Below are 55,203 nucleotides of genomic sequence, written 5' to 3'. Positions count from 1 at the left end.
CCACCAACCGCTCCCAGAACCCTATCGCCTCCGCGAACCGTTCTTCTTCGTAGGCGGCGATACCCAACAGCCCGAGGCTAGTGACCTCGTGTGGATCACCGCTTAATGCCTCGTCGGTCAGCTGTTGCAGCTGCTTGGACCATTGACGGTCACCAGCGAAATAGAGCGCCTGCGCCCACTGACCCAGGAGTTCCGGCTGACGCCCCGCCAGCTTGACAACCTGCTCGAAAGCGGTAGCAGCATCCGCTGGGCGCTCTCGGTTCATATAGGTCTTGGCTAGGAAATACCAGGCCTCCGCGGACTCGGGCTGAGCCTTCACGGCGCGCTCCAGCCGTCCGACCATCTCTTCCATCGTCGCGGGCTGCTCAGTGAACTCCCGCGCCAACTGCAGCTTGTCGCTCGCACCCCAGTGCAGGTAGAGACCATATCCAACCAACGGCACAAGGATAGCCGCGATCAGCGGCACAGCCCGACCCAAATGGTTATTGTGGCGGGTAGTGGCGGTGCCCTCGGTGTCATCAAGCAACTCGCGCGCCGCATCGGCGCGCCCTGCCTCGAGCTGTTCTGAATCAAGGGTTCCGGCCGCCTGTTGCGCCGCCAGCTCTCCAAGCCGCTCTTGGTAAAGCGCGACATTCAAAGCCGTCCGGTCTTCTTCGGCCTGTACACCGCGCCCACGCAACAACGGCAGCAGCAGGAACGCCAGGGCGGCCAGCAGCAACAGGCCTGCACCTATCCAGAAATCGATCATGGTTCTTTTCTATCCAACAACGTGGCCAGGCGCTCGCGCTCGGCCTCGGAAAGGGTGTTCGACGCGGGCTTATCGGACGCACGGCGACGACGTATCAGGATGAACGCCAAGACGGCGAATCCAATCACCAGCAGGACAATCGGTCCATACCAGAGAACAAGCGTTTTGGCATTGACGGGCGGTTTGTAGAGAACGAAGTCGCCGTAACGGGCGACCAGGTAATCGACAATCTGCTCGTTGCTCTGCCCCTCTTCCAGCATGCGGTAGATTTCACGGCGCAGGTCCATGGCGATCGGCGCATTGGAATCGGCAATGTTCTGGTTCTGGCACTTCGGACAGCGCAACTCTTCCACCAACGTCCGGTACCGCTCGCGCTCGGCCTCGTTTTTGAACTCGTAGGCGTCAATCGCCGCCGACGCGCTGCCCAGCAGACACAGCGTCAGCAAAAGTCCGTGGATCAGCTGCTTCATTCGTCCACCAGTTGTTGATAAAGCGCGGCAAGCTGTTCACGCCAAACACGCTCGTCTATGACGCCGACATACTTGTGACGGATGATGCCCTGCTTGTCGACGAGGAAGGTTTCGGGCGCACCGTACACACCCAGATCCAGCCCCAAGCTGCCCTGCTCGTCGCGAATGTTCAGCTGGTAGGGATCGTGAAAGTCCTTAAGCCATTTCTGTGCTGCCGCATTGTCATCCTTGTAATTGACGCCATGGATGACCACGCCCTGCTCTGCAAGCTTGTTCAACACTGGATGTTCGACCTTGCAGGCGACGCACCAGGTTGCCCAAACGTTAACCAACGCGGGCTTGCCCTGAATGTCCTCGGCAGTAACGACCCTCTGGGGATCCTCGACCGAGGGCAGCGAGAAGGAGGGCAGCGGCTTGCCGATCAACGCCGATGGCAACTCGGTCGGGTCCAGAAACAGACCGCGATAAAGAAACACGGCGACGAGTAGGAAGATCGCCAGCGGTAGCAACATCAACAATCGTTTCATCTCAGGCTCCTTGCTGCGCCAAACCGAGCGCCTCGCGAACACGGGTCCTGACCTTCACCCGGTAACGTTTGTCGCTCACCGACAGCACGCCCCCCAGCGACATCATCAGCGCACCTAGCCAGATCCAGCGCACGAACGGCTTGATATGCACCCGGACCGCCCAAGCGCCGTTTTCCAGCGGCTCACCCAACGCCACGTAGAGATCCCGGGTGAAGCCCGCGTCAATGCCCGCTTCGGTCATCGGCATCTGTTGCACGGTGTAGAGGCGTTTCTCCGGATACAGTGTCGCCACCTGCTTGTCACCTTCGAAGACGCGAATGGTGCCTTTGTCAGAGGTGAAGTTGGGACCTTCGAAGTGCTTGGCACCGTCGAACACGAAACTGTAACCACCGAGCTGCAGCGACTCGCCTGGAGCCAGACGCAGATCGCGCTCGTCGCTCTGCTGACTCGTCAGCACCACACCCAACGCGCAGACCACCAGACCGAAATGCGCCAGCTGCATACCCCAATAACTCGGCGCCAGGCTCCGCAACCCCTTCAGCAATCCCTTGTGGCGGGTCTTGTCGAGGATATCGCGCACACCAGCGCTCACCACCCAGCCGGCAAGCATGCATACAGCCAGCACAGCCCAGTGGAAGTCACCGAAGAGCATCGAGCCCAGACCGCCAAGAACGGCACTGGTGATCAGCACGGGGGTCAGCATGCCGATCAACCATTTGACCGGCGTGTTCTTCCAGCGCACCAGCACGCCCACACCCAGGGCGAGCATCAGGGCGCCAACCAGCGGCAGGAACATCGCGTTGAAATAAGGCGGGCCGACCGAAAGCTTGGTATCGGATAGTGCGTCTAGCAGCAGCGGATACAAGGTGCCCAGCAGAATCATCGAGGTGGCAACAACCAACAGCAGGTTATTTACCAGCAGCAGCGTTTCACGCGACCACAGGCCAAAACCGATCTGACTCTTTACCACCGGCGCACGCAGTGCGAACAGCGTGAGCGAGCCACCGATCACGACCAGAAGAAAAGCCAGAATGAAGACGCCGCGCGCCGGGTCAGTGGCGAAGGCATGTACCGACGTAAGCACCCCCGAGCGGACCAGAAACGTGCCTAGCAAGCTGAGCGAGAAGGCAGCGATTGCCAGCAAGACGGTCCAGCTCTTGAACACGCCACGCTTTTCCGTCACGGCCAGCGAGTGGATCAAAGCGGTGCCCACCAACCACGGCATGAAGGACGCGTTTTCTACCGGGTCCCAGAACCACCAGCCGCCCCAACCGAGCTCATAGTAGGCCCACCAGGAACCCAGGGCGATGCCGGTCCCCAGAAAGGCCCAGGCGATCAACGTCCAAGGGCGCGACCAGCGTGCCCAGGCCGCGTCCAGGCGTCCACCGAGCAATGCGGCGATGGCGAACGCAAAAGCTACCGAGAAACCTACATAGCCCATATAGAGCATGGGTGGATGCACTACCAGCCCGAAGTCCTGAAGCAGCGGGTTGAGATCTCGCCCGTCCATTGGTGCCTGCGGAAGCAGCCGCTCGAATGGATTCGACGTGACGATCAGGAACAGCAAAAAGCCGATGCTGATCAGACCCATTACACCCAACACCCGCGCCAGCATATCCTCCGGCAACTGGCGCGAGAAGATCGCAACCGCGAAGGTCCAGCCGGCCAGAATGAACGCCCACAGTAGTAGCGAGCCCTCGTGTGCGCCCCATACGGCGCTGAACTTGTAGTACCAGGGCAAAGCGCTGTTGGAATTCTGCGCCACGTAGGCAACGGAGAAATCGTCCACCATGAAGGCATAGGTGAGACAGGCGAAAGAAAACGCCAAAAATGAAAACTGGCCCCAGGCGGCCGGTTGCGCCAGCCCCATCCATTGGCTGTCGCCGCGCCAGGCACCGATCAGCGGCAGCGTGCCCTGCACAACGGCCAGACACAGCGCCAGAATCATCGCGAGATGACCGAGTTCAGGGATCATTTCGCGTACTCCCGCTCGCCACCGCTGTAGGGCTTGCTCTTGCCACTTTTCTCCAGCGCTGCGGTGACTTCAGGCGGCATGTAGTTTTCGTCATGCTTGGCCAGTACTTCATCAGCGACCAGGACGCCGTCCGCGTTCACGCGCCCCAAGGCAACGATGCCCTGCCCCTCACGAAACAGATCAGGCAAGATCCCCTGGTACTGGATAGTGACCGCTTCGGCATAGTCGGTGACCCGAAAGGTCACCGTCAGCGAATCGTTACTGCGCTGTACCGAGCCCTCTTCGACCATACCGCCTGCCCGAATTCGTGTGCCTTCAGGCGCTTCGCCTGCCGCGATCTGCGTCGGTGTGTAGAAGAGGTTGATATTCTCTTGCAGGGCGGACAATGCCAGCGTTACCGCAACACCGACGCCAGCCAGAATCGCCAAAATGATGAACAGACGCTTCTTGCGCACAGGATTCACTTCATTTCCTCCCGGCGCAAACGACGCGCCTCGTCTTGCAGATAACGCCGACGCGCCATGACTGGCAGCGCCACGTTGAGAATCAGAACCGCCAGGCTGATGCCGTAGGACGTCCAGACGTACAGACCATGGTTACCCATGGCGATGAATTCCGAAAACGACGAAAAATTCATGCTTTACCCACCAGTGCTTTCACTTCCGCTTTGACCCAGCTGCTTCTCGACTCGCGCCGAAGCACCTCGAGGCGCATGCGCATCAGCAGAACCACCGCAAAGAAACAGTAGAAGCCCAGCACCATAACCAGCAGAGGCAGCCACATTTCCATCGGCATGGCCGGCTTTTCCGTCACGGTGAAGGTGGCCGGTTGGTGAAGCGTGTTCCACCATTCAACCGAATATTTGATGATCGGGATGTTCACCACTCCCACGATAGAGAGCACAGCACAAGCTTTGGCCGCGCTGTCTCGATTGGTAATGGCCTGCCCCAGCGCAATGATGCCGAAATACAGAAACAGCAGGATCAGCATCGAAGTCAGACGTGCATCCCACACCCACCAAGCCCCCCAGGTCGGCTTGCCCCACACCGCACCGGTGACAAGTGCGATGACGGTCATCCAGGCACCAATGGGCGCCGCTTGCTGGAGTGCAACGTCGGCCAGCTTCATTTTCCACACCAGCCCGACCAGCCCCGCCACCGCCAGCATCACATAAATAGACTGTGCTAGAAACGCTGCCGGAACGTGGATATAGATGATCCGGAAACTGTTGCCCTGTTGGTAATCCTGCGGGGCAAACGCCAAGCCCCAGACCACCCCGACCCCAACCAACAACAATGCGGCCCAGGTCAACCATGGCAGCCAACGACCGCTGATGCCGTAGAACCATTTAGGCGAACCCAGCTTGTGGAACCATGTCCAGTTCATAGAGCCTGCCTCACGCCTGCTACGTTTGCCGATACTGCGCCGAAACCGGGCAACCGCCGCTTGTTCGGGATCATGAAACCCATCGTTGCGATAACCGCTCGCCTCGCATCGGCTAACTGCGTTCCGCTATTGGATAGAAACATTCTGCCAATCCGTCATTCGCCGACGCTGATTCTCAGGCCGGCCGCTATTGCAAAGGGTGTCAGGGTGACTGCCAGGGCAGTCAGGCTGGAAAGCCACAACAGATAACCGAGCGCTGGCAACCCTTGCAGGGCTGCCTGCAATGCTCCGCTGCCCAGGATCAAAACGGGGATATAAAGCGGGAGGATAAGCAGCGCCAGTAGCAAACCGCCGCGCTTGAGCCCAACGGTCAAGGCCGCCCCGACTGCCCCCAACAGGCTCAGCACCGGCGTACCCAGCAGCAGCGACATCAGCAGCACCGGCAGTGCGCTGACCGGCATGCCCAGCATGAGGCCCAGCAACGGCGCCAGAAGCACCAGCGCCAATCCGGAGAACATCCAGTGTGCCAGCACCTTGGCGAGAACCAGAAGCGCTAAGGGGTGCGGCGAAACGACCCACTGCTCAAGCGACCCATCTTCAAAATCACTGCGAAACAGGCCGTCCAGCGAAAGCAGCACTGCCAATAACGCCGCGACCCAGATCAGCCCGGGCGAAATGGTCTGCAACAGCTGCGACTCAGGACCGACCGCCAGCGGGAACAGAGCGATGACGATGGCGAAGAACACCAATGGATTGGCCAGTTCCGCCGGTCGACGGAACAACAGCCGACTTTCGCGAGCCAGCAACAGCGTAAAGACGTTGCTCATGCGGCTCTCTGTCCCAGATCGATCTCGCGGAAGCCCGCGGGCATCTCAACGAGCGAATGATGAGTGGTCAGCACGACCATGCCGCCTTGTTCGCAGTGGAATGCAAGATGCCGTTCAAGCTGGGCCACGCCACCCTTATCGAGCGCCGTGAAGGGCTCATCGAGAATCCACAAAGGGGGGGGCGACAAATACAGCCGGGCCAACCCAACCCGGCGCTGTTGACCGGCGGAGAGCGTATGGCAGGGCACGTCTTCGAAACCGCGCAGTCCCACAGCATCGAGCGCCTGCCAGATCGCATCACGCGACGCCGGCTGATGCAGTGCGCACAGCCAAGTGAGATTCTCCTCGGCGCTTAGCAAGCCTTTGATGCCCGCTGCATGACCGATCCACAGTAGATTGCGGGCCAATTCACCGCGCTGGCTTTCCAGTGTTTTCCCCTTGAGCAAGACCTCCCCGGCGGTTGGCTGCATCAAGCCAGACAGCAACCGCAGCAGGCTCGTCTTACCACTGCCATTGGGGCCGGCGATCTGCAACATTTCCCCTTTGACGATCTGCAGGTCTAACCTCTCGAACAGCAGGCGCCAGTCTCGCTCGCAGGAAAGCGCCACAGTTTCAAGAAAGGGACTGGACACGCTAGGGCTACCTCAAGATGAAAGGAGCCCGGCCGCTACATCGTGATCGGGCGGGCGGCGGAATTATACATGGCGAACCCTGGCGCCAAAGACCACAACGTAGAAAGGTTGTAAGAGCATTTAAGTAAGATGACCGAGATCAAAAGCACTCAGGCGATTCCCGCCGCTGGTCCAGCTCGCCCGGCAGTGGCGCCCGCTGACCTCGCGTTGAAATTGCTGCAGCCGATGCAGGGACTGCTTGCCGCGGGCGAGAGTGCCGAGGCGGAAGTCATCAGTATCAAGGAGGCGCTGCAAAGCTTTCAGCTGACGCTGCGCCTGACCCTGACCAACGGACGACAGGCAACGGTCGAAACGACCAGCCCGAAAGCCGCCACACCCGGAGCCGCTCTGCTCATCACCGCCGTGTCCGATTCGCGCCTGATGGCCACGCTGCAGCCCGGCCATCGCCAGCCGCAGAGCCGCATCGATCTCTCGCAACTGCCAATAGGCAGCGTAGTGCAAGGCAAGGTGACGGCCAGCCAGCAGACCCAGCAGGACGGCAAGCTTCTTTTCAAGGTCGTGATCACCCTGCTCAATTCGCCGCTCGCTGGACAGAAGCTCAACGTCGAATCCGCTATGCCGCTCGCGCCGGGCAGCCTGATCACAGCACGCGTTCAGGGCGACCAGTCGTTGGCTTTCGTGCCACTGAGCGGCCGCCTCGATCAGTTGGTGCTGGGTCAACAGCTGACCGCGCAGCATGGCCGCCAAGGCTCGATTGAGGGGCTGCTCAGCGCGCTTGGATCCAGCTCGGCTCTGCCCGACCAGTTGCGCGGGGCAGCCGAGCGGCTGCTCGGCCTGGTGCCGGATATGCAACAGCTTGGCGATGCCAAGACGTTGGCGCAGGCATTGGCGCGCAGCGGGGTGTTTCTCGAAAGTAGTCTTCTGCGTGGCGAAGCAAGCAATCTGCCGACAGACATGAAAGCCGCTCTGCTACGCCTAATCGCGCAACTACCGGGCCTGCCGGGTGGAGGGCCGCTAACAGCAGCGCAGGCCGGTGCAAACCTCGGCCAGGCTCTGCCGGCTTTCGCCCGTAATGCACTCGGTGCGCTTGGCCAGCCAAATCCGCGCCAGTTAGCGCAAAACTTCCCTTTGCCGAGCCGACTGCTGCCCAACGCCGATGAAGAAGCCGACCTTGAGATTCTGCTGAAACTGGCCGCGGCTGCAGTATCGCGGCTACAGACACATCAGTTGTCCAGCCTTGCCCAGACGCAGACCAACCCGGACGGTACCCAGGTCACAACCTGGCAGCTTGAGGTACCGATGCGCGACCAGCGCGATATCGTGCCACTGCAGGTGAAATTCCAACGTGAAGAAGAGTCTCAGCAAAACCGCAAGGACAAACCGGAAACGCTGTGGAAGGTAGAGCTCGCATTCGATGTCGCTCCCCTCGGCCCGCTGCAAGTCCAGGCACAGTTGCTTCAGGGTAGCCTTTCGAGCCAGATCTGGGCCGAACGCAGCGGTACCGCCGAGCTGATCTCGGCAGAGCTCGAGCACCTACGTCAACGCCTGGTCACGGCCGGGTTGAACGTCGGCGAATTGGCCTGCCGGCAGGGAACGCCGCCGCAGGGGCCGCGTACTTCATTGGATCAACGCTTCGTGGATGAAACCGCATGATCACCAGCACACCGCGCCAGGCCATCGCACTCACCTATGATGGCGCCACCGCACCAACCCTTTCAGCGAAGGGGGACGATGAATTGGCCGAAGCGATACTGGCTATCGCCCGCGAACACGACGTGCCAATCTACGAAAATGCCGAACTGGTTAAATTGCTGGCGCGCCTGGAACTGGGCGATGCGATTCCGGAAGCGCTCTATCGCACAATCGCCGAGATCATCGCCTTCGCCTGGTACCTTAAAGGCAAATGTCCGCCAGGCTTTAGCGATCCCAAAGACACACCGGACGTCCCGCGGCTCAATGGGCCTGGGCATTAAGCGTTGCGATGCTATTGATTTGGCCCTTCTCCTGAGGAAAATCAGCCAGCATCCACGCGAAATAGCCTTCCCGGAAGTAAAACACCTGCTGGTAACCCCACGCGACCGCGAGGCGAACCGCCTCGGCACTGGCGGGACAGATCTCGCTGTTGCAGTAGACCACCAGGGGGACGCTTCTTGGCCATTCGGTCCGCGACAGTCCGAAGAACTCACGCGCCAGACTCATGTGCACCGCGCCTTCAACGTGACCCCAGGCCCACTCGTGCCGCGGGCGCACGTCGATGAACACGGCGCCAAGCGCATGGAGCTGCCGAGCCTGATAAACATTGACGGTCATTGCACCGTTTACTTGTGGCGGCGCTTCCGCTGCGCAGAGCCAAGCCGGGCTCGCCAGCAGGCACAGCATTAGAATGCGCAGCATCACATCCTCCTTGCCCTCGGGCACAGGCCTGCACCAGACATGGCGAAACCTTGTCCAGTTTGGAGGAAGCAATAGTCATATCGTTCACTGCCACAGCCAGAGGGCCGACGGTTGTCACCGGAGGGCGGCGACACACCTGCCTGGCACTAATCAGGATTGCGACGCGCCTGATGCAACTTGCGCATCAGCTCGGCTTCGGACTGGGACAGACCGCAGGATTGCGTCAGATCATCGACGCTGGCACCCATACCAACCAGTTTGGCCGCTTGGGAAAAGGAGAAATTGTTCGGATCGCGCTGCTCGAGCTGGCCCAGCTTTTCTGGCAACGGGGCAACGATGCGCGACAGCTCATGCAGGTCTTTGCCCATCCGAACGTTGCTTTCCAGGTAGTTATCCAGCCGGGTGGTAAGCGTCTTGATGCGCTGGTCACGGGCAGCGTCTGCGAGCGCTTGCGTTTCTGCCTGCTGTCGCTGGCGGCGGAACAGCCAGATGCAGCAACCGAGCAATGCGAGGCAGCACAAGGCAAGCGCAACGACCGCCGCTACCAGCGACGCGATCATGTTTCAGATGCTCTCAAGTTCCGCCCATTCTTCTTCGCTCATCATCTTGTCTAGTTCGACCAGAATCAGCAGCTCATTGTTCTTATTGCACACGCCTTGGATAAACTTCGCGGATTCATCGTTACCGACGTTAGGTGCGGTTTCGATCTCCGATTGGCGCAGGTAGACCACCTCGGCAACGCTGTCGACCAAGATGCCAACCACCTGGCGGTCTGCCTCTATGATGACAATACGGGTGTTGTCCGATACCGGCGCCGTGTCGAGACCAAAGCGCTGGCGCGTATCGATCACCGTAACGACGTTGCCACGCAGGTTGATGATGCCCAGCACATAGCTGGGGGCACCCGGCACGGGGGCGATTTCGGTATAGCGCAGCACTTCCTGAACCTGCATCACGTTGATGCCATAGGTCTCATTATCCAGACGGAAGGTTACCCATTGCAGGACCGGATCATCGGAACCCTGTGCGGAAGTCATCTTCATAGCCCCACCTCTTCATGTACCGCACTGGCGGTTGATTCTATCGGTTAGTCGGGGCGCTTGCGTGCCCCTCTGTTTGTTCAAGTCGTTACGACGGAACGCCCTTGAGATGTCGGGTCGCACCGCTGGCGATAAGCTCGGCGAGCGCGGTCACGTCCACCAGCGCACACATGTGGTCAATCACCGTCCCGGCGAGCCAAGGGCGCTGAGTACGCTGAGTGCGCCACTTCACTTCTTTCGGGTCCAGACGAATCGAGCGGCTGACCTGGTGTACCGCCAGCCCCCACTCATAGCCCTGCACCGAAATTACATACTGAAGCCCGTCGCGGAAATCGTCGCGATACCGCTCAGCCATCACCCAGCGTGCGGTATCCAGAACTTTCAGATTGCCAGCCTGGCTCGGCAAGATGCCGAGGAACCAGGCCGGCTGGCCGAACAACGGCGTCAGCTCATGCCCGGCAAGTGGATAAATCGAGCCGAGACTGACCAGCGGCACCGCCAGCGTCAGCCCGGCCACGTCGAACAATAGGCACTCGAACGGCTCCTCGCCCCACTCTGGCTGGCGGCTCAGGAGCGCTGGCGGACCGCCCGGCGCTTGGCCCTGCGACTCAAGTATGGCAACGGGTTCGACCGGTACAGGCGGCGCCTTCGCGGGTAACTCGGGTGGCAATTCGAGCAACGGCTGCGCCTCGACTATCACCGGAACGGCAACAGCTTCGGGCTCGGGCGGAGTAACCGGGCGCAGCGCAACCACCCGTTGCGTATCGCGCTGTTGCTCCTCAAGCACGGCAGCCTGAAACTCGTCTGGACTGACCGACTCAGCCAATCCGATGACGGCGTCCTGCAACAGGGCGTCGAGATATGACTGCAGCGTCTGTTGCGATCGGCTTTCTTTAAGAACGGTACGACTCATGGAACCAACTCGTGCGAACCCACTGGATAGGCTATCGGCCGCACCCATGTCGAACTTGAACGGCGAACGCGGCCGTACGTCGTCATTCAGGCCACCTGCGGCGAAGCTTGCGCCGCTAGCAGTGTTTTGAGCAGCGCGCGATAGGCGAGCACGCCCCGGCTGCTCGGATCATGCTGGGACGGCGTAAGGCCGGCACGACTGGCATCGCGCAAACGTGTATCGATCGGAATGAAGGCTTGCCAGAGGTTGTCCTGGTAGCCATTACGCAAGACCCTGAGTGTGCTCATCGAGGCTGCAGTGCGGCGATCGAACATCGTCGGCACGATGGTGTAAGGCAAGGCCTGCCGGCGCGACCGATTGATCATGCTCAGCGTGCTGACCATCCGCTCCAAGCCCTTCATGGCCAGAAACTCAGTCTGCACCGGAATGATCAACTGCTGGCTGGCTGCCAGCGCGTTTACCATCAGGACCCCAAGCAGCGGCGGGCTGTCGATGATGGCGTAGTCGAAATCCTGCCACAGCTGAGAAAGACTTTTGGCGATGACCAGACCGAGACCGTTCTGGCCGGGCGACTGACGCTCCAGCGTCGCCAGTACCGTGCTGGACGGCAACAGGGAAAGGCGCTCATGGCTAGTCGGCAGCAGCAGTTGCCAAGGCAAACCCTCGGGAACCGTGCCCTGGTGCTGAAACAGATCGAAGACGCTGTGATCGAGGTTATCCGGGTCATGACCGAAATAGCTCGTCATCGAGCCATGGGGGTCGAGATCCAGCGCTACGACCCGCTTGCCCGAATCGGCCAGCAAACCGGCAAGTGCTATGGAGGTAGTGGTCTTGCCCACTCCACCTTTTTGATTGGCTACAGCCCAGACTCTCATATGTATCTTTCCATCCGGATCGAACCAGACCGGGATCGGCCGTCTCGGCCTTGGCCGGCGACGGAGAATTGACGACGCCGCGAGCGGCACCTAACGATCAGAAGGAACAGCACGTTGTGTGCCAGGTTGCGGGGCCACTCCGACAGGTCGAGCATTCCCACTTCCCACACCACTGACGCTGCGACGAACGTCCAGATTGCGTGAAACAACCAGAATCACCCGACGATTAAGCGCCCTGCCCTCGGCGGTGGAATTATCCGCAATGGGTTGAAATTCGCCGTAACCCACTGCGGCCAAGCGTGCCGGGTCGACACCGTCGGCCGCTAGCATTCGCACCACACTGCCTGCACGGGCGGCGGAAAGCTCCCAGTTGGTAGGAAACTTTTCGGTGTTGATCGGCAGGTTATCGGTGAATCCTTCGACATGGATGGGATTGTCGAAAGGCGCCAGAATCCCGGCAATCTTCTCCAGCAGATCGAACGCATGGTCGTTAGGCAACGCATCGCCGCTGGGGAAAAGCAGGCTTGAATTCAGTTCGATTTCAACCCAGAGCTCGTTGCCGCGAATCGTCAGTTGCTTCGAATCGATCAGATCGGCAAAGGCCGCCTGCATGCTCTGCATGATGCTTTGCAGCGGATCGATTGGCTGCTGAGACGATTGCGGCTCGTCGATCTGGGATGCATCCGGCTGCGTGGTACGTGGTCTCTCTTCACCGATCGGAATCGGCTTGACCGCTCGGTCGACCTGATTGAAAACGCCTACTAACGAATCGGACAGAATCTTGTATTTGCCCTCGTTGAGCGAAGAGATTGAATACATCACCACGAAGAAGGCAAACAGCAGGGTGATGAAATCCGCGTAGGACACCAACCAACGCTCGTGATTCTCCGGCTCTTCGTGAGTGCGGCGACGGGCCATTCAGATGCCTCCAGCGTTTAGCGCGCAACTCATCGAGCTAGGCGTTTCAGAGCCTAAGTTGATGATCGTCTTGACTGGAGCCTTTTCCATCTTCGTTCCCAGGACCGCAGCGGCAAGGGCGCCGTTGGCATTCCGTCAGTTAATCAATGAAACCCTGGAGCTTCATTTCGATTGAACGAGGGTTTTCTCCTTCGGCAATCGACAGAACGCCTTCGAGCAACATTTCGCGGTAAGCGGTCTGCTTCTGCACCACGCTTTTGAGCTTGTTGCCCATCGGCAAAACCAGCAGGTTGGCAAAGGCCACACCGTAAATCGTGGCAACGAATGCAACCGCAATACCACTGCCCAGCTGACTGGGATCGGCGAGATTGCCCATGACATGTATCAGCCCCATCACCGCACCGATGATGCCTACCGTGGGCGAATAGCCACCCATGCTCTCGAACACTTTCGCCGCCCTCAGATCGCGGGTTTCCTGCGTGTACAGGTCAACCTCGAGAATGCTGCGAATCACTTCCGGCTCAGCACCGTCGACCAGCAGCTGCAAGCCTTTGCGTGCGTAGGGATCCGGCTCGGTTTCGGCGATCGGCTCAAGCCCCAGCAAACCCTCCTTTCGCGCCGTGGCGCTCCAGCTCGTGACCAAGCTGATACCACGGACCATGTCGATACGCGGGGGGAACAAAATCCACCCCATCACCGACATCGCTCGCATGAATACCGCCATTGGCGTTTGCAGCAGCACCGCACCGAGCGTACCGCCAAGCACGATCAGTGCGGCCGGGCCATTGAGCAGCGCCGACACATGCCCGCCTTCGAGGAAGTTACCCCCGACAATGGCAACAAACGCAAGGACCAGCCCGATCAGGCTGAGTACATCCATCAGATGCACGCCTCGCTCAAATGGCGACCGATGTCATCGAGCCCGTACACGGCATCGCTGAGGTTGGCCTTGACCACTGCCATCGGCATCCCATAAATCACACAACTGGCCTCATCCTGCGCCCAGACCTGGCTGCCGCTCTGTTTGAGCATCCGTGCGCCTTCACGGCCATCAGCCCCCATACCGGTTAGCACGACCGCCAGTACCTTGTCTCCGTACGCCTTGGCGGCTGATCCAAAGGTGACGTCGACGCAGGGCCTGTAGTTGAGGCGTTCGTCGCCCGGCAGGATACGCACCGTACCTCGCCCGTCGACCATCATCTGTTTGCCGCCCGGCGCCAGCAGTGCCAAGCCTGGACGTAATAGATCGCCGTCTTCGGCCTCCTTGACGCGGATCTTGCAGAGCTTGTCCAGACGTTCGGCGAAGGCTTTGGTAAACGCGGCCGGCATGTGCTGAATCAGCACGATAGGCGCCGGAAAATTGCCGGGCAGCTGCGTTAGCACGCGCTGAAGCGCCACCGGCCCACCAGTTGAAGTGCCAATGGCGACCAGCCGGTACGATTTCCGACGAGGCGCCGAAACCGGCGCCGTATGGGCGGGCGTCGTATGCCGGGCAACAGGAGCCGTGCCCGACACGACGCTAGCTGACCGAGACCCCGGCACCGTAGCAGCCGGAGCGACACTGGTACTGCTGAAGCGGCGATTGCTGCGCGAAATGGAGTGGACCTTTTCGCAGAGCAGTTGCTTGACCTTGTCCGGATTTCGCGAGATGTCCTCGAAGTTCTTCGGCAGAAAGTCGACGGCTCCCGCATCCAGCGCGTCGAGTGTGACCCGTGCGCCTTCGTGGGTTAGCGATGAGAACATCAGCACGGGTGTTGGACAGCGCTGCATGATTTGCCGGACCGCGGTAATGCCGTCCATCATCGGCATCTCGTAGTCCATGGTGATGACGTCCGGTTTCAACGCCAGCGCCTGGTCGATTGCCTCGCGGCCGTTGGTCGCGGTTCCGATCACCTGGATATTCGAATCTGAAGAAAGGATCTCCGATACACGGCGGCGGAAAAAGCCGGAATCGTCCACCACCAGGACCTTGACTGCCATAAAACAACTCCTAGCGACAGCGGTCCGTGAAAAACCGCTGCCTACTGATCAGATCCGGCGTGCGTAACGCTTAAGCATGCTCGGGACATCCAGGATCAAGGCGATACGACCATCGCCAGTGATAGTCGCACCGGACATTCCCGGAGTGCCCTGCAGCATCTTGCCCAACGGCTTGATCACTACCTCTTCCTGCCCCACCAGCTGATCGACGACGAAGCCGATACTTTGGTTGCCGACGTTGAGGATCACCACGTGACCTTCACGCTGCTCTTCGAGCTCGGCACCGCGCACCAGCCAGCGCTTGAGATAGAACAATGGCAGCGCCTTGTCGCGAACGATCACCACTTCCTGACCATCAACCACGTTGGTACGGGACAGGTCGAGGTGGAAGATCTCGTTAACACTGACCAGCGGGAAAGCGAATGCCTGGTTACCCAGCATCACCATCAGGGTTGGCATGATCGCCAGCGTCAGGGGCACTTTGATTACAACGCGCGAGCCCTGGCCTTTGTTGGAGAAGACGTTGACGGTGCCGTTGAGCTGCGAAATCTTGGTCTTGACCACGTCCATGCCAACGCCGCGGCCGGACACATCGGAGATCTCCGTCTTGGTCGAGAAGCCCGGCGCAAAGATCAGATTGTAGGATTCCAGATCACTCAGGCGATCGGCTGCGTCCTTATCGAGCAAGCCCTTCTCTACCGCCTTGGCGCGCAGAACATCTGCATCCATGCCTTTGCCGTCATCGGTGATCAGCAACAGGATGTGGTCGCCTTCCTGTTCGGCGGAGAGCACGACCTTGCCGGTGCGTGGCTTGCCGGCAGCTTCGCGCTCTTCCGGTGTTTCGATACCGTGGTCGACTGCGTTGCGCACCAAGTGCACCAGCGGATCAGCCAAGGCCTCGACGAGATTCTTGTCCAGGTCGGTTTCTTCGCCGACCAGTTCCAGATTGATTTCTTTCTTGAGGCTGCGAGCCAGATCACGGACCAGACGGGGGAATCGGCCGAAGACCTTCTTGATCGGCTGCATGCGCGTTTTCATCACGGCGCTCTGCAGGTCAGCGGTCACCACATCGAGGTTCGACACGGCCTTGGCCATGGCTTCATCGGCGCTGTTGGACCCCAGGCGCACCAAGCGGTTACGCACCAGTACCAGTTCACCCACCATGTTCATGATTTCATCGAGCCGCGCAGTGTCGACTCGAACGGTGGTCTCAGCCTCGCTCGCGGGCTTCTCCGGAGCTGCAGCAGGCTTGGATGCAAGCTCCGCTTTCGCAGGGGCAGCAGCCTTGCTCGCTACGGCATTTGCTGCCGGTTTCGCTGGCGCAGCCTTTTTCTCGGCAGCCGCGGCAGCCGGTGCGGGCTTGGTGGCAGGCACAGCTGCAGCCGCGACTGGCGCGGCCGCATCGGGTTCAAACTTGCCCTTACCATGCAGCTGGTCCAGCAGCGCTTCGAATTCGTCATCGCTGATGTCATCGCCACCCGCCGCGGCAGGCTTGTCAACGGACCCGGCAGGGGCAGCAGGCGCAGCGGCAACCGGTTCGACGAACTGGCCTTTGCCATGCAGTTGATCGAGCAATGCCTCGAATTCGTCGTCGGTAATCTCGTCGCTGGCAGACTGTCCCGCCACCGCAGCAGCAGGAGCGACCGAAGTCGATTGCTGCTCCGTCGCGAATTGACCCTTTCCATGGAGCTGATCGAGCAGCGATTCGAACTCCTCGTCGGTAATTTCATCCGGGGCGTTTGAAGAGGGCGCCTCGGCAGATTCGTCCAGCGCGCCAAGAAACTGCTCGAACTCGCTGTCGGCGGTCGTAGCGGGCTCAGACTCAGGCTCAGTCTCGACAGACGCTTCGACTATGGGCTCCTGCGCTCCGGCCGGCTCGGCCAAACGGGCCAGCGCTGCCAGCAGCTCGGGCGTCGCCGGGGTTACTTCGGTACGCTCGCGCACCTGGCTAAACATTTCATTGACGGAGTCCAAGGCCTGCAGCACGACATCCATCAATTCCGAGTCGACGCGACGCTCACCCTTGCGCAGGATGTCGAAGACGTTTTCAGCGATGTGGCAGCACTCCACCAACTCATGCAGCTGGAGAAACCCGGCACCGCCTTTTACCGTATGGAAACCGCGAAAAATCGCATTGAGCAAGGCTGTGTCATCGGGGCTGCTTTCCAGCTCCACCAGCTGCTCTGACAATAGTTCGAGAATCTCGCCGGCCTCTACCAGGAAATCCTGGAGGATTTCTTCATCGGCGTCGAAGCTCATATTTAACTTCCCCTAAAAGCCCAGGCTCGAAAGCAGATCATCAACGTCGTCCTGCCCGGATACGACGTCTTCACGTATATCGGCATGCATCTGCGGACCTTCACCATTGGAAGGCTGTTTTTCTTGTTTTTTCATTTCCTGCTCGGCGCGCATCGCGTCGCGGTCGTGCTGGATGCCCGCCACGCGGTCAACCTGGCCGGCCATCAGCACCAGATTAAGCAGGTTACTTTCGAGTTCGGTAATGAGCCGGGTCACTCTTTTGATCACCTGACCGGTAAGGTCTTGGAAATCCTGAGCCAGCATGATTTCGCTAAGGTTCTGCGACAGCTGACTGCCATCGTTCATGCTGCGCTGGAGAAACTGGTCGATGCGCTTGACCAGCTCACGGAACTGTTCAGCGTTCATATCGCGCCGCATGAAACGCTGCCAATCAGCAGTGAGGCTCTGCGCCTCGTAACTCACGTAATTGACCAGGGGCGCCGATTCTTCAACCAGGTCCATGGTGCGGTTGGCCGCTTTCTCGGTCATCTCCACCACGTACGACAGCCGATCAGTCGCATCGGTGATCGGTGACGGATCCCCCCCGGTGGCACAGGTATCCATCTCGAGTTTTACGATGGCGTTGTGCAGCTCCCGGGTGAGCTTGCCAACTTCCAGGTAGATCCCGTGATTGCGCGCCTGATTGAGCTCATTGAACATCTGCGTCGCTTCGTCGAAACGACCCTGTTGCAGACTTTCAATCAATTGGGGTGCGTGAGCCATCAGAGTTGCTTCGAACTCTGCCAGGGTTTGGTCTGCTTGCGTCATAGTGCCCTCGCGGCGTTACTGCTTCAGCCGTTGACGCGCTCGAAGATCTTTTCGATCTTCTCTTTGAGCACTTGAGCCGTGAATGGCTTGACCACGTAACCGTTTACGCCAGCCTGCGCGGCTTCGATGATCTGGTCGCGCTTGGCTTCAGCGGTCACCATCAATACCGGCAGATGCTTCAAGCGCTCATCGGCACGCACCGCGCGCAGCAAATCGATGCCGCTCATGCCGGGCATGTTCCAGTCGGTGACGAGGAAATCGAAACTTCCGCTCTTGAGCATCGGCAGCGCAGTGGTGCCGTCATCTGCCTCGGCAGTGTTGGTAAAACCCAGATCGCGCAAGAGGTTCTTGATGATCCGTCTCATGGTCGAAAAGTCATCGACGATGAGGATTTTCATGTTCTTGTCCAAGTACACCTCCGTAAATCCAGAATCGAGACCTGCTCACGGTCTGTTTGCGAGCCTCATGAATGAAGCTCGTAAGCGGTCTCTAATGCTTTTGTCGCAAACCGGTCGTTAACGCGCGCGCCACTCGCCAAGACGAGCCCGCAGACGGGCCGCGCACTGACTGTGCAACTGGCTCACCCGTGATTCACTGACGCCCAGTACCTGACCGATTTCCTTCAAGTTCAACTCTTCGTCGTAATACAGCGAAAGCACCAACTTTTCACGTTCGGGCAGGTTACTGATGGCCTCGGCCAACGCCTGTTGGAAACGCTCGTCTTCAAGATCGCGGGACGGTTCCGGATGGGTGCTGGCTGCATCCTCCTCGAACTCCCCGTGCTCGCCTTCCTGAAGCAGATCATCGAAGCTGAACAGGCGGCTGCCCAGGGTGTCGCCCAGAATGCCGTAGTACTCATCGAGACTCAATTTAAGTTCGGCCGCAACGTCCTGATCTTTAGCGTCGCGTCCTGTTCTAGCCTCAATTGCCCGAATCGCCTCACTGACCATGCGCGAGTTTCGGTGTACCGAACGCGGCGCCCAGTCACCTTTGCGCACCTCGTCGAGCATGGCGCCGCGGATGCGGATACCGGCGTAGGTCTCGAAACTCGCCCCTTTTCCGGCGTCATATTTTTTTGACGCCTCCAGCAAGCCGATCATGCCGGCCTGCATCAGGTCGTCGACCTGCACGCTCGCCGGCAAACGTGCCAGGAGGTGATAGGCAATGCGCTTGACCAGCGGTGCGTACTGATCGATGAGTTGATATTGCGAGTCTTTAGCCTGAGCTTTGCTGTAATACATACCGAATCCAGCCGCTATTGTTCGTTAGGCTCTGCGGCGGGCCTGACCAGGCGCTCCACAAAGAACTCCAGATGACCGCGTGGCGTTGCCGGCAACGGCCAAGTGTCCACCTTCTGCGCGATAGCCCTGAACGCCAGCGAGCACTTTGCGCGCGGGTAGGCCTCATAAACGGCACGCTGCTTCTGCACAGCCTTGCGCACCGCTTCGTCATACGGGATGGCGCCGACGTACTGCAGCGCCACGTCGAGGAAGCGCTCAGTCACCTTGGTCAGCTTGGCAAACAGGTTGCGCCCTTCCTGCGGCGCATGGGCCATGTTGGCCAAGACCCGGAAGCGGCTGATGCCGTAGTCACGATTGAGCAGTTTGATCAGCGCATAGGCATCGGTGATTGACGTGGGCTCGTCGGTGACCACCAGCAACACTTCCTGCGCGGCGCGAACAAAGCTCACCACACCGTCACCAATGCCAGCGGCGGTGTCGATGATCAGCACATCGATATCATCGCCGATGTCGCTGAAAGCCTGGATGAGGCCAGAATGTTGAAGCGTCGACAGCTGCACCATGCTCTGAGTGCCGGAAGCGGCCGGAACAACACGTATGCCGCCCGGCCCCTGAATCAGCACATCGCGCAGGTCGCATTCACCGGAAATGACATCGGCCAGGGTGCGTTTTGTCGTCAGGCCGAGCAACACGTCGACGTTAGCCAGACCAAGGTCAGCGTCGAGCAATACCACTCGACGCCCGAGATCGGCCAGCGCCAAGGCCAGATTGACCGACACGTTGGTCTTGCCGACGCCACCCTTGCCGCCGGTCACTGCAATAACCTGTACGGGATGCATACCCATTTTCACACGCCTATCTCTTGCTGGAGCCCTTGGGCCATCGATGCGTTCAGCGGGAACGCGTCTTCTTTGTGTGTCTCTCGGAGCATTGCGTTCATCCGACCTTCCTAGAACCGTTGTACAGATCGGAGAACATGTCAGCCATGGTTTCCTCGCTAGGAGCCTCTTCCGATTGCAGGCTCACCGCGCGGCTGACCAACTGGTGACTGCGTGGCAGATGCAGGTCATCAGGAATGCGCGGCCCATCAGCGATGTAAGCGATGGGCAGGTGCTGACTGATGATAAGACCAAGTACGTCACCCAAGCTCCCGGCTTCATCCAGTTTAGTCAGAATGCAGCCAGCCAGCCCGCAACGACGGTAATTGTGCCAAGTCGCCTTGAGCACCTGACTCTGGCTGGTTGCAGGCAGGACCAGGTAATTCTTCGCTTTGATGCCGCGGTCCGCCAGGGCCTCGAGTTGCACCTTCATCATCGAGTCACCCGCTGGCAGGCCGGCGGTGTCGACAAGGATCAGGCGCTTACGGGCTAGCGGCGCCAAGGTTTTGCTCAAGGGCTGGCTGGGGTCCAGCTGAATGACCGGAACGTCGAGAATCCGTCCCAGGGTTTTCAGCTGTTCCTGAGCACCGATGCGGTAGTTATCCATGCTCGCCAAAGCGATGCTCTGCGGGCCGTGCTTGAGCACGTAACGCGCCGCGAGCTTGGCCAGCGTAGTGGTCTTGCCGGCACCGGCCGGGCCGACCAGGGCAATGACACCGCCCTCTTCCAGCGGCTCGACCTTGCTGACCTTGATCGATTGCGCCAGATACGCCAACAACATCCGCCAGGCCTGGCGTGGCTCCGATACGGTCGAAACCTTTTCCAACAAGGCGCGCGACAGTTCTGCAGGCAGACCGATGCGCTGCAGGCGACGCCAGAGGCCAGCCTGTTGGGGACGGCGGCTCTGCTCCTGTCCCCAGGCAATCGAACCGAGCTGCACTTCGATCAGTTCGCGCAGCCCCTGTAGCTCTGACTGCATCGCCTCGACCGCACGCGATTCGAACGACGAACTTGCGGCAACCGGAGCTGCTTGGGCAGCTGCAGCCGGCTTTTCGTCAAGCAGCTGACGATCCTGGCCGACCGATCCACGCGATGGCGCGCTCATTTCGGCATGCGCGCTGGCGAGACGAGCCTGAGTCTTGCGCAGCTCGGCCTCCAGTGCCGGGTTCGGCTGCTTCGCCGCCGCCGACTCCATCGGATAATCAAGCACCGCGGTCAACTCGACGCCGCCAGCAACCCGACGGTTTCCCGTGATCACGGCATCGGCGCCCAGCTCGTCACGAATCATCTTCATGGCGATACGCATGTCGGCTGCGAAGAAACGTTTGACCTGCATGGCCTGTAGCCCTCAGTTAATTCTGACCCACCGTCGAAACGATGGTGACCTGCTTGTTATCCGGTATTTCTTGATAGGCCAGGACATGAATGTTCGGTACAGCGAGCCGGGCGAATCGCGACAGCATCGCGCGGACCGGACCTGCCACCAGCAAAATCGCCGGCTTACCTAACATTTCTTGACGCTGTGCCGCTTCTACCAGAGAACGTTGCAACTTTTCGGCCATTCCCGGCTCGAGGAGGATGCCATCTTCCGAGCCTTGTCCTGCCTTCTGAAGGCTATTGAGCAATATCTGTTCCAACCTGGGTTCAAGCGTGATGACAGGCAGCTGCGGCTCAAGCCCGACAACGTTTTGCACGATTGCACGAGACAGCGCGACACGCACCGCCGCCACCATCGCGGCGGGATCTTGACTCTTGGCGGCGACGTTGGCGATGGCTTCGGCGATGGTCCGGATGTCACGCACCGGCACCTGCTCTTGCAGCAGTGCCTGCAGCACTTTTAACAAAGTGGACAATGAGATCATCCCAGGCACCAGCTCTTCCGCAAGCTTGGGCGAGCTCTTGGCCAGCAATTGCAGAAGCTGCTGGACCTCCTCATGCCCGAGCAATTCATGGGCATGCTTATGCAATATCTGGTTGAGGTGCGTCGCCACCACCGTACTGGCGTCGACCACCGTGTAGCCGAGCGACTGCGCCTGATCGCGTTGGCTGGCCTCGATCCACACCGCTTCCAGGCCGAAAGCCGGATCCTTGGCGGCGATGCCGTTGAGCGGGCCGAACACCTGGCCCGGATTGATCGCCAGCTCGCGATCCGGATACACCTCTGCTTCCGCCAGGCTGACGCCCATCAGCGTCAAGCGATAGGCATTGGGCAGCAGATCGAGGTTGTCGCGGATGTGAACTGACGGCATCAGGAAACCGAGATCCTGGGAGAGCTTCTTGCGCACGCCTTTGATCCGGGCCAGTAGCTGCCCCCCTTGATTGCGATCGACCAGCGGAATCAGCCGATAGCCGACTTCCAATCCGACCATGTCCACAGCCGTCACATCGTCCCAGCCGAGCTCTTTGGTTTCCGTCGCACGCTGTGCCGGCAGCATCTCCTGCTGTTTCTGCACGTCCTGCTCGGCCTCCTGCTTGACCTGCTTCTGACGGTGCCATATCCAGTACGCGGCGCCAGCGGCAGCTCCACCGAGACCCAGAAAGGACATGTGTGGCATTCCGGGCACTAGGCCCATGGCGATCATGATGCCGGCCGAGACCGCCAGCGCCTTTGGCGATGCGAACATTTGCCGGTTGATCTGCTGCCCCATGTCTTCGGAGCTGGTGACACGGGTCACCATGATTGCGGCTGCAGTCGACAGCAACAGCGAGGGGATCTGCGCCACGAGGCCGTCACCGATGGTCAGCAGTGCATATACCTGGCCGGCTTCACTGAAGCTCATCCCATGCTGAACCATGCCAATGCCGACGCCACCAATCAGGTTGATGAACAGGATCAGCAGGCCCGCAATGGCATCGCCGCGCACGAACTTGCTGGCACCGTCCATGGAGCCGTAGAAGTCCGCCTCGGAGGCAACTTCGACACGGCGCAACTTGGCTTCGGATTGATCGATCAATCCGGCGTTGAGGTCGGCGTCAATCGCCATTTGCTTGCCAGGCATGGCATCGAGGGTGAAGCGCGCGCTGACTTCGGAGATTCGCCCGGCACCCTTGGTGACCACGACGAAGTTGATGATCATCAGGATCGCGAAGACGACGATACCGACGACGTAGTTGCCGCCGATTACCACGTTACCGAAGGCCTCGATTACATGGCCCGCCGCCGATCCGCCCTCATGGCCGTTGATCAGCACCACCCGCGTCGACGCCACGTTGAGCGCGAGGCGCATCAGCGTGGCGACCAGCAGAATGGTCGGGAACACGGCGAAATCCAACGGCCGCAATGCATAGACGCTGACCAGCAGCACGACGATCGACAAGGCGATGTTGAAGGTGAACAGCAGATCCAGGAGGAACGGCGGCACCGACAACATCATCATGCCCATCATCACCAGCAACAGCAGCGGCACACCCAGGTTGCCCCGCCCTGCGCCCGCTAGGCCATTGCCGAAATTGATGAGTTGCGTGCGATCCACGTAGACCCCGTCAGACAAGAACAAAGAATTGACGCGAAAACGCATCCTGTTCGAGCTATAGCAAGAAGGAGTCCAATTTTCGATCCCGCATCGATACGGCCCCACCCGCCCACGACGGGCCAATCGAACGCGCCTGGGCTGAGGCAGTCAGACAGTCGACGGGTGGCGTGACGCTGCCCTCCTTAAGTCAAACAGGAGCGTGCTATGAAACAGTGGTTAATCGCTGCAATGGCTAGCTGCGCCGCGGTTGGCGTGCAGGCCGAAACCCTTTCAGTCGAAATGAACAAGGTCAACGATCAAGGCGTTGCCAGCTCTGTCGGCACTGTGAAGATCGAAACCACCGATCAGGGTCTTGTATTTCGTCCGAATTTGTCTGGCCTGAACGCCGGCGCGCATGGCTTCCACGTCCACGCCAATGGCAGCTGCCAGCCTGCAGAGAAAGACGGCAAGCAGGCCGCAGCCGTTGCAGCCGGCGGCCACTGGGATCCGAAGAACGCTGGCAAGCATGGCGAACCTTGGGGTGAGGGACACATGGGTGACCTGCCCGTCCTGGTGGTTGATGCCGAGGGCAAGGCCAACCAACCAGTCCTGGCGCCGCGCCTGAAGAGCCTCGGCGATCTCAAAAGCCACGCCCTGATGGTTCACGAAGGCGGCGACAACTATTCTGATGAACCCAAACCGCTCGGCGGTGGCGGCGCTCGGGTGGCCTGCGGCGTGATCGAGTAACGCGGCTTCAGGCTTCAGTCGGGCTGGGCCTCTGCGACCCGGAGATCCGCATTGGTGGGCTGAAGCCCACCAGTCCGGTAGGACGGCTCAACCCGCCAAGAAGATGAACACGGAGGACGGCGAACTAACCTACCGGACGGCTCCACGCCCAACGTTTCAAACCTCGAAACACCAAACTTCACACCGAGCGTATTCCCACTCGATCATTCATCGCGGCGCAAGTCCGGTGGAATGGGCAGACTGCTCAACGGATCTGGCCGCTTGCCCTTGCCGGAGCGGTACTGGCGTAGCTGATATACGTACGCCAGTACCTGGGCCACAGCGAGGTACAGCCCCGCTGGAATTTCCCGGTCGAGTTCGGTTGAGTAGTACACCGCTCGCGCCAGCGCAGGGGACTCAAGCACCGTCACCTTATGCTCGTTGGCGATTTCGCGAATCTTCAGAGCGACAAAATCCCCACCCTTGGCCACCAGCATTGGCGCCCCGCCTTTGCTGCCGTCGTATTTCAACGCTACGGCGAAGTGGGTCGGGTTGGTGATGACCACATCGGCGTCAGGGACGGCCTGCATCATCCGGCGTTGGGCAGCATCGCGCTGCAGCTGTCGAATCCGCGATTTGACCTCGGGCTTACCCTCGCTGTCCTTGTACTCGTCGCGCACTTCCTGCTTGGTCATCATCAGCTTCTGCTTGTTGTCCCAAAGCTGGAAAGGGACATCCACCGCGGCAATCAAAATCAGCCCGCAGGCCATCCACAGCGCGCACCAGCCGACCACCTCGACACTGTGCATGATGGCCAGATCCAGCGGCTGCTTGGCGATCGACAGCAGGTCGTCCTGATAGGCACTGAGCACGGCCAGCGCCACCGACAAAACAACGAGAAATTTGCCCAGTGCCTTCAGCAGCTCGACCAGCGCTTTGGTCGAGAACATCCGTTTGAGGCCTGGCCCGGGGTTCATACGACTGAACTTGGGTGCCATCGCCTTGGCTGAGAAAAGCCAGCCACCCAGCGAAACCGGGCCGATGATCGAGACGAGCAGCAGCACGATCAGCAGCGGCATGATGGCTTCCAGCGCAATCATGCCGCTGCCCATCAACAGCCTCACCATGGAGGCTTCGTCCAGCAGGGTTTCGCGGCTGAGCTCGAAGCTGCCCTGCATGATGGCCATCAGGCTGCCGGCCAGGCTGCCACCAGACGCCAATAAACCGCCAATGCCACCCAACGTTACCGCCACGGTGTTCAATTCACGAGAGCGGGCCAGCTGGCCTTTTTCACGGGACTCACGGATGCGTTTCTCCGTGGGTTCCTCGCTTTTATCGGCACCGCTTTCGCTCTCAGCCATGTACGGCCTCCGGCAGCATTAAGGAACGAATCAGCATCAGCGTAGACCGATCAGTTCGCGGAGCATCGCCAAGGCTTCACTGACGAAGGTCTGGTATTGGGCAAGAATGTCGGCCATGCCGATCCAGACGATGATCAAGCCGAGCACTAGCGTTAGCGGAAAACCGATCGAAAAAATGTTCAGCTGCGGCGCAGCGCGGGTCATCAGGCCGAACGCCAGGTTGACCACAAGCAGTGCCGTAATTGCTGGTAGTACCAACAACAGGCCGGCGCCGAGCACCCAGCCAAGCTTGCCGGCCACTTCCCAGAAATGGTTGGTGCCAACCAGCCAGCCGCCGATCGGCAGGGTAACGAAGCTTTCGGTGAGGATTTCCAGCACCACCAAGTGCCCATTCATCGCAAAGAACAGCAGAATCACCAGCATATTGAAGAACTGGCCGATCACCGGCACCGAAACACCATTAGCCGGATCGATCATCGACGCGAAGCCCAAACCCATCTGCATGGCAAGCAGTTGTCCGGACACGATGAACACCTGAAAGAACAGCTGAAGCACGAAGCCCAGCATGACCCCGATCAGGATCTGCTCCGCAATCAACACCAGCGCCTGCCCGCTCAGCGCGTCCACCATCGGTACTGCTGGCAGCCCAGGCACGAGGACGACCGCAATCGCGACCGCCAGATAGAGCCGAACCCGCATCGGCACCAACTGAGTACCGATGATCGGCATGCTCATCAGCAGTGCCGCAATGCGAAACAACGGCAGCAGAAACTGCCCGACCCAGGCGCCGATCTGCGCATCGCTGAGTTCAAGCACGGGCGCGCACCTGGCGCGAGGTATCGATCATCAGGGTCAACCGATGATCAGCGGAATGTTCTGGACCAGACCCTGGGTGTACTCCATCAGCTCTCGAACCAGCCAAGGGCCGGCCCAGATCAGCGTCAACAGCATGACCAACAGGCGCGGCAGAAAACTCAGCGTTTGTTCGTTGATCTGGGTGGCCGCCTGAAACATCGCCACCACGAGGCCGACCAGCAGACTGGGCACGACCAGCACGCCAACGATCATGGCGGTCATCCAGAGGGCCTCACGAAACAGGTCAACCGCGACTTCGGGTGTCATGCGTGTCTCCGTATAGGCCCTAGAGCGTGCCGAAACTACTGGCCAGCGTACCGATGATCAAACCCCAGCCATCGACCAGCACGAACAGCATGATCTTGAACGGCAGCGAGATGATCAGCGGCGAGAGCATCATCATGCCCATCGCCATCAGCACGCTGGCGACCACCATGTCGATGATCAGGAACGGGATAAAGATCATGAAGCCGATCTGGAACGCGGTTTTCAGTTCGGAGGTCACGAATGCCGGAACCAGGATGGTCAGCGGCGCCGCGTCCGGGGTCTGGAGATCGGTCCGGCGGGACAGCCGCACGAACAGCTCCAGATCGCTTTCGCGAGTCTGCGCGAGCATGAAGTTCTTCAACGGCACCTCGGCCCGTGAAATCGCCTCGGGCGCAGACAGCTGCTGGTTTAGATAGGGCTGCACCGCCTCGTTGTTAATGCGTTCGAACACCGGCGCCATGATGAACAACGTCAGAAAAATGGTGAGGCCCACCAGGATCTGGTTCGACGGTGTCTGCTGCAGGCCCAGCGCCTGACGCAAGATCGAAAAGACAATGATGATGCGGGTGAAACTGGTCATCAGCATGACGAACGCCGGGATGAAACTCAGCGCTGTCATGATCAGCAAAATCTGCAGGCTGACCGAATATTCCTGCTGTCCTTGGGCATCCGTGCTCAGGGTAATGGCCGGTATCGACAGAGGATTGTCGCCCTGCGCGATCAAACCACCCGCATCCTGGCCCACAGCGAACGGGGCGGCCAGAATCAACAGGGCCGCCAACAACAATCGAAGCATCAGGGCTTGTCCTTATGGTCCCGCCCGAGCAGCTCCATTAGGCGCTGGGCAAACTCCGGGTTGGCCGGCTCGGCATCCGGCAGGTGTACCGGCTCCTCAAGCACATGCAGTGGGGTGATCCGACCGGCGCTCAGGCCGAGCAGCACTTGTTCACTGCCGACCTGCACCAGCACTAGCCGCTCGCGAGGGCCCAGCGCGTGGCTCGAGATCAGCTTGATCGCCTGGTTGCTGCGCGGGTTCAGCTGCTGCATCCGGCGAAGTAACCAGGCAAGCAGAAAGATCAGGCCGATCACCAGCAGCAGCCCAAGCAGCAACTTGGTCATCTGTGTGCCCATGCCAGTGCTGCTCATGCTTGCTGCGGGCTCAGCGGCCACCGCTGGAAAAGCCAGTAACAGCGAGGGGAGCGCCAGGAACCGCATGTCAGCGCAACTTCTTGATGCGTTCGCTCGGACTGATCACGTCAGTCAGACGAATGCCAAACTTTTCGTTCACCACCACCACTTCGCCGTGGGCGATCAGTGTGCCGTTCACCAGCACATCCAGCGGCTCGCCGGCCAGCCGATCCAGCTCGACCACCGAACCCTGATTGAGCTGCAACAGATTGCGAATGCTGATTTCGGTACTGCCGACCTCCATCGAGATCGACACCGGGATATCCAGAATGACGTCCAGGTTCGGCCCTTCGAGTCCTGCGGGCACAGCAGCCGACTTCGGACTGCTACCAAACTCCTCCAGCGGCGCACGAGGCGGCGCCGGCGCTGCTGCCGGGCCCTGGTTCAGCAAGGCATCGATATCATCCTGATTGGCGTCACCGGCCTCGGCCAGTGCCGAAGCCCACTCGTCGGCCAGCGCCTGCTCCTCGGGGGAAGTGTTTTCGTGTTCATCTGCCATCGCTAATCCTCGACCGGCGGGTAATTGAATAAAGTCTGAATCAACGTGGTCGCAATACGGATTCGAGCACTTGCAATGCCAGGTTGCCCTTGTGCGCACCCAGCTTGACCTTGAAAGCCGGCATGCCGTTGGCGCGCATGATTATGTCTTCCGGCATTTCCACCGGTATCACATCGCCCGGCTGCATATTGAGAATCTCGCGCAGCTTGAGCTGACGCCGCACCACCGTCGCACTGAGCGGCACGCTCACATCGAGGACGTCCTCGCGCAGCGCGTTTACCCAGCGCTCGTCCTGATCGCTTACATCGGACTGGAAACCGGCATCGAGCATTTCGCGGATCGGCTCGATCATCGAATACGGCATGGTGATGTGAAGATCGCCACCGCCACTCTCGAGCTCGATATGGAATGTCGACACGACCACCACTTCGCTGGGGCTGACGATGTTGGCCAACGCCGGATTCACTTCCGAATGCACGTATTCGAAATTGACGTCGAGTACCGCGTGCCAGGCTTCCTTCAGATCGACGAAAGCCTGGTCCAGAACCATGCGCACCACACGCAGTTCGGTGGGCGTGAATTCTCGGCCCTCGATCTTTGCATGGCGCCCGTCACCGCCAAAGAAGTTATCTACCAGTTTGAACACCAGTTTGGCGTCGAGGATGAACAGTGACGTTCCGCGCAGCGGCTTGATCTTCACCAGATTGAGGCTGGTCGGCACATACAGCGAGTGAATGTATTCGCCGAACTTCATCACCTGCACGCCGCCTACTGATACGTCTGCCGAGCGGCGTAGCAGGTTGAACATGCTGATGCGTGTGTAGCGGGCAAAACGTTCGTTAATCATTTCCAGGGTAGGCATGCGCCCACGGACGATCCGGTCCTGGCTGGTCAGGTCGTAACTCTTGATGCTGCCCGGTTCGGAATCGCTTTCGGTATCGACCAGACCGTCATCGACTCCGTGCAGGAGCGCGTCGATCTCGTCTTGCGAGAGCAGGTCTTGAACAGCCATCTGAAACGACCCCTATTGCAATACGAAGTTGGTGAACAGGACTTGCTCGATCGCGAGCTTGCCAATTTCCTTCTGCGCCAGTTCCTGAACGCTGGCGGTCGCCTGCTGCCGCAGCATTTCTTGGCCGACAGGCGTCGCTAGGCTGGCAAAGTCCTGACTGGAGAACAACATGACCAGTTGATTGCGTAACAACGGCATGTGTTCCTTTAATCCATCGAGCGCTGCCTGATCACGCGACATCAGCGCAACGCTTACTTGCATGTAGCGTTGACGCCCACCGGCATTGGTGAAGTTGACAATAAAAGCCGGTGCCAGCACTTCGTAGATTGCCGCTTGGCGCTGGGGCGCAGCATCCTCGCTGGCAGCATCGTCCGCCGGCTTATCTGCCTCGCCTTGAGACATGAAGTACAAGGTAGCGCCCACCGACACCCCGACGGCCAACAGCAATCCTAAGACAATCAGAATGATCAGCTTCAGTTTGCCCTTTCCTTCGGTCGCAGCCGCAGGACTCGGAACGTCCGGAGGTCCTTGTTTCTTTGCCATGCCAAATATCCGTCATTACAAGTGTTTTCACTCGCCTAATTAAGGAAGCGAGCAACTGCTGTGCCAAAGTATCGGCTAGCGAACAGGCAGCGTAAACGATTGCCATGGCGCGTCCGTCTTTTGTAGACGAATAGTCGGAGACTCAGGTTGCCGTGAGCAAAAAAAACCGGGCGCGAAGCCCGGTCCTGTCAGCACGTTACGGTCACGCGTAGTAATCCACCAAGCCGCGATCGCCACCGGTACGCGCAGAGCTGATCTCCATGCTGCCCTGAACGACCTCATCATCCCCTGCAGTCGATACACCGGCGGCGCCACGATCACGCGATTCGCCGCCGCCGTCACCGCGCCAACCTCGCGACTGGTCTGAGACGTTCACGTCCATCGTCATCCCCTGCTGGGCGAACATATCGCGCAGTCGCTGCATCTGCCCTTCCAGCGCATCGCGTACGCCTGCATGCGGGCTGAGGAAGGTCACCTGGGTTTGATCCTTGGTCATATCGATACGAACCTCCATGCGGCCCAGCTCGGCCGGATCAAGCTGAATTTCGGCCGACTTGAGGTTCTGGCTGGACAACCACATCACTCGATCAACCACGGCTTCGCTCCAGCCGGTCTGCTGCATCTGCACAGGTTGTCCTGGCACCATCGTAGGCCGCTGCAGCTGCTGGGTCTGATTCTGCTGCGCAAGCGCCTGAGTCAATGGATTGAGCCGGTTGAGTGCCGCCTCTCCGCTGACGCTTGGGCGACTATCCTTCGACGCGTCCAACTTCTCGAGCAGTTCACCGAAACCTTCCTCCATCGAGCGATCGTCGCTCTCGTCGGCCAGGGCCTCGCCTTCAAGCAGAGCCGCGGGGAGAGTTTCTTGCGCATCGCTCGTGCCTTCCTCAACCAAGACGGAAGTCGTGACAGGGCTTTTCTGGTTCGCCAACTGAAGCTCCAGCGTACGTTGCCCTGCCAGTACCGTCTCGCCTTCTGCCTCGAGACTCTCGGCAGCCACAACCGGTTGTGCCAGGCCAACCAGTAACTCGCTGTCTGGCAGCGGCAGTTCGTCGACGGGCGACGCCTCGCTGACCGTACCCTGCCCGCCCATGCCGAACAGCAACAGCGGATCAAGCTCGGCCTCGGGGTTCGGCACGCTGTCATCGACCGTCTCGAGGCTGGCAGGCAAGTCATTGCCGGTTTCGGCGGTTGCCGGCTTTTCGGTGCCGCTTGCCTTGTCGGTTTCCTGACTCGGCTCCTCGCCAGTCGGCTTGTCCCGGGCCGGCTTCGCCGCCGCGTTTTGCGCCTCGGCAGGCTTACCCTGACGCTCTTTCGCGTAGACGTTAGCGAAGCTGGAGGCCTCGTCACGACTGGATTGTTGGGCCGGCTTGGGGGATGTGTTCGCTGCCTTGGCGGCGGCGGTCGGGGCCTTGATATTGAGCAACAGATCGGGGGAAACGGCCATGGATCTTTCCGCTGAGGATGGAGACGTGCTCATGCTCAAGCAAACTCCGGGCCACTCGGTTGCGAACGAAGGTTCAGCGGCAGCGTCGCGACCCCTGCGGGACTGCAGAGAAAAGGTTCCTGTTAGCCAGGTCCTCCCCAACGCTGGCGTTCGGCGCGATAGAGAATGCGCACAATGGCAAATTCCCGTTCGATGCGCTCAATCAGGACCGGCGCCTCATCCAGCTGGTCGCGCCTGGCGGATTCCTCCATCTCACGACAAAGTTCTGCCAGCAGCGCGGCGCCCATGTTGCTGCAGCTACCTTTGAAACTGTGCGCAGCCTGACGCAAGCTCTCTGCTTCGCCGCTCCGACAGGCCGCCTGCAACAGCCGCAGTCGCTCTTCGGAATCGACGAGAAAGGTGTCCAGCAGCACCGGGTACTCCGCCTCCATCACTTCCTGAAGGGTGACCAGCACGCTGGTGTCGAGATGTTCGGCCACGGAGATGCTCCTGGCGGTAAACGGCGAATTATGCATGACCGGACCAGTGAAACTCCACGTTGAGCACCTTCCCATCGGGCTGCCAATAAAATCGCTCGCTTAACTGGCGAATCATGCGTAGTCCTCGCCCTCCCAGGTATTCGCTGCAGTATTGCTGGTTCAATGCACACTGCACATCAAAGCCCGGCCCGCTGTCGCGAACAGCGATGCGCAGGGCCCCATTGGCCCCTTCAGACTTGACGGTAAACTCGATAGACACGAAGCCTTCGCTAAGCGCGTCCAGGCGCCGCTGGCGTTCCCGGTAATAGCTGGCAAAGCCTTCCGCGTCAGACTTGATGGACGAGTCGAGCAACAACACCCCATGCTCCACGGCGTTGGCATAAAGCTCAGTCAACACCGTAAAAATGGTGCCGACACGGTACCGCAGGGGCGAAATCTGCAGCAAAAGCTGCATCGCCATCGGCAAAGGGTCAGCCGAGCGCAGGCTGCCGGGTCGTAGTTCGAAGCAAGTCGACCAATCTCTCGGGCGCTGCTCTCGGCTTCCGAGTGGGTAAACATGGAGCGGATGAGGCGCAACCGCCCCCGGCTCGGCGATCATGCTCACTTCAACCAGGCTCAGGTCGTCAAGTATTTGACCATGGAAGGCATGCAGCGCCTCCTGAATGTCGTCGAACAGCGTCGCGGGGTCGGAGTTGGACTCCAACACGGCTAGCAGCCGTTGCTCGCCGAACAGCTGATCATCGGCGTTGCAGCTCTCCAGCAACCCGTCCGACAGCAATAGCAGGCGGTCGCCCAGCGCCAAAGGCAGTGTCTCGAAGGTGTCATCGAATGACGTCGCCTCTCGTACCCCTAGCGGCAAATGCCTGGACCGCAAGGGCAACCGTGCGCCGTTCACGGCCTTGAGCAGATAACCGTCTGGCAAGCCACCGTTCCACACCCGCAAGATTCCTTGCTCGAGGTTGATGTCGAGAAAAGTGGCGCAGCAGAACATCTCGACCGGCAGGATCAGCTTTAGCTTGGCGTTGATATCGCGAAGGATCTGATTACTCGAGTAGCCCTTGGCGGTCATTCCGTAAAAAGTTTCCGCCAGCGGCATGGCGCCAATCGCGGCCGGCAGACCATGGCCGGTGAAGTCGCCGAGTAGCACGAACATCCTGCCGGCCGGCGCTTGGGCAGCGAGCAGCAGGTCGCCATTGAACAGCGCTCGAGGAGATTGTCGATAGCGGATGTTGGGGGCGTTAAGACAGCCGGCGTGAGCGACCTTGTCGAAAATGGCCTTGGCCGCGCGCTGCTCGTCGAGCAATTGTTGATTGCGGCGGCCGATCAGATCGCGCTGCTCCAGCACCGTCGCTTGCAGTCGGCGCAAGCGATGCATGGCCTGGATCTTTGCCTCCAGAATGATCGGGTTGTACGGCTTGGCGATAAAGTCATCGCCGCCCGCCTCGAGGCAGCGAACCAGCGCTTCGTTTTCGGTCAGCGAGGTGAGAAAAATGATTGGCACCAGCTCATTGCCGGCCAGTTGCTTGATCTGTTGTGCCGCTTCGAAGCCGTCCATCACTGGCATCAATGCATCCATCAATACCAGCTGTGGGCGCTCGCGCTCGAACAGCTCCACCGCTTCGGCGCCATTGGCGGCGGTCACCACGTGATGGCCCTGTTGGCGGACGATAGCCGCCAACAGCATGCGATCAGCCGCACCATCCTCGGCAATGAGTATGGAGAGCCGACGAGGCATCAGGCGATCGCGAACAGTTGTTCGAAGTTGGAAACCGAAAGGACTTTGCGGACGTCAGGATTGCAATTGATCAGGCGAATATCGGCCTTGTCGCTGCCCGCATGATCGCGCAACAGTAACAACATCCCAAGGGCAGAACTGTCGAGATAGGTCGCGCCGTTGAGGTCGACCACATAGCGTCGGGGCGAACTCCCAGCACATTGATAGGCATCGCGAAAAGCCTGGTGCGTGTTGAAATCGAAGCGCCCTCGAATCGTTATGGTCAGCTCCTGTCCATCTGCCGATAGCTGTGAACTGATGGTCATCTAGCACTCCTGATCCGAACGAGGTCGTGGCCTTTCGCCACGGCTGTCGTTATTGCTGGGTTGGTGCCGGCGCGCAGCGTGGCGCCACGTCCAGGGCCTGCAGCTTCAATTCCAATCGCGCTAATGTAAAGAAGCTGATGAAGATTTAGCACCCTAAGCCCAGCGCAGCAAGCCTCAATCCTGTTTAGGGCGACTCGAGAGTCGCTGGGAAAATTCGTCCAGCAGTTTTTGCTCTCGCTTGTCCGCCGCGGTCCTTGCCTCTTGCAGATAACGCTCGACCAGTCTGCGCAGTCCGTCGAGCCGCGCTCGTCGCTGCTGCCATTGTTCGCGCAGCTTGTCGAGGTTGTTGCGATGCCAATCCAGGCTGCGCTGCTGCTGCCCGATGGCGGATTCGAGTTGGGAGAGAAAACGTTGGTAGTTCATCAGCCATTGGCCGGACACGCCCTGGCTGCCTTGAGCCATCCACTGCTGCTGGTAATCGGCGAAGTATTGCCGTAACTCGCCCAGCTTGGCTTCGGCCTGGGCAACTTGCGTCTGGCCTTGGCCAAATAGCTTAGCGGCCTCTCGCTCGGCACGCTCGGCCATATCGATCACCGGCGCCAGGCGCGCCGCTCGGCTGGCTGGCAAGGATTAGCCTGCGGCCTTGGGATTGAATACGTTGGCCAGCAGCGCTTCGCTCTGGGCCAAATGCTCGGCTTCGTCCAGCCCCTGCCGAAGGTAGCGAACCATCTCCGCCTGTCGGGCGATGGCGAGGTCGGTTTCCGGATCGCCTCCAGGTACGTACGCGCCGACGCTGATCAGATCGCGGCTCTGCTGAAAACGCGACCAGAGCTGTTTGAAGCGCTGGGCGTTGCGCATATGTTCAGCGCTGACCACCTGCGGCATGACCCGGCTGATTGAGGCCTCGATGTCGATGGCGGGGTAATGCCCCTCCTCCGCCAACCGGCGAGACAATACAAAATGGCCGTCCAACACCCCTCGCGCGGCGTCGGCGATCGGGTCCTGCTGATCGTCGCCCTCGGACAAGACGGTGTAGAACGCCGTAATCGAGCCGCCGCCCTCTTCCGCATTGCCGGCGCGTTCCACCAGGCTGGGCAACTTGGCGAACACCGATGGTGGATAGCCCTTGGTCGCCGGCGGCTCGCCAATGGCCAGAGCGATCTCGCGCTGTGCCTGGGCGAAGCGGGTCAGCGAGTCCATCAGCAACAGGACGTTCTTGCCCTTGTCGCGGAAATACTCGGCGATGCGCGTGCAATACATGGCGGCTCGCAAGCGCATCAAGGGCGCGTCATCCGCTGGCGAGGCGACGACTACCGAACGCTTGATGCTTTCTTCGGTGAGAATGTTCTCAATGAACTCTTTTACTTCCCGGCCCCGTTCGCCGATGAGCCCGACGACGATGATGTCGGCCTCGGTGAAGCGCGTCATCATGCCGAGCAGGACCGACTTACCCACGCCGGTGCCGGCGAACAGCCCCAGACGCTGCCCGCGGCCGACGGTCAGCAAGCCGTTGATGCTGCGGATCCCGACATCCAGCGGCTCGCTGATGGGGTGGCGCTTGAGCGGGTTGATCACCGGGCCGTCCATGGGGACCCAGTCCTCGGCTTTCATTCCGCCCTTGCCGTCCAGTGCACGGCCAGCACCGTCCAGCACGCGCCCCAGCATCGAGGTCCCCATGGGTAGACGCCCGGTATTGGCCAAGGGCACCACGCGCGCGCCGGGGGCGATGCCCGCTAGGCTTCCGACCGGCATCAGGTACAGCTTGCCACCGGAAAACCCCATCACCTCGGCTTCGACCTGGGTCGGATGGTAGCTGTCTTCGTTGATCACCAGGCAGCGGCTGCCGACCGCAGCACGCAGGCCTTCGGCTTCCAGCGTCAGCCCGACCATACGCAACAACCGACCCTCGAGGATCGGTTGGCTGGGAAGCTTGATCGCCTCGCCATAGGTTTCAAAGCGCTTGGCGAAGCTGGTTCGTTCAAGGCGCATCGGCTGGCTCCGCGCCCGAGCCGAGATCAAGATGCAGGTCAGCCTCAGGCGGGCTGGTGGCGTTTTCCCGCTGCTGTTCGAATAGCTGACTGATCGCCTGGCCCAGGCGCGTTTCGACACTCGCGTCGATACGGCTCTGTTCGGTCTCGATCCGGCAACCGCCCGGCAGCAGATCACTGTCTTCCACAATGCGCCAGGTCTCTTCGTGGCGCTCGCGCAGCGCTTTGACCAGGTCGAAATCCTGCGGGTTGATGTAGATGCGCACGTTGCTGGCTCCCATGGGCAACAACTTGAGCGCTTCGCGCAGCACCTGGCGGATCTGGCTGGAGTCGACCAGCAGATCGCGCTGAATCACTTCTCGCGCCAGTTGGCTAACCAGTGTGACCATTGCGTGTTCGAGGTTTCGATCCTGATCGGCGATGGGTTCGAGCAACTGCGTCATCAGCTTTTCCAAGCTCTCCAGCTTGGGGTTCAGCGCCGCCTCGGCTTCTTGCCTGGCCTTGAGCTGACCGGCGTGAAAGCCATCCTTTTCGCCCGTACTGAAACCTTCGTTGTAAGCCTCCTGACGAATGGCCTCGAGCTCGTCGAGCGTCAGAGGTTTGACTTCCTCGACCGGCACGTCCTCGCTGCGTGACAAGTCCTCGCCTTCAACCGGCTCCTCGCCAATCTCTGGGTCTTCCAGTGCCGCACCCAGAGGGTCGAAGCTCGGTAAGGCCCAGCGATCAAAAACGCTGACATCTTTCGCGCGGATCACATCGCTGGGGTTTTCCTTGGACATTCAGTTTCAGTGCCTTGCTAGACCATTTCCTCGCCGCCTTTACCGCCGAGCACGATTTCTCCGGCTTCGGCCATGCGGCGAGCGATAGTGAGAATTTCCTTCTGGGCGCCTTCGACTTCGCTGATGCGGACCGGCCCTTTGGCTTCCAGATCGTCACGCAGCAATTCACCGGCGCGCTTGGACATGTTCTTGAAGACCTTCTCCTTGATCGCTTCATCGGCGCCCTTGAGCGCCAGTACCAGCACATCGGAGGATACTTCGCGCAGCAGCACTTGAATGCCCCGGTCGTCGACATCGGCAAGATTGTCGAACACGAACATCAGGTCCTCGATCTGCGACGACAGATCCTCGTCGACATCCCGGATGGCATCCATCAGCTGGCCTTCAACGGAGCTGTCGAGGTAGTTCATGATGTCCGCGGCGCGCTTGACGCCGCCCAGCGTTGCCCGCGTGGTATTGGCGTTGCCGGAGAACTGTTTTTCGAGGATCAGGTTCAGCTCTTTCAGCGCGGCGGGCTGCACCGTGTTGAGCGACGATACGCGCAGGACGATGTCCAGCCGCACCTTGTGGTCAAAGTGAGAGAGCACCTCGCCAGCCTGATCCGGGTCCAGATAGGCCACCACAATCGCCTGGATCTGCGGGTGTTCGTAGCGAATCACATCGGCAACGGCACGTGGCTCCATCCACTTCAGGCTGTCCAGGCCGCTTGTGTTGCCACCGAGCAGGATGCGGTCGATCAGGCCACCAGCCTTGTCCTCACCGAGGGCTTGCGTGAGCATCTTGCGGATATAGCCGTCCGAACCCACTCCAAGGCTGGTCTGGTCGCCGACGATCTCGACAAACTCACCCATCACCTGTTCGATCTGGTTCTTCTGCACGTTGCGCAACTGCGCCATTGCCGTGCCGACTTTCTGTACTTCCTTCGGGCCGAGATGACGCAGCACCTGCGCCGCGTCGGCCTCGCCCAGCGAAAGCAGCAAGACCGCCGCCTTGTCGATCTTGTTCAGCTTGACCGGAACTCGAGCATCACTCATCTGCGTTGATCCACTCTTTGACGACCTGAGCCACCCGGCCCGGATCTTCTGCTACCAGATTCTTGATGGCATTCAATTGCGCATCGTATCCCTCGGTCGGGCTTGGCAGCATGATGCTCTGCGGCCCGCTCAAACTGACTCGATCATTGGACAGCGCCCCGTCGATGCCTTCCATGTCACCGAGCTCGGCATCACCGCCCACTGTTTGCAGTTCCTTGCTCTTGCCGGCGTTGGTCAGGTTGTTCAGCACGGGCCGCAGCACGCCGAACACCAGTACCAGGATGAACAGGACACCGAGCACCTGCTTGACGATGTCCCAGAACCACGGCTGCGAGTAGAACGGACTTTCAATAAAGGCCTCGTCGAGCGAGTCAGCGGCGAACGGCGCATTGATCACACTGACGCTGTCACCACGGCTTGCATCAAAACCGACCGCGTCCTGTACCAGCCGGGTGAAGCGCGCCAGTTCTTCGGCGGTACGCGGTACCCGAGTGGTGGTGCCGTCAGCGGCAATGGTCATCTGGTCATCGAGCACCACGGCAACCGACAGCCGACGCAGGCGTCCCTGTTGCTGCTTGGTGTAGCTGATCGACCGATCCAACTCATAGTTGCGGGTCGCCTGCTCACGCTTGTCTGCCGGATACGGCGCCAACATCGGTTGACCGGTCGCGGGGTCCATGACTTGCTGACCATTGGCGTCCAGCAACGGCTGGCCCGGAGCGATAGCACCCGCCGCGCCTGCCTGCCCGGCAACAGCATTCTCGGGCGCAGCAGCGGGTCCCGGTGGCTGATTGCTAAGGGCCCCAGGCACACCTTGCGGGCCGAGGCTGCTCTGACGCTGCTCGCTGACGCTCTGCTCGCTGCGCAGTGCGGGCTGATCGGGGTTGAAGGTCTCGGACGTGGATTCGACTGCACTGAAATCCACATCGGCAGACACTTCAGCCTTGTAGCGACCGCTGCCCAGCACCGGCTGCAGGATGTTGTGCACGCGCTGGGTGTAAAGGCTCTCCATACGACGGCTGTAGTCGAACTGCTTGCCGGCCATGCTCAGCTCGGTCAACTCCTGCTGATCGGATAGCAGGTTGCCCTTCTGGTCGACTACGGTGATCTGTGACTTGGTCAGCTCAGGCACGCTGGTCGCGACCAGATTGATGATCGCCATCACCTGGCTTGGCTCAAGATTGCGGCCCGGATAGAGTTCGACCAGTACCGATGCGCTTGGCTTGCGCTCGTCGCGGACGAATACCGAGCTCTTCGGAATGGCCAAGTGGACGCGCGCGCCCTTGACGTTATTCAGACTGGAAATGGTGCGACCGAGCTCGCCTTCAAGACCACGGCGATAGCGGGTCGCTTCCATGAACTGGCTGGTGCCGAGGCCTTGCTCTTTGTCGAGAATTTCAAAACCGATATTGCTGTCGGTCGGAGCGATACCGGCACTTGCCAGCTTCAACCGCGCACGCGCAAGGTCGTCGGCCTTGACCAGCAGGGCGCCGGAGTTGGGCTCAACCGTGTACGAAATGTCGGCGGCTGCCAAGGTTTCCATCACCTGGTTGGCATCCATTCCGGCAAGGCTGCCCAGCAATGGCCGGTAGTCCGGCTGCTGTGACCAAAGCACCACGGCAAAACCAATAGCAACGCTCGCCGCCAAACCGACCAGCAGGCCGATCTGCCGCAGCATCGACATTTCAGACAGGTTTTCCAGAAAGGAAAGACCCAGCAAAGGCTTCTTCGGAGCATCCGAACCAACCGGCACCGGGGCATTGCTAAGCGCGTCAGCCATAGTTCAAATCCTGCCTTAGACCGGCATCTGCATGATGTCTTGATACGCCTGGACCAGCTTGTTGCGCACCTGAGTCATGGCCTGAAAGGAAACGCTGGCTTTCTGTGACGCGATCATGACTTCGGTCAGATCAATGCCACCCTGGCCCATCTCGAAAGCAGTAGCTAATTGATTGGAAGCCTGCTGGGTTTCGTTCACTTTATTGACGGCTTGGCCGAGCATGTCGGAAAAGCTCGGCGCGCCCACTTCTGGGGCCGCAGTCACGGGCTTGGAGCGTGCCATTGCATCGGTCTGCATGGCCCGCATTTCCAGCATCAAGCGATTGAATTCAATACCCTGACTCATCATTCCTCCAACAGCTGCGGTTTTTTTGACGCCTCGCAGCAGGCACAGGAGTAATAGCAACATCGGTGCCATTGTCCGCACGACCATTCCTATCCGCCGCCGCGCGGGAGACGAACGGCGCCAAGCAAGGTCAGGGCACTGTTACGCTGATCACGCTGCTGGCTGTACCGCGACGCGAAGCGCGCAACCCCCTAGCCTGTCGTGTATCGCTGGCGCGATGCGTTGAAGTAGGCCAAACCCTGGTCTGTCAGCGATTTCGCCCCGGCGTATCCATTCCTGAATCCGGACCCAAAGCTGACGATGACCGCCACCGCCGCCCCGCCTCACCACCTAATCAAGGACAGCTCGGCCTCTACCGTCGTGGCCGGCTTCATTGCCATGCTCACCGGCTATACCAGCTCGCTGGTGCTGATGTTTCAGGCCGGGCAAGCCGCTGGGCTCAGCGGCGGACAAATCTCTTCCTGGATATGGGCACTGTCGATTGGCATGGCGATCTGCAGCATTGGACTGTCATTGCGCTACCGGACGCCAGTGGTCATCGCTTGGTCGACGCCCGGTGCAGCATTGTTGATTAGTAGCCTCCCTGGCGTGCCGTACGGCGAAGCGATCGGTGCCTTCATCTTCGCCTCAGCGTTGATCGCGCTCTGCGGGCTTACCGGCAGCTTCGAGCGGCTGATGCGCAAGGTGCCTGCTTCGCTGGCGGCGGCCTTGTTAGCGGGGGTGTTGTTCAACATCGGCAGCGAGATTTTTCGCGCCGTGGAAGTTCAGCCAGTGCTGGTGCTGGGCATGTTCTTCAGTTACCTGCTCGCCAAGCGCTTTCAGCCTCGCTATGCGGTGCTCTCGGCGCTGTTAATTGGCTGCGGCCTGTCGGCAATGATGGGTCTGCTGAACTTCAGTGAGCTGAGCCTGAAAGTCGCGGCGCCGGTCTGGACTACACCGGATCTATCGCTTGCCGCCATCTTCAGCATTGGCATTCCGCTATTCGTGATTGCCATGGCCTCGCAAAACATGCCGGGGCTGGCCGTGCTTCGCGCTGAGGGCTATCAGGTGCCGGCATCGCCACTGATCTCGGTGACCGGCATCGCCTCGGTGCTGCTGGCACCCTTTGGCTCTCATGGCATCCATCTGGCCGCGATCACCATGGCCATCTGCAGTGGCCCGGAAGCACATCCGGACCCGGCAAGGCGCTATACCGCAGCCGTCTGGTGCGGCGTCTTCTATGGCATCGCCGGAGTTTTCGGCGCCACCCTGGCCGCCCTCTTCGCATCCTTCCCGGCTGCCCTGGTGTTATCCATCGCAGCGCTAGCACTGCTCGGCTCGATCGGCAGCGGCCTGACCCAGGCCATGCAAACACCGCGTGAGCGCGAAGCGGCGCTGATTACCTTCATGGTGACGGCGTCGGGCCTGACCCTATTCGGCATCGGCTCTGCGCTGTGGGGGTTGGTAGCGGGTGTGCTGACGCTGTTGATCGTCAGCGCACCCAAGGGATCGGCCTAAATCGCCCCAGCGAATCAGATCGCCGTGGCACCGCCATCGACCGCCAGCGCGTGGCCGGTGGTAAAGGCCGCACCATCGCTGCAGAGATAGAGCACTGCAGCGGCAATTTCTTCAACCTTGCCTACACGACCTACCGGATGCATGGCAGCGGCGAACTCTGCCTTGCGTGGATCCGCCTCATAAGCACGACGAAACATGTCGGTATCGATCACAGCCGGGCAGACGGCGTTGACCCTGATTTTCTTCTTGGCGTACTCGATGGCTGCCGACTTGGTCAGGCCAATGACCGCATGCTTGGACGCCGAATAGATGCTCATCTTCGGTGCTGCCCCCAGGCCTGCCACCGACGCCGTATTGACGATGGCGCCGCCGCCCTGTGCGAGCATTAGCGGTAGCTGGTGCTTCATGCACAGCCAGACGCCTTTGACGTTGACCCCCATGATGGCGTCGAACTCAGCTTCACTGCCTTCAGCCAGGCGGCCCTGTTCGATTTCGATTCCGGCATTGTTGAAGGCGTAGTCGATGCGCCCATAGGTCGCCACAGCCTGCTCGACCATCGCCTTGACCTCCGCGTCGCGGGTAACGTCACAGCGCACGAATACAGCCTCGCCGCCAGCCTCACGAATGGCTTCGGCGCAAGCCGCCCCGCCTTGCTCATCCACATCAGCCACGACTACCTTCAGCCCCTGCTCGGCGAACGCCAATGCTGTCGCGCGGCCAATGCCTGCCGCACCGCCGGTAACCAATGCAACCTGACCGGAAAAAGACATGCTCATGCTAGATACCCTGATCGAATTAATGAAGGCGCCGAGTCCGAATGTGACTACAAGCCAAACCCTGGTCATGGTTATACCGCCATCCTTCCCTTCGATTAAGCAGGGGATGGCGATATCACTCACGCGGATGCCAATGCATTCCAGCGCACCCGCCTTGCTTGCAGTGCTGCGCCAGGGAGGCTAAACCAAGGGTTTGCACACAAAAGAGGTTTCCATGGACAAGACCAATCGCCAGTTCCTGCTGGCCAAGCGCCCGGTTGGCGCACCTAACCGCGAAACCTTCGAGTACGCGGAAAAACCGCTGGGCGAACTCGGCCAGAACCAGATACTGGTCAAGAACGAATACCTGTCGCTTGACCCAGCCATGCGGGGCTGGATGAACGATGCCAAGTCCTACATCCCCCCGGTCGGCATTGGCGAGGTGATGCGTGCCCTCGGCGTGGGAAAGGTCATCGCCTCCCAACATCCAGGGTTTGCCGAAGGCGATTACGTCAATGGCGCGCTGGGCGTGCAGGACTACTTTCTCGGTGAGCCGAAAGGCTTCTACAAGGTTGATCCGAACCAGGCGCCACTGCCTCGCTACCTGTCTGCACTAGGCATGACTGGCATGACCGCCTACTTCGGTCTGCTGTCTGTGGGCGAACCGAAAGCCGGCGAAACCGTGGTGATTTCCGGTGCAGCCGGAGCGGTTGGCAGCGTCGCGGGGCAGATCGCCAAAATCAAAGGCTGTCGCGTAGTTGGGATCGCCGGTGGCGCCGACAAGTGCCGCTTCCTCACCGAGGAGCTCGGATTCGACGCCGCCATCGATTACAAGAGTGAGGATGTTGCAGCAGGGCTGAAGCGCGAATGCCCGAAGGGCGTTGATGTCTATTTCGACAACGTGGGCGGCGACATCCTCGATGCAGTGCTGACGCGCATTGCCGTTGGGGCGCGCATCGTCATCTGCGGTGCTATCAGCCAGTACAACAACAAGGAGGCAGTCAAAGGCCCGGCCAACTACCTGTCGTTGCTGGTCAACCGCGGGCGTATGCAAGGCATGGTGGTGATGGATTATGTCTCACGTTATCCAGAAGCCATGAAAGACATGGCTGGCTGGATGCAGAGCGGCGAGCTGAAGAGCAAGGAAGATGTCGTCGAGGGCCTGGAGACTTTCCCAGAGACATTGATGAAGCTGTTCACCGGCGGCAACTTCGGCAAGCTGGTGCTGAAGGTCAGCTGAGCGGGGTAAAATCGCCGGTCGCCGCGATAGCGGCCGGCTAATCGATCACGCCAGTTCTGCAACGACTGCTGCCAACGCCTGAGCTGGATCGGCGGCCTGGGCGATCGGGCGGCCGATCACTAAATAATCTGAACCTGCTGTAATCGCCTGCGCAGGGGTGAGAATGCGCCGCTGATCATCCGCTGCGCTGCCGGCGGGACGAATGCCCGGCGTCACCAGCTGCAAACCGGCGAACTGCGCCTTCAAGGGCTGCGCCTCCTGAGCCGAGCAGACCAGCCCATCCAGCCCCGCCTTCTCAGCCAGCCCTGCGAGACGCAATACTTGCTGCTGCGGTGGCAGATTCAGGCCGATGTCAGCAAGGTCTGCCTGCTCCATGCTGGTCAACACCGTAACGCCGATCAGCAGCGGCTTCTGCCCGCTCAGCTTATCCAGCGCTTCCCGGCAAGCGGTCATCATCCTCAGGCCGCCGGAGCAATGCACGTTGACCATCCACACGCCCAGCTCTGCTGCCGCCTTGACGGCCATAGCCGTGGTGTTGGGGATGTCGTGGAATTTCAAGTCGAGAAACACCTCGAAGCCTTTGGCCTGCAAAGCTTCCACCACCGGTGGGCCGCAACGGGTGAACAGTTCCTTGCCGACCTTGACGCGACACAGAGCCGGGTCCAGTTGGCCGGCCAATGCCAGCGCAGCATCACGGGAGGGAAAATCGAGCGCAACGATGATCGGAGTCTGGCAGGGCATGGCACGTCCTCGGCAAAATTCGGCGCGTATTGTCGCAGAAAAACCGGTAACCGGCGGAGCTGCTCAGACGCCCGCAAGGCCACAGCCCGCGCCGGGATGGCCTAACGCTGCAGCCGGGCGTAAGGTGGTGCACATACCGATCAAGCTACTGGAGAACTCGCATGCCTTGGTATATCTGGCTTTTACTGGCTCTCGTAATCGGAACAATCATCGGCGGCTTGCTGATGTTGCGCGCAGGGGCCCGCAAGATTCCGCTGACCGACGAGCAAAAACAGCGCATCGCTCAGCGTAATGCCGAGGCAGATGCCCAAGACGCTCGGGATCGCTGAACACAGCCTTGGCGTAGCATTGCGTCCACTCGGCTTGGCACCTATGAACCGCGCGTCTATAAAGTGCTACAATCAGCGGCCGCCGATGGCCTTTAGCCATGATTCAGGCGATCATTCATCCTCTCAACAGGATGATTGAATGTCAGCATCTCGCTCCCTCACCGACAACCTCGACCCCAACGCCAAAAGCGCCTTCGCTCGTCGCACCCTGCCCGGCATCGCCTGCCTATTGGCGGCCGCGCTTCTGGCGGCTGCGGTTGCGGTTATCCAAATCGCCAGCACTATTGACAGTGATGCGCTTGTGCGGGAGCGCTTCCTGACGGGCAAGGCGTTTGAAGCGCACCAACGCGGCATGAGCCGCCACGTGGCGGATAACGCGTTCTGGGGTGATGCCTATGCCAATCTGAGCAGTCGGGTGAACCTGAACTGGGCATACGAACAAGAAAACCTGGGGCCTTCGCTGTACCAGGATTTTGGCTACGACGCCGTTTTCGTGATCGATCCGGACGGGAAAACCACCTACTCGGTCATTCGCGGTGAACTCGTTCAGGTCGATGCGCAGCAATGGCTTGAGAACGGGCTAAAAACGCTGCTGACCGCTGCCCGAATAGCCCTTGAGGATGACGAGACGTCCGCTGGCATCCTCACTGCCGAAGGCCATCCAGCCATGGCGACTGCTGCAGTGATGACCACCGGCGGCAGCGATATCGAAGAGCAACCCGGGCCTGCCTCGGTATTGGTCTTCGTTGACCTGATGGACCCCGACTGGCTGCTTGACCTCGGAGAAGCCTACGCCGTCGAAGGCCTGCGCGTAGACCGCGGCAACGAGCATATCGAGGGTGCACAGGTCAAACTTAACAGGCTCGATGGCTCGCCAGTGCGTTTTACCTGGAGCGTGTCGCAACCCGGCGAATATCTGCTGTGGATCACGTTGCCGGTGCTCGGTGCAGTCACTCTCGGGCTCAGCCTGCTGGCTTGGCTGCTGTTGTGCCAGGCACTCAAAACCGTCCGCATCATGGACGCCAGCTACAGGCGTCTGGTGATCAGCCGCACCGCATTGGCGGCCAGTGAAGAGCGTTTTCGTGACGTGGCGGAAGCTGCTTCCGACTGGATATGGGAAACGGACCAGCACGTCCATCTCACCTACCTGTCTGCCCGCTTCGAGGAAATTACCGGGCATGTGCCTGCGACCTGGATTGGCCGCCCGCTGATCGACCTGCTGGTCACTGATCACGCCGCACTGCAGGAATGGCTGAGCAGTAAACACAACGTGCCGCTGCGTTGCAGCTATCACGCCGCGGATGGATGCGTGCGGCATTGCCGCTTGTCTGCCCGGGAGATCCACGACGGCGGCCAACTGCTGGGATATCGCGGCACTGCCAGCGATGTCACCGAAGAGACCAAGGCACAGGCTCGTGTCCAATACTTGTCTCAGCATGACGCCTTGACCGGCTTGCCCAACCGTAACCGGCTGCGCGATTACCTCGAGAGCAAACTTAATTCACTAACCACCGCGTCGCGGCTGACCGTTCTCTATATCGATCTGGACCGCTTCAAGCCGGTGAATGACACCCTCGGTCATGGCGCCGGCGACGAGGTCCTTATCGGTGTCGCCAACCGTCTGAAACAGTGCATCAGAGGTGACGATCTGGTCGCCCGCCTGGGCGGCGATGAGTTCGTCATGGTGATGAGCCGCCTACAACACAACGAAGACATTGAGGCGCTATGTGCCCGCGTTGTCGGTGCCATCAGCGAGCCATTCAGCTATGAGGACAAGCAGATTCATATAGGCGCCAGCGTCGGAATTGCCTTGGCGCCTACCGATGCCAGCCAGGCCAGCGAGCTGCTGCGGTGCGCCGACATCGCCTTGTATCAGGCCAAGACCGACGGGCGTGGCACTTGGTGCTTCTATGGCGTCGAGATGGACAAGCGACTGCACGAACGGCGCAATCAGGAAGACGAGCTGCGCCAAGCAATTGCCGAAGGTCAGTTCGAAGCGTATTACCAGCCCCGTTATCTGAGCGAAGACATGCGTATCAATGGAGCTGAAGCGTTGCTGCGTTGGCACCATCCCAGCCGGGGCCTACTGCTACCCGAACAATTCATTCCGCTGGCAGAAGAGACCGGGCTGATCGTGCCACTGGGCGAATGGGTGCTGCGCGAGGCCTGCTTCGAGGCGGCAAACTGGAGTGATGACCTGGTCGTGTCTGTCAATCTATCGCCGCTGCAACTTCGCATTGGCGATCTCTACCAGGTGATAGTCAGCGGGCTCGGTGATAGTGGCTTGCCCGCAAACCGACTGGAACTGGAGATTACCGAAACCGCGTTGCTGCAGGAAAACGAGAGCACTCTGGATGTGCTCAATCGGCTGAAATCGCTCGGCCTGCGGCTGGCAATGGATGACTTCGGCACTGGCTACTCATCGCTGAGCAATCTGCGTAACTACCCGTTCGACATGATCAAGATCGACGGCAGTTTCATTGCGGGCATGTCCCTCTCAGTAGAAAACCATTCCATTGTCAAAGCGTTGATCGACCTCGGCCGTGGTTTGCGTATGCGCGTTACCGCTGAAGGTGTGGAAACGCTGGAACAGCTGAACCTACTGCTGGCTGACGGTTGTAGCGAACTGCAAGGGTTCCACATGAGCCATCCGCTGCCCGCGAAGGAGCTCAGCGCGTTGCTCAGCAAGGCCCGACCGGCCGACGAGGCGAATCAATAATCCGTCAGCACGTTCAACGCTTGAGTTCGAAATTGATCTGCGCCCCATCGATGATGGCTTCGTCCTGGGCCATGCCTGGCAAAAGCTCGCCGCTCATCTGCAGCGAGCGAGAATCCTGGCTGGATTCGAACAGCGGCGGAAGCAAACTCAGGTTCGTCGGCTCGTCCGCTGGACCGAGGCTTTCGGTCCAATCCTCCGGTAGGCTCAGGTCGAGATCCGGCTCGGGCAGTTCCACCTTCTCCAGCTTGGTCTTTGGCGCAGCGGCGGGTGCACCCTTGACCTTTGGCGGAGGGGCCGCGGGTTCGTTTGGTGATGGTTCGGGGTTCGCTACCAAAGCCGACTCGGTTTCGATCTCGATGCTCTCCGGGCGATCCCTCGCATCCAGCTTGGGCTCGGCTATTACCGGCGCAGCAGTATCAGGCGTCGAAACAGTGACCTTGGGCGGTGCAGGAGGCGCAGGCTGATCCGGAACCTTGTCGCAGGCGCCAAGGAGCGATAGCCCCACCAACATCAGCCATCTCATCTCCCGCCCTCCTCATATCAATTAGCTCGATTGTCGGCAAAGCTCTCCAGCAAGCTCACCCAAGGTCTCCAATGCTCGCTCCGCCTCGGCCGTCCAGGGCAGCGCGCAGTTGAGCCGCACACAGTGATTGAACTGCTCAGTGTTGCTGAAAATCAGACCCGGCGCGATGCTGATCCCACGCTTCAACGCCTGGACATGCAGATCCTTCGTATTCACCCGAGCCGGTAAGCTGACCCAGAGGATGAAACCGCCCGTAGGCCGAGTCATCTGAGTGCCTTCCGGGAAGTAACGTTGCACGGCCAATTGGAAAGCGCTGAGATTCTTCCGGTACTCGTGGCGGATGTAGCGCAAATGGCGGTCATAACCCCCATTTTCCAAATACGCGGCAACGCCCATTTGCGTAACACTGCAGGCCGAATGCGTGCTGAAGGTCTGCAAACGCTTTATCTCTTCACGGTAGCGGCCAGGAATAATCCAGCCAATACGCACACCGGGTGAAATGGTCTTGGAGAAGCTTGAGCAATAAATCACCCGCCCCTCGGTATCATTGGATTTGAGCGCCCGGATCGATCCTACGTCGAACAGCAACTCGCCGTAGATATCGTCTTCGACAATCTGAATGTCGAAATTCGCTGCCAGCTTCAGCAACTGCTTCTGCCGTACGTCGGGAACACTGCCACCGAGCGGATTGCTTAAACGCGCCGTCAGTACCAGCGCCTTGATCGGCCACTGGCTGGCCGCCAGCTGCAACGCTTCAAGGCTAAGCCCGGTATCCGGATCACAAGGGATCTCGATCACCTTGAGCCCGAGCAAATCGGCCAATTGCAGCAAACCGTAGTAACTGGGCGACTCCGCTGCGATCAAATCGCCGGGTTTGGTCAGCACGCGCAAGGACATCTGCAGCGCATCGACGCAGCCGTGCGTAATCACCACGTCATCAGGGCCGACGACCACGCCCGCGTCGCGCATGCGAATCGCTACCTGCCGGCGCAGCGGCTCGTAGCCGGGGCTGAACATGTAGCTGAACGCCTGCTGACTCTGGAAACGAGTGACTTTGGCGAGCTGTTGATGTAACGCACGAGCCGGTAGATAGTCCACGTGCGGTACGGCGGCACCCAGCGGTATAAGCCCGTCACGGCGCGATTCACTGAGCACCTGATTGATGATGCTGCTGCGGGTGACCAACGTCGGCCGTTCGACCTGAGCGATATCCGGTGTAGGCGCGGTCAGTGCGGGAGTGTGATGAACGTAGAAACCGGATTGCGGACGGGCGCGGATCATGCCCTGGTCTTCCAGATTGGCATAGGCCTGCAGGACCGTCGCGTGGCTGACGTTCAGCTGCATGCTCATTTTGCGCACCGAGGGCACCCGCTCGCCCGGGCGATAGACGCCTCGCCGGATATCGTCGGCGAGCTGGTGTGCAATACGCTGATAAAGCAACAGATTGGTCATTTCGTCCGTCTCCGCCAACTGGACCATAACAGTAGTACAACACCGTTATGCACGACCAATACAGTTATCCGCTAACTCGCCGACACAGTCAGTTACCTTTCTAACCATCTGAGTTCAACGGGGGCTGCTCAGACGTCCTTGCTCGTCAGAAAATAAAATCTCGACCCGCCGATTCTGTGCACGCCCGCGCGCCGACGCGTTCTCGGCGACGCGATATTGCTCGCCATAGCCGACCACCTCGATACGCCCCGCATCGATCCCGAGGCTCTGCATGAAGTCGCCGACCGTTTGCGCACGCGCCTTGGACAAGGCGAGGTTTTCGGCCGCATCCCCTCGATTGTCCGTATAGCCCTCGATCCGGACCCGCCGCTTGGGATTGAGCTGCAGGAAATGGACGACCTTGAGCAGCGTGCGGTTGGCGGATGCGCCTAGTTCGGCACTGGCTGCCCTGAACAGCACGTCACCCAGGGTCATGACCAGACCGCGATCGGTCTCGGCAGCCGCCAGGCTGGCCATCTGATCCTCCAGCCAGCGCCCCTGATGTTGCATGTCGAGCATCCTGGCTTCCTGTACAGCCTGACGTAGACGCTCTAGCTCCATGCTCAGCTGGGTCGCGCGCCTTTGATTCTGTAACTGTTCGCTGTGCTGGCGGGCAATCTCGCTATAACGTTTGCTGAGGTAGGCATAATGAATGACATCCTCTGCGCTGCCCCAGTAGCCAGCGAAGCGCTTTGCGCGCTCCAGTGACTCGCCCGCTCGCATCACGTCCTTGGGCGCATCCTGAAGGATCTGCGGCACTTCACTGATGCTCTGAAAAGTCATGGCTGCGTCTTCCAGCTGCTGCTGCGACTCGAGCGTCGCGCAACCTGGAAGTGCGCCAAGCGCAACCAGCAGCGCGGGTATTAGATAGACCGGCTTCACTGCAACGCTCCCAGCTGTTCTCGCAAGCGCGCGATGCGGCGGTGCAACTCCGCCAGCTCCTGCTGACTTTTATCATTAAGCACGCGGGCCTCGGCAAGTCGCGCGTCAAGTTCGGCTTGCTCGGCTTGCAGGCGTGCCTCTCGATAATGCTCGCCCTTCATCGCTGCCTCCGCAGCCGCCAGTTTCTGCTCAGCCAGTGTCAGTTCCGAAGCGCCCAACGAGCGAGCCTGGTTCAACGCCTGCTCGGTAAGTCGCAGCTGTTCAATGGGAGCGGGATCGCTGGCACAACCAACCATTGCGAACAGCACGAGCGTGCCGCAAAAATGTTTTATCAAGTGACGATCCTACCGTTGTGAATTGCGTGTCGACGCTGACTGCTGCTTCCAGCGCTCGATGTTGTCCACCAGCAGTTGCTGCGGCACTCCAGCGGCTCGCAATTCTGTCATTTTTATCGCCAGCTGTCCGCGCAGCCATGGCCCGTTGCAGGCCGAGTCGTGAGCGACCGCAAAATGCAAACCGCGGATGAAAACCGGTGGGTCCAACCGCTGTATATCGGCTAGCAATCCCTGTCGGGCTGCATATGCAATCAGGCTGTAGCGCTCATGCAGCACATAATCAGCTTTGCCCGCCAACAGTGCGCTTAGCGCCTTGGCCAGGCTCGACACCGAGCGCAGATTAAGGTTGTCTTTGGCATAGCTGTCGAATGCACTGCCAAAGCCAGCCGTCGTGACATAAATGCCCGAGCGACCTGCCAGATCCTCCCGATTGGAGTAGAGGAACCCCGGCTCCTGACGTACCCAGGCAGACATCTGCAAGTTAGTGATCGATGGATGGATAAAGTCCAAATAGGCCAGCTCACTGGGAGACAGTACCGCATCGGCCAGTACGTCCACTCGGCCGCTGCGCACTTGCTCAAGCGCCTTCGGCGCGTCACCTGTGTAGAGCACGTCAAGTTTCAAATCGAGCGAGTCGGTGATCCTTTTCAGCAGATCGGCATTCGCACCCACCAGACGTTTGGGGTTTTGCGGATCACGCCAGAGAAAAGGCGGGTTGTCCGCACCGCCGGTCGCGATCAGCCGGTCACACTTTGCAGCCGCCGCGTGCGTCGCGAGAGGTGTTGCCAACAACAAGGCGAGCAAGGCGGACTTCAGCGGAACGGCACAGCGCATGGAAAACCTCATTGTTCGAAATCGGACAGGCGCCTCTCGCGCCTGCAGGAATCTTACCATTGGGCAACGCAGCCAAGCGCCCATAAAAAAACCCGCTGCGAGAGCGGGTTTTTCAACCTAGTCGGTCACACCAGCTCTTCAAGCTCTGGCAGGATCTCGAATAGATCGCCAACCAGGCCATAGTCGGCAACCTGGAAGATAGGCGCCTCCTCGTCCTTGTTGATCGCGACGATTACCTTGGAGTCCTTCATGCCCGCGAGGTGCTGGATCGCTCCGGAGATACCGACTGCGATGTACAGCTGCGGCGCAACGATCTTGCCCGTCTGACCGACCTGCATGTCGTTCGGCACGAAACCGGCATCGACCGCGGCACGCGAGGCACCAACGGCGGCGCCGAGTTTGTCGGCCAGCGAGTAGAGGTGCTTGAAGTTGTCACCGTTCTGCATGCCGCGACCACCGGAGACAACGATCTTCGCAGCCGTCAGCTCAGGACGATCAGACTTGGCCAGTTCCTCGCCAACGAACGAGGAAACGCCCGCATCGCCAGTACCGGAAACCTGCTCGACAGCTGCCGAACCCCCTTCGGCATTGACCGGATCAAAACCAGTGGCACGCACGGTAATAACCTTGATCGCTGCGCTGGATTGCACGGTGGCAATGGCGTTACCGGCATAGATCGGACGCTTGAAGGTGTCCGGGCTTTCAACAGCGATGATTTCAGAGATCTGATCAACGTCCAGCTTGGCGGCGACGCGTGGCAGGAAGTTCTTGCCGTTGGTAGTGGCAGCAGCCAGTACGTGGCTGTAATCCTTCGCCAGATCGGCAATCAGCGGCGCAACGTTTTCCGGCAGCTGATTGGCGTAGGCAGCATCGTCGGCGACAAGTACCTTGGAAACGCCTTCGATCTTGGCTGCAGCTTCACCGATCGCAGCGCAACCGGCACCGGCAACCAGCACATGAATGTCGCCGCCGATCGCCTTGGCCGCGGCCACGGTGTTCAGAGTGGCAGCAGCCAGAACGGCGTTGTTGTGTTCAGCGATAACCAGGATAGTCATTTAGATTACCTTCGCCTCGTTCTTCAGTTTCTCGACCAGTTCAGCCACGGACTTGACCTTGATACCTGCGCTGCGTGCGGCCGGCGCTTCGACTTTCAGGGTCTTCACGGTGGAAGTGGTGGTTACGCCGAGCGCGTCCGGCGTCAGCACTTCCAGCGGCTTCTTCTTGGCCTTCATGATGTTAGGCAGCGACGCGTAGCGCGGCTCGTTCAGGCGCAAATCCGTGGTCACGATTGCTGGCAGATTCAACGCAACGGTTTGCGCGCCGCCGTCGATTTCGCGCTCAACGTTCACCTTGTCGCCCGCCACTTCGACTTTCGAGGCGAAAGTGCCCTGGGCGAACCCAGTCAGCGCACCGAGCATCTGGCCAGTCTGGTTGTTGTCACTGTCGATGGCCTGTTTGCCAAGGATCACCAGCTGCGGCTGCTCTTTGTCGACAACAGCCTTCAGAAGTTTGGCAACGGCCAAGGAATTGAGCTCTTCGCTGGACTCGACCAGCACGGCGCGATCGGCACCCAGTGCCAGCGCGGTGCGCAGCTGCTCCTGGGCAGCGGTCGGACCGATGGAAACCACGACGATTTCGCTCGCCACGCCTTTCTCTTTCAGGCGTACGGCTTCTTCAACAGCGATTTCGCAGAAGGGGTTCATCGACATTTTGACGTTGGCGAGGTCGACGCCGGAGTTGTCCGCCTTGACGCGAACCTTGACGTTGTAATCGACCACTCGTTTGACAGCTACAAGAATCTTCATGGATTCCTCGTTACTCTCCGGTGAATAGAATTTCGCCGAGGCGAACCGAGCCATGCTCAAGGACCGGGCCGCCATTAGCCTTCGGACCTGTTCGGCGAGCACAAAACTGCCCGTATCTTGACTGCAGGCAACAGCTGGGGTCAACAACGCAAATGACCCGTTATAAGCCGCTGTTTCCGGATTCTATCAGGCTTGAGAGAAATTCAAACAAACGTTTGTATTGGACCCTTTCGGGCGTCTATATATAATGCGGCAGCTCGGCTTGGTCAGGGATACGATCCAGCCCTCCACTATCTATAAAACAATCAAGCCTTGAGTAGGAGATAGCCAATGGAACGCGAATACATGGAATTCGACGTAGTCATCGTCGGCGCCGGCCCCGCGGGCCTGTCCGCTGCCTGCCGACTGAAGCAGCGAGCCGCCGATGCCGGAAAGGAAATCAGCGTCTGCGTCGTTGAGAAGGGTTCCGAAGTTGGCGCCCACATCCTATCCGGTGCCGTGTTCGAGCCGCGCGCCCTGAATGAGCTCTTTCCCAACTGGAAAGAACTGGAGGCGCCGCTCAACACGCCAGTCAAGCGTGACGACATCTACCTGCTCAAGACTGCCGAAGCCGCTCGCAAGCTGCCCAATGCGCTGGTCCCCAAAACCATGCACAACGAAGGCAATTACATCATTTCGCTGGGTAACTTTTGTCGCTGGCTAGCCCAGCAGGCTGAAAACCTCGGCGTCGAGATCTATCCCGGCTTCGCAGCCCAGGAAGCGCTGATCGACGAGCAGGGTGTGGTTCGCGGCATCCTTACCGGCGACCTCGGCGTGGACCGTGAAGGCAATCCGAAGGAAGGCATGTACACCCCCGGCATGGAACTGCGTGCCAAGTACACCCTGTTCGCCGAAGGCTGCCGTGGCCATATCGGCAAGCAGCTGATCAACCGCTTCCAGCTCAACGCCAATGTCGATCCGCAGCACTACGGGATAGGCATCAAGGAGCTCTGGGACATCGACCCAGCCAAGCACGAGCAGGGTCTGGTCGTGCACACTGCAGGCTGGCCGCTGAACGACGATAACACCGGCGGCTCGTTCCTCTATCACCTGGAAAACAACCAGGTCGTGGTCGGGCTGATCGTCGATCTCTCCTACAGCAACCCGTACCTCTCCCCGTTCGATGAGTTCCAGCGCTACAAGCATCATCCGGTGATCAAGCAGTACCTGGAGGGCGGCAAGCGCGTTTCCTACGGCGCGCGGGCGATCGCCAAAGGCGGCATCAATTCGCTGCCGAAGATGGTGTTCAATGGCGGCGCATTGATCGGCTGCGATGCCGGCACCCTGAACTTCGCCAAGATCAAGGGCAGCCATACCGCCATGAAGTCCGGCATGCTGGCGGCAGAAGCGGTAGCGGACGCCTTATTCGCCGGCCGTGAAGGTGGCGACGAGCTGACCGGCTATGAAGAGGGTTTCAAAGCCAGCTGGCTTTATCAGGAGCTATACGCCAGCCGCAATTTTGGCGCAGCGATTCACAAGTGGGGCGCCGTCAAGGGCGGTGCGTTCAACTTCATCGACCAGAACATTTTCAGCGGTAAGATTCCGTTCACGCTACACGACACCAAGCCGGACTACGCGTGCCTGAAGACTGCCGCAGAGTCGAAGAAGATCGACTACCCCAAACCGGACGGCAAGCTCAGCTTCGACAAGCTGAGTTCGGTATTCCTCTCCAACACCAACCATGAAGAGGAGCAGCCGGTTCACCTCAAACTGATCGATCCGAGCATTCCGATCGAAAAGAACCTGCCGATGTACGACGAACCTGCCCAGCGTTACTGCCCGGCCGGCGTCTACGAGGTGGTGGACAGCGATGACGGTGGCAAACGCTTCCAGATCAACGCGCAGAACTGCGTGCACTGCAAGACCTGTGACATCAAGGACCCGGCGCAGAACATCGTCTGGGTCGCGCCGGAAGGCACCGGGGGACCGAACTACCCCAACATGTGACAAGGCTGCCCTGCAGCTTAGCGAACCCCGCCTCGGCGGGGTTTTGCTTTTTAAGATCCACTACCTCGGCGACTGCGATAAACATCTGTGCCACCGAGAAGGTCACCAGAGCGCAGCCACCTAGCAAAAAGCCCTGAAAACGAAAAGCCCCGGCCTGGGCCTAATGCTGTTCACTTAAGCGGAGCAGCCTTACGATCCACCGGATACCGGGTTTTGGAAATTTTCACCGTCCTTGGCCTCCCTGGCCTTGGACGGTGATCCAGAAACAGCCCTGCGACACCTCCCCGCAATTCAGCCAGCCTTCTTCCTGTTGCCGAAACCGGATTGGCCGCAGCCATGACGATCAATTGCACCGCGATGTACTGGCAGGCGGGTTTGAACCTTATATCTGAAGGCTCCCGACC

59 protein-coding genes and 1 pseudogene (1 of these 60 only partly in view) are annotated in these 55,203 nt (G+C 59.9%); 8 read left to right on the top strand and 52 right to left on the bottom strand.

The window, feature by feature from the left end; genetic code table 11:
• The 9 genes from ccmI to ccmA all read right to left on the bottom strand — a co-directional run.
• A protein-coding gene (ccmI, locus tag ACQKEK_RS15850; RefSeq protein ID WP_499143721.1) for a c-type cytochrome biogenesis protein CcmI crosses the window boundary here: on the bottom strand, positions 1 to 748 show its 5' portion. 473 nt of this gene lie to the left of the window's left edge; only the first 748 of its 1,221 coding nucleotides appear in the window; its start codon is at positions 746 to 748; its stop codon lies off the left edge, out of view.
• Complete coding sequence (locus ACQKEK_RS15845; protein WP_128119110.1) at positions 745 to 1,218, bottom strand: cytochrome c-type biogenesis protein; 474 nt, start codon at positions 1,216 to 1,218, stop codon at positions 745 to 747. Before ACQKEK_RS15845 ends, ccmI begins: the two co-directional genes overlap by 4 nt.
• On the bottom strand, positions 1,215 to 1,745 hold the full coding sequence (locus ACQKEK_RS15840) for a DsbE family thiol:disulfide interchange protein (protein WP_499143720.1): 531 nt from the start codon (positions 1,743 to 1,745) through the stop codon (positions 1,215 to 1,217). Before ACQKEK_RS15840 ends, ACQKEK_RS15845 begins: the two co-directional genes overlap by 4 nt.
• Position 1,746: 1 nt before the next feature.
• Positions 1,747 to 3,720: a heme lyase CcmF/NrfE family subunit gene (locus ACQKEK_RS15835; protein ID WP_046162283.1), complete on the bottom strand. Its 1,974-nt coding sequence runs from the start codon at positions 3,718 to 3,720 to the stop codon at positions 1,747 to 1,749.
• Positions 3,717 to 4,184 carry a cytochrome c maturation protein CcmE gene (gene ccmE / locus ACQKEK_RS15830; RefSeq protein WP_499143719.1) on the bottom strand — a complete coding sequence of 156 codons (468 nt, stop codon included), beginning with the start codon at positions 4,182 to 4,184 and terminating at the stop codon, positions 3,717 to 3,719. The genes ACQKEK_RS15835 and ccmE overlap by 4 nt, the downstream gene beginning before the upstream one ends.
• Positions 4,181 to 4,357: a heme exporter protein CcmD gene (ccmD, locus tag ACQKEK_RS15825; protein WP_045425807.1), complete on the bottom strand. Its 177-nt coding sequence runs from the start codon at positions 4,355 to 4,357 to the stop codon at positions 4,181 to 4,183. Before ccmD ends, ccmE begins: the two co-directional genes overlap by 4 nt.
• Complete coding sequence (locus ACQKEK_RS15820) at positions 4,354 to 5,106, bottom strand: heme ABC transporter permease (RefSeq protein ID WP_128119107.1); 753 nt, start codon at positions 5,104 to 5,106, stop codon at positions 4,354 to 4,356. The genes ccmD and ACQKEK_RS15820 overlap by 4 nt, the downstream gene beginning before the upstream one ends.
• 155 nt (positions 5,107 to 5,261) lie before the next feature.
• Positions 5,262 to 5,933, bottom strand: coding sequence for a heme exporter protein CcmB (gene ccmB, locus ACQKEK_RS15815; protein ID WP_045425801.1), 672 nt, complete (start codon positions 5,931 to 5,933; stop codon positions 5,262 to 5,264).
• Positions 5,930 to 6,565, bottom strand: a complete 636-nt coding sequence (gene ccmA, locus ACQKEK_RS15810; RefSeq protein ID WP_499143718.1) for a cytochrome c biogenesis heme-transporting ATPase CcmA — start codon at positions 6,563 to 6,565, stop codon at positions 5,930 to 5,932. Before ccmA ends, ccmB begins: the two co-directional genes overlap by 4 nt.
• Before the next feature lie 129 nt (positions 6,566 to 6,694).
• Between ccmA and fliK the strand changes: the two genes are divergently transcribed.
• On the top strand, positions 6,695 to 8,218 hold the full coding sequence (gene fliK / locus ACQKEK_RS15805; RefSeq protein ID WP_499143717.1) for a flagellar hook-length control protein FliK: 1,524 nt from the start codon (positions 6,695 to 6,697) through the stop codon (positions 8,216 to 8,218).
• Positions 8,215 to 8,538: an EscU/YscU/HrcU family type III secretion system export apparatus switch protein gene (locus ACQKEK_RS15800; protein WP_499143716.1), complete on the top strand. Its 324-nt coding sequence runs from the start codon at positions 8,215 to 8,217 to the stop codon at positions 8,536 to 8,538. Before fliK ends, ACQKEK_RS15800 begins: the two co-directional genes overlap by 4 nt.
• On the opposite strand, the gene ACQKEK_RS15795 is transcribed toward ACQKEK_RS15800, so the two are convergent.
• From ACQKEK_RS15795 to flhA, 15 genes are all read right to left on the bottom strand, one after another.
• Positions 8,519 to 8,959, bottom strand: a complete 441-nt coding sequence (locus ACQKEK_RS15795; RefSeq protein WP_499143715.1) for a rhodanese-like domain-containing protein — start codon at positions 8,957 to 8,959, stop codon at positions 8,519 to 8,521. The genes ACQKEK_RS15800 and ACQKEK_RS15795 overlap by 20 nt on opposite strands.
• A gap of 146 nt (positions 8,960 to 9,105) precedes the next feature.
• Positions 9,106 to 9,519, bottom strand: a complete 414-nt coding sequence (locus tag ACQKEK_RS15790; protein WP_128119101.1) for a DUF2802 domain-containing protein — start codon at positions 9,517 to 9,519, stop codon at positions 9,106 to 9,108.
• 3 nt (positions 9,520 to 9,522) lie between these two features.
• Positions 9,523 to 10,002, bottom strand: coding sequence for a chemotaxis protein CheW (locus ACQKEK_RS15785; RefSeq protein WP_019340623.1), 480 nt, complete (start codon positions 10,000 to 10,002; stop codon positions 9,523 to 9,525).
• A gap of 85 nt (positions 10,003 to 10,087) precedes the next feature.
• Positions 10,088 to 10,912, bottom strand: coding sequence for a CheW domain-containing protein (locus tag ACQKEK_RS15780; protein WP_499143714.1), 825 nt, complete (start codon positions 10,910 to 10,912; stop codon positions 10,088 to 10,090).
• An 86-nt stretch (positions 10,913 to 10,998) separates the two neighbouring features.
• Positions 10,999 to 11,787, bottom strand: a complete 789-nt coding sequence (locus ACQKEK_RS15775; protein WP_045425780.1) for a ParA family protein — start codon at positions 11,785 to 11,787, stop codon at positions 10,999 to 11,001.
• Positions 11,788 to 11,877: 90 nt separating this feature from the next.
• Positions 11,878 to 12,705, bottom strand: coding sequence for a flagellar motor protein MotD (gene motD / locus ACQKEK_RS15770; RefSeq protein WP_499143713.1), 828 nt, complete (start codon positions 12,703 to 12,705; stop codon positions 11,878 to 11,880).
• A 139-nt stretch (positions 12,706 to 12,844) separates the two neighbouring features.
• On the bottom strand, positions 12,845 to 13,585 hold the full coding sequence (locus ACQKEK_RS15765) for a flagellar motor protein (protein ID WP_045425775.1): 741 nt from the start codon (positions 13,583 to 13,585) through the stop codon (positions 12,845 to 12,847).
• Positions 13,585 to 14,685, bottom strand: a complete 1,101-nt coding sequence (locus ACQKEK_RS15760; RefSeq protein ID WP_499143712.1) for a protein-glutamate methylesterase/protein-glutamine glutaminase — start codon at positions 14,683 to 14,685, stop codon at positions 13,585 to 13,587. Before ACQKEK_RS15760 ends, ACQKEK_RS15765 begins: the two co-directional genes overlap by 1 nt.
• A gap of 48 nt (positions 14,686 to 14,733) precedes the next feature.
• On the bottom strand, positions 14,734 to 16,944 hold the full coding sequence (locus tag ACQKEK_RS15755; protein ID WP_499143711.1) for a chemotaxis protein CheA: 2,211 nt from the start codon (positions 16,942 to 16,944) through the stop codon (positions 14,734 to 14,736).
• A gap of 12 nt (positions 16,945 to 16,956) precedes the next feature.
• Entirely contained in the window at positions 16,957 to 17,751 is a 795-nt protein-coding gene (locus ACQKEK_RS15750; RefSeq protein ID WP_499143710.1) for a protein phosphatase CheZ, read from the bottom strand.
• 23 nt (positions 17,752 to 17,774) lie between these two features.
• Positions 17,775 to 18,149, bottom strand: coding sequence for a chemotaxis response regulator CheY (locus ACQKEK_RS15745; RefSeq protein ID WP_172830728.1), 375 nt, complete (start codon positions 18,147 to 18,149; stop codon positions 17,775 to 17,777).
• Between the two features lie 117 nt (positions 18,150 to 18,266).
• Complete coding sequence (fliA, locus tag ACQKEK_RS15740) at positions 18,267 to 18,992, bottom strand: RNA polymerase sigma factor FliA (RefSeq protein ID WP_045425763.1); 726 nt, start codon at positions 18,990 to 18,992, stop codon at positions 18,267 to 18,269.
• Between the two features lie 14 nt (positions 18,993 to 19,006).
• Complete coding sequence (gene fleN / locus ACQKEK_RS15735; protein ID WP_045425761.1) at positions 19,007 to 19,837, bottom strand: flagellar synthesis regulator FleN; 831 nt, start codon at positions 19,835 to 19,837, stop codon at positions 19,007 to 19,009.
• A 91-nt stretch (positions 19,838 to 19,928) separates the two neighbouring features.
• Positions 19,929 to 21,206: a flagellar biosynthesis GTPase FlhF gene (gene flhF / locus ACQKEK_RS15730; protein ID WP_499143709.1), complete on the bottom strand. Its 1,278-nt coding sequence runs from the start codon at positions 21,204 to 21,206 to the stop codon at positions 19,929 to 19,931.
• Between the two features lie 16 nt (positions 21,207 to 21,222).
• The gene (gene flhA, locus ACQKEK_RS15725; RefSeq protein ID WP_499143708.1) at positions 21,223 to 23,343 is read right to left on the bottom strand and encodes a flagellar biosynthesis protein FlhA; all 2,121 of its coding nucleotides are present in this window, start codon (positions 23,341 to 23,343) and stop codon (positions 21,223 to 21,225) included.
• A 204-nt stretch (positions 23,344 to 23,547) separates the two neighbouring features.
• Here flhA and sodC point away from each other — a divergent pair, with 204 nt between their 5' ends.
• A complete protein-coding gene (gene sodC, locus ACQKEK_RS15720) occupies positions 23,548 to 24,069 on the top strand; it encodes a superoxide dismutase [Cu-Zn] SodC (RefSeq protein ID WP_499143707.1) in 522 nt (173 codons plus the stop codon).
• Positions 24,070 to 24,272: 203 nt separating this feature from the next.
• Here the strand turns inward: sodC and flhB are convergent, their stop codons facing one another.
• From flhB to fliE, 18 genes are all read right to left on the bottom strand, one after another.
• On the bottom strand, positions 24,273 to 25,409 hold the full coding sequence (gene flhB / locus ACQKEK_RS15715) for a flagellar biosynthesis protein FlhB (protein ID WP_499143706.1): 1,137 nt from the start codon (positions 25,407 to 25,409) through the stop codon (positions 24,273 to 24,275).
• 36 nt (positions 25,410 to 25,445) lie between these two features.
• On the bottom strand, positions 25,446 to 26,225 hold the full coding sequence (gene fliR, locus ACQKEK_RS15710; RefSeq protein ID WP_045425751.1) for a flagellar biosynthetic protein FliR: 780 nt from the start codon (positions 26,223 to 26,225) through the stop codon (positions 25,446 to 25,448).
• 36 nt (positions 26,226 to 26,261) lie between these two features.
• The gene (fliQ, locus tag ACQKEK_RS15705) at positions 26,262 to 26,531 is read right to left on the bottom strand and encodes a flagellar biosynthesis protein FliQ (RefSeq protein WP_045425749.1); all 270 of its coding nucleotides are present in this window, start codon (positions 26,529 to 26,531) and stop codon (positions 26,262 to 26,264) included.
• Between the two features lie 19 nt (positions 26,532 to 26,550).
• Positions 26,551 to 27,327: a flagellar type III secretion system pore protein FliP gene (gene fliP, locus ACQKEK_RS15700; RefSeq protein ID WP_499143705.1), complete on the bottom strand. Its 777-nt coding sequence runs from the start codon at positions 27,325 to 27,327 to the stop codon at positions 26,551 to 26,553.
• Positions 27,327 to 27,746 carry a flagellar biosynthetic protein FliO gene (gene fliO, locus ACQKEK_RS15695; protein WP_064482600.1) on the bottom strand — a complete coding sequence of 140 codons (420 nt, stop codon included), beginning with the start codon at positions 27,744 to 27,746 and terminating at the stop codon, positions 27,327 to 27,329. The genes fliP and fliO overlap by 1 nt, the downstream gene beginning before the upstream one ends.
• Position 27,747: 1 nt before the next feature.
• Positions 27,748 to 28,218 carry a flagellar motor switch protein FliN gene (gene fliN / locus ACQKEK_RS15690; RefSeq protein ID WP_128119093.1) on the bottom strand — a complete coding sequence of 157 codons (471 nt, stop codon included), beginning with the start codon at positions 28,216 to 28,218 and terminating at the stop codon, positions 27,748 to 27,750.
• Positions 28,219 to 28,258: 40 nt separating this feature from the next.
• Entirely contained in the window at positions 28,259 to 29,230 is a 972-nt protein-coding gene (fliM, locus tag ACQKEK_RS15685; protein ID WP_499143704.1) for a flagellar motor switch protein FliM, read from the bottom strand.
• Between the two features lie 12 nt (positions 29,231 to 29,242).
• Positions 29,243 to 29,773 (bottom strand): flagellar basal body-associated protein FliL, encoded by a 531-nt coding sequence (gene fliL / locus ACQKEK_RS15680; RefSeq protein WP_045425736.1) that lies wholly within the window; start codon positions 29,771 to 29,773, stop codon positions 29,243 to 29,245.
• 202 nt (positions 29,774 to 29,975) lie between these two features.
• Positions 29,976 to 31,217, bottom strand: a complete 1,242-nt coding sequence (locus tag ACQKEK_RS15675) for a flagellar hook-length control protein FliK (protein WP_499143703.1) — start codon at positions 31,215 to 31,217, stop codon at positions 29,976 to 29,978.
• Between the two features lie 122 nt (positions 31,218 to 31,339).
• Positions 31,340 to 31,732: an Hpt domain-containing protein gene (locus tag ACQKEK_RS15670; RefSeq protein ID WP_499143702.1), complete on the bottom strand. Its 393-nt coding sequence runs from the start codon at positions 31,730 to 31,732 to the stop codon at positions 31,340 to 31,342.
• Positions 31,725 to 33,431: a SpoIIE family protein phosphatase gene (locus tag ACQKEK_RS15665; protein ID WP_499143701.1), complete on the bottom strand. Its 1,707-nt coding sequence runs from the start codon at positions 33,429 to 33,431 to the stop codon at positions 31,725 to 31,727. The genes ACQKEK_RS15670 and ACQKEK_RS15665 overlap by 8 nt, the downstream gene beginning before the upstream one ends.
• Positions 33,431 to 33,736, bottom strand: a complete 306-nt coding sequence (locus ACQKEK_RS15660; protein WP_045425730.1) for an STAS domain-containing protein — start codon at positions 33,734 to 33,736, stop codon at positions 33,431 to 33,433. Before ACQKEK_RS15660 ends, ACQKEK_RS15665 begins: the two co-directional genes overlap by 1 nt.
• 174 nt (positions 33,737 to 33,910) lie before the next feature.
• Positions 33,911 to 34,363: a flagellar export protein FliJ gene (gene fliJ / locus ACQKEK_RS15655; protein ID WP_081262942.1), complete on the bottom strand. Its 453-nt coding sequence runs from the start codon at positions 34,361 to 34,363 to the stop codon at positions 33,911 to 33,913.
• A 3-nt stretch (positions 34,364 to 34,366) separates the two neighbouring features.
• The gene (fliI, locus tag ACQKEK_RS15650) at positions 34,367 to 35,725 is read right to left on the bottom strand and encodes a flagellar protein export ATPase FliI (protein WP_046162305.1); all 1,359 of its coding nucleotides are present in this window, start codon (positions 35,723 to 35,725) and stop codon (positions 34,367 to 34,369) included.
• Positions 35,715 to 36,503, bottom strand: a complete 789-nt coding sequence (fliH, locus tag ACQKEK_RS15645) for a flagellar assembly protein FliH (protein ID WP_499143700.1) — start codon at positions 36,501 to 36,503, stop codon at positions 35,715 to 35,717. The genes fliI and fliH overlap by 11 nt, the downstream gene beginning before the upstream one ends.
• Positions 36,504 to 36,520: 17 nt before the next feature.
• Positions 36,521 to 37,537: a flagellar motor switch protein FliG gene (fliG, locus tag ACQKEK_RS15640; RefSeq protein WP_045425720.1), complete on the bottom strand. Its 1,017-nt coding sequence runs from the start codon at positions 37,535 to 37,537 to the stop codon at positions 36,521 to 36,523.
• On the bottom strand, positions 37,530 to 39,317 hold the full coding sequence (gene fliF / locus ACQKEK_RS15635) for a flagellar basal-body MS-ring/collar protein FliF (RefSeq protein ID WP_128119088.1): 1,788 nt from the start codon (positions 39,315 to 39,317) through the stop codon (positions 37,530 to 37,532). The genes fliG and fliF overlap by 8 nt, the downstream gene beginning before the upstream one ends.
• Before the next feature lie 15 nt (positions 39,318 to 39,332).
• Positions 39,333 to 39,662: a flagellar hook-basal body complex protein FliE gene (gene fliE, locus ACQKEK_RS15630; RefSeq protein WP_073301514.1), complete on the bottom strand. Its 330-nt coding sequence runs from the start codon at positions 39,660 to 39,662 to the stop codon at positions 39,333 to 39,335.
• 300 nt (positions 39,663 to 39,962) lie between these two features.
• Between fliE and ACQKEK_RS15625 the strand changes: the two genes are divergently transcribed.
• Positions 39,963 to 41,159: a benzoate/H(+) symporter BenE family transporter gene (locus ACQKEK_RS15625; protein WP_499143699.1), complete on the top strand. Its 1,197-nt coding sequence runs from the start codon at positions 39,963 to 39,965 to the stop codon at positions 41,157 to 41,159.
• Positions 41,160 to 41,173: 14 nt separating this feature from the next.
• On the opposite strand, the gene ACQKEK_RS15620 is transcribed toward ACQKEK_RS15625, so the two are convergent.
• Complete coding sequence (locus ACQKEK_RS15620) at positions 41,174 to 41,935, bottom strand: SDR family oxidoreductase (RefSeq protein ID WP_046162309.1); 762 nt, start codon at positions 41,933 to 41,935, stop codon at positions 41,174 to 41,176.
• A 214-nt stretch (positions 41,936 to 42,149) separates the two neighbouring features.
• Between ACQKEK_RS15620 and ACQKEK_RS15615 the strand changes: the two genes are divergently transcribed.
• Positions 42,150 to 43,154 carry an NADP-dependent oxidoreductase gene (locus ACQKEK_RS15615; RefSeq protein WP_045425700.1) on the top strand — a complete coding sequence of 335 codons (1,005 nt, stop codon included), beginning with the start codon at positions 42,150 to 42,152 and terminating at the stop codon, positions 43,152 to 43,154.
• A 45-nt stretch (positions 43,155 to 43,199) separates the two neighbouring features.
• Here the strand turns inward: ACQKEK_RS15615 and pyrF are convergent, their stop codons facing one another.
• Positions 43,200 to 43,895: an orotidine-5'-phosphate decarboxylase gene (gene pyrF, locus ACQKEK_RS15610; protein ID WP_499143698.1), complete on the bottom strand. Its 696-nt coding sequence runs from the start codon at positions 43,893 to 43,895 to the stop codon at positions 43,200 to 43,202.
• A 161-nt stretch (positions 43,896 to 44,056) separates the two neighbouring features.
• Here pyrF and ACQKEK_RS15605 point away from each other — a divergent pair, with 161 nt between their 5' ends.
• Positions 44,057 to 44,224 (top strand): DUF2897 family protein, encoded by a 168-nt coding sequence (locus ACQKEK_RS15605; protein ID WP_064503180.1) that lies wholly within the window; start codon positions 44,057 to 44,059, stop codon positions 44,222 to 44,224.
• A 139-nt stretch (positions 44,225 to 44,363) separates the two neighbouring features.
• Positions 44,364 to 46,943 (top strand): bifunctional diguanylate cyclase/phosphodiesterase, encoded by a 2,580-nt coding sequence (locus tag ACQKEK_RS15600; protein WP_499143697.1) that lies wholly within the window; start codon positions 44,364 to 44,366, stop codon positions 46,941 to 46,943.
• Between the two features lie 13 nt (positions 46,944 to 46,956).
• On the opposite strand, the gene ACQKEK_RS15595 is transcribed toward ACQKEK_RS15600, so the two are convergent.
• From ACQKEK_RS15595 to ACQKEK_RS15565, 7 genes are all read right to left on the bottom strand, one after another.
• Entirely contained in the window at positions 46,957 to 47,466 is a 510-nt protein-coding gene (locus ACQKEK_RS15595; RefSeq protein ID WP_499143696.1) for a hypothetical protein, read from the bottom strand.
• A gap of 21 nt (positions 47,467 to 47,487) precedes the next feature.
• A complete protein-coding gene (locus tag ACQKEK_RS15590; RefSeq protein WP_499143695.1) occupies positions 47,488 to 48,918 on the bottom strand; it encodes an aminotransferase-like domain-containing protein in 1,431 nt (476 codons plus the stop codon).
• 114 nt (positions 48,919 to 49,032) lie between these two features.
• On the bottom strand, positions 49,033 to 49,839 hold the full coding sequence (locus ACQKEK_RS15585) for an OmpA family protein (protein ID WP_499143694.1): 807 nt from the start codon (positions 49,837 to 49,839) through the stop codon (positions 49,033 to 49,035).
• A complete protein-coding gene (locus ACQKEK_RS15580; protein WP_499143846.1) occupies positions 49,836 to 50,135 on the bottom strand; it encodes a DUF4398 domain-containing protein in 300 nt (99 codons plus the stop codon). Before ACQKEK_RS15580 ends, ACQKEK_RS15585 begins: the two co-directional genes overlap by 4 nt.
• 48 nt (positions 50,136 to 50,183) lie before the next feature.
• Positions 50,184 to 51,008, bottom strand: a complete 825-nt coding sequence (locus tag ACQKEK_RS15575) for a substrate-binding periplasmic protein (protein ID WP_499143693.1) — start codon at positions 51,006 to 51,008, stop codon at positions 50,184 to 50,186.
• Between the two features lie 125 nt (positions 51,009 to 51,133).
• On the bottom strand, positions 51,134 to 52,063 hold the full coding sequence (locus tag ACQKEK_RS15570) for an electron transfer flavoprotein subunit alpha/FixB family protein (protein ID WP_241528748.1): 930 nt from the start codon (positions 52,061 to 52,063) through the stop codon (positions 51,134 to 51,136).
• The gene (locus ACQKEK_RS15565; RefSeq protein ID WP_499143692.1) at positions 52,064 to 52,813 is read right to left on the bottom strand and encodes an electron transfer flavoprotein subunit beta/FixA family protein; all 750 of its coding nucleotides are present in this window, start codon (positions 52,811 to 52,813) and stop codon (positions 52,064 to 52,066) included.
• A gap of 330 nt (positions 52,814 to 53,143) precedes the next feature.
• Here ACQKEK_RS15565 and ACQKEK_RS15560 point away from each other — a divergent pair, with 330 nt between their 5' ends.
• Entirely contained in the window at positions 53,144 to 54,799 is a 1,656-nt protein-coding gene (locus tag ACQKEK_RS15560) for an electron transfer flavoprotein-ubiquinone oxidoreductase (protein ID WP_046162319.1), read from the top strand.
• Between the two features lie 170 nt (positions 54,800 to 54,969).
• On the opposite strand, the pseudogene ACQKEK_RS15555 reads toward ACQKEK_RS15560, so the two are convergent.
• A pseudogene (locus tag ACQKEK_RS15555) lies at positions 54,970 to 55,203 on the bottom strand (IS4 family transposase); the annotation flags it as partial.

The organism is Pseudomonas sp. NPDC077408, from assembly GCF_050269105.1.
In the GTDB taxonomy this organism is placed as follows: domain Bacteria; phylum Pseudomonadota; class Gammaproteobacteria; order Pseudomonadales; family Pseudomonadaceae; genus Stutzerimonas.
The sequence above is the reverse complement of the archived record's forward strand: the minus strand, read 5'-3'. Positions and strand labels throughout refer to the sequence as shown.

Excerpts from the sequence above, each read along its gene's own strand:
- ACQKEK_RS15845 (WP_128119110.1), bottom strand. The coding sequence starts at position 1,218 with ATGAAGCAGCTGATCCACGGACTTTTGCTGACGCTGTGTCTGCTGGGC.
- ACQKEK_RS15840 (WP_499143720.1), bottom strand. The coding sequence starts at position 1,745 with ATGAAACGATTGTTGATGTTGCTACCGCTGGCGATCTTCCTACTCGTC.
- ACQKEK_RS15835 (WP_046162283.1), bottom strand. The coding sequence starts at position 3,720 with ATGATCCCTGAACTCGGTCATCTCGCGATGATTCTGGCGCTGTGTCTG.
- ccmD (WP_045425807.1), bottom strand. The coding sequence starts at position 4,357 with ATGAATTTTTCGTCGTTTTCGGAATTCATCGCCATGGGTAACCATGGT.
- ACQKEK_RS15820 (WP_128119107.1), bottom strand. The coding sequence starts at position 5,106 with ATGAACTGGACATGGTTCCACAAGCTGGGTTCGCCTAAATGGTTCTAC.
- ccmB (WP_045425801.1), bottom strand. The coding sequence starts at position 5,933 with ATGAGCAACGTCTTTACGCTGTTGCTGGCTCGCGAAAGTCGGCTGTTG.
- fliK (WP_499143717.1), top strand. The coding sequence starts at position 6,695 with ATGACCGAGATCAAAAGCACTCAGGCGATTCCCGCCGCTGGTCCAGCT.
- ACQKEK_RS15800 (WP_499143716.1), top strand. The coding sequence starts at position 8,215 with ATGATCACCAGCACACCGCGCCAGGCCATCGCACTCACCTATGATGGC.
- ACQKEK_RS15795 (WP_499143715.1), bottom strand. The coding sequence starts at position 8,959 with ATGCTGCGCATTCTAATGCTGTGCCTGCTGGCGAGCCCGGCTTGGCTC.
- ACQKEK_RS15790 (WP_128119101.1), bottom strand. The coding sequence starts at position 9,519 with ATGATCGCGTCGCTGGTAGCGGCGGTCGTTGCGCTTGCCTTGTGCTGC.
- ACQKEK_RS15785 (WP_019340623.1), bottom strand. The coding sequence starts at position 10,002 with ATGAAGATGACTTCCGCACAGGGTTCCGATGATCCGGTCCTGCAATGG.
- ACQKEK_RS15780 (WP_499143714.1), bottom strand. The coding sequence starts at position 10,912 with ATGAGTCGTACCGTTCTTAAAGAAAGCCGATCGCAACAGACGCTGCAG.
- ACQKEK_RS15775 (WP_045425780.1), bottom strand. The coding sequence starts at position 11,787 with ATGAGAGTCTGGGCTGTAGCCAATCAAAAAGGTGGAGTGGGCAAGACC.
- motD (WP_499143713.1), bottom strand. The coding sequence starts at position 12,705 with ATGGCCCGTCGCCGCACTCACGAAGAGCCGGAGAATCACGAGCGTTGG.
- ACQKEK_RS15765 (WP_045425775.1), bottom strand. The coding sequence starts at position 13,585 with ATGGATGTACTCAGCCTGATCGGGCTGGTCCTTGCGTTTGTTGCCATT.
- ACQKEK_RS15760 (WP_499143712.1), bottom strand. The coding sequence starts at position 14,685 with ATGGCAGTCAAGGTCCTGGTGGTGGACGATTCCGGCTTTTTCCGCCGC.
- ACQKEK_RS15755 (WP_499143711.1), bottom strand. The coding sequence starts at position 16,944 with ATGAGCTTCGACGCCGATGAAGAAATCCTCCAGGATTTCCTGGTAGAG.
- ACQKEK_RS15750 (WP_499143710.1), bottom strand. The coding sequence starts at position 17,751 with ATGACGCAAGCAGACCAAACCCTGGCAGAGTTCGAAGCAACTCTGATG.
- ACQKEK_RS15745 (WP_172830728.1), bottom strand. The coding sequence starts at position 18,149 with ATGAAAATCCTCATCGTCGATGACTTTTCGACCATGAGACGGATCATC.
- fliA (WP_045425763.1), bottom strand. The coding sequence starts at position 18,992 with ATGTATTACAGCAAAGCTCAGGCTAAAGACTCGCAATATCAACTCATC.
- fleN (WP_045425761.1), bottom strand. The coding sequence starts at position 19,837 with ATGGGTATGCATCCCGTACAGGTTATTGCAGTGACCGGCGGCAAGGGT.
- flhF (WP_499143709.1), bottom strand. The coding sequence starts at position 21,206 with ATGCAGGTCAAACGTTTCTTCGCAGCCGACATGCGTATCGCCATGAAG.
- sodC (WP_499143707.1), top strand. The coding sequence starts at position 23,548 with ATGAAACAGTGGTTAATCGCTGCAATGGCTAGCTGCGCCGCGGTTGGC.
- flhB (WP_499143706.1), bottom strand. The coding sequence starts at position 25,409 with ATGGCTGAGAGCGAAAGCGGTGCCGATAAAAGCGAGGAACCCACGGAG.
- fliQ (WP_045425749.1), bottom strand. The coding sequence starts at position 26,531 with ATGACACCCGAAGTCGCGGTTGACCTGTTTCGTGAGGCCCTCTGGATG.
- fliP (WP_499143705.1), bottom strand. The coding sequence starts at position 27,327 with ATGCTTCGATTGTTGTTGGCGGCCCTGTTGATTCTGGCCGCCCCGTTC.
- fliO (WP_064482600.1), bottom strand. The coding sequence starts at position 27,746 with ATGCGGTTCCTGGCGCTCCCCTCGCTGTTACTGGCTTTTCCAGCGGTG.
- fliN (WP_128119093.1), bottom strand. The coding sequence starts at position 28,218 with ATGGCAGATGAACACGAAAACACTTCCCCCGAGGAGCAGGCGCTGGCC.
- fliM (WP_499143704.1), bottom strand. The coding sequence starts at position 29,230 with ATGGCTGTTCAAGACCTGCTCTCGCAAGACGAGATCGACGCGCTCCTG.
- fliL (WP_045425736.1), bottom strand. The coding sequence starts at position 29,773 with ATGGCAAAGAAACAAGGACCTCCGGACGTTCCGAGTCCTGCGGCTGCG.
- ACQKEK_RS15675 (WP_499143703.1), bottom strand. The coding sequence starts at position 31,217 with ATGGCCGTTTCCCCCGATCTGTTGCTCAATATCAAGGCCCCGACCGCC.
- ACQKEK_RS15670 (WP_499143702.1), bottom strand. The coding sequence starts at position 31,732 with ATGCATAATTCGCCGTTTACCGCCAGGAGCATCTCCGTGGCCGAACAT.
- ACQKEK_RS15665 (WP_499143701.1), bottom strand. The coding sequence starts at position 33,431 with ATGCCTCGTCGGCTCTCCATACTCATTGCCGAGGATGGTGCGGCTGAT.
- ACQKEK_RS15660 (WP_045425730.1), bottom strand. The coding sequence starts at position 33,736 with ATGACCATCAGTTCACAGCTATCGGCAGATGGACAGGAGCTGACCATA.
- fliI (WP_046162305.1), bottom strand. The coding sequence starts at position 35,725 with ATGCGCCTTGAACGAACCAGCTTCGCCAAGCGCTTTGAAACCTATGGC.
- fliH (WP_499143700.1), bottom strand. The coding sequence starts at position 36,503 with ATGTCCAAGGAAAACCCCAGCGATGTGATCCGCGCGAAAGATGTCAGC.
- fliG (WP_045425720.1), bottom strand. The coding sequence starts at position 37,537 with ATGAGTGATGCTCGAGTTCCGGTCAAGCTGAACAAGATCGACAAGGCG.
- fliF (WP_128119088.1), bottom strand. The coding sequence starts at position 39,317 with ATGGCTGACGCGCTTAGCAATGCCCCGGTGCCGGTTGGTTCGGATGCT.
- fliE (WP_073301514.1), bottom strand. The coding sequence starts at position 39,662 with ATGAGTCAGGGTATTGAATTCAATCGCTTGATGCTGGAAATGCGGGCC.
- ACQKEK_RS15625 (WP_499143699.1), top strand. The coding sequence starts at position 39,963 with ATGACCGCCACCGCCGCCCCGCCTCACCACCTAATCAAGGACAGCTCG.
- ACQKEK_RS15620 (WP_046162309.1), bottom strand. The coding sequence starts at position 41,935 with ATGAGCATGTCTTTTTCCGGTCAGGTTGCATTGGTTACCGGCGGTGCG.
- ACQKEK_RS15615 (WP_045425700.1), top strand. The coding sequence starts at position 42,150 with ATGGACAAGACCAATCGCCAGTTCCTGCTGGCCAAGCGCCCGGTTGGC.
- pyrF (WP_499143698.1), bottom strand. The coding sequence starts at position 43,895 with ATGCCCTGCCAGACTCCGATCATCGTTGCGCTCGATTTTCCCTCCCGT.
- ACQKEK_RS15605 (WP_064503180.1), top strand. The coding sequence starts at position 44,057 with ATGCCTTGGTATATCTGGCTTTTACTGGCTCTCGTAATCGGAACAATC.
- ACQKEK_RS15600 (WP_499143697.1), top strand. The coding sequence starts at position 44,364 with ATGTCAGCATCTCGCTCCCTCACCGACAACCTCGACCCCAACGCCAAA.
- ACQKEK_RS15595 (WP_499143696.1), bottom strand. The coding sequence starts at position 47,466 with ATGAGATGGCTGATGTTGGTGGGGCTATCGCTCCTTGGCGCCTGCGAC.
- ACQKEK_RS15590 (WP_499143695.1), bottom strand. The coding sequence starts at position 48,918 with ATGACCAATCTGTTGCTTTATCAGCGTATTGCACACCAGCTCGCCGAC.
- ACQKEK_RS15580 (WP_499143846.1), bottom strand. The coding sequence starts at position 50,135 with ATGGTTGGTTGTGCCAGCGATCCCGCTCCCATTGAACAGCTGCGACTT.
- ACQKEK_RS15575 (WP_499143693.1), bottom strand. The coding sequence starts at position 51,008 with ATGCGCTGTGCCGTTCCGCTGAAGTCCGCCTTGCTCGCCTTGTTGTTG.
- ACQKEK_RS15570 (WP_241528748.1), bottom strand. The coding sequence starts at position 52,063 with ATGACTATCCTGGTTATCGCTGAACACAACAACGCCGTTCTGGCTGCT.
- ACQKEK_RS15565 (WP_499143692.1), bottom strand. The coding sequence starts at position 52,813 with ATGAAGATTCTTGTAGCTGTCAAACGAGTGGTCGATTACAACGTCAAG.
- ACQKEK_RS15560 (WP_046162319.1), top strand. The coding sequence starts at position 53,144 with ATGGAACGCGAATACATGGAATTCGACGTAGTCATCGTCGGCGCCGGC.